The sequence below is a fragment of the Microbacterium sp. MTN4-26 genome (assembly GCF_042846595.1).
Taxonomy (GTDB): domain Bacteria; phylum Actinomycetota; class Actinomycetes; order Actinomycetales; family Microbacteriaceae; genus Microbacterium; species Microbacterium luteum.
In genome coordinates this window covers 1-55,281 of sequence record NZ_BTGO01000018.1, presented here as the reverse complement: position 1 = coordinate 55,281, position 55,281 = coordinate 1, and the positions used below count along the sequence as shown (strand labels likewise).

At 68.5% G+C, this 55,281-nt stretch carries 61 protein-coding genes (1 of these 61 only partly in view); 40 read left to right on the top strand and 21 right to left on the bottom strand.

Translation table 11 applies throughout. The features are described from left to right. Both ACGG9C_RS14310 and ACGG9C_RS14305 read right to left on the bottom strand, forming a co-directional pair. A protein-coding gene (locus tag ACGG9C_RS14310) for a glycosyltransferase family A protein (protein ID WP_390178772.1) crosses the window boundary here: on the bottom strand, window positions 1-169 show its start. It extends 638 nt beyond the left edge of the window; the window shows 169 of its 807 coding nt (coding positions 1-169); its start codon is at window positions 167-169; its stop codon lies beyond the left edge, outside the window. Next, window positions 115-516 (bottom strand): OsmC family protein, encoded by a 402-nt coding sequence (locus ACGG9C_RS14305; RefSeq protein ID WP_390178771.1) that lies wholly within the window; start codon window positions 514-516, stop codon window positions 115-117. Before ACGG9C_RS14305 ends, ACGG9C_RS14310 begins: the two co-directional genes overlap by 55 nt. A gap of 53 nt (window positions 517-569) precedes the next feature. Here ACGG9C_RS14305 and ACGG9C_RS14300 point away from each other — a divergent pair, with 53 nt between their 5' ends. Continuing rightward, window positions 570-1,301: a sulfurtransferase gene (locus ACGG9C_RS14300; RefSeq protein WP_390178770.1), complete on the top strand. Its 732-nt coding sequence runs from the start codon at window positions 570-572 to the stop codon at window positions 1,299-1,301. Here ACGG9C_RS14300 and ACGG9C_RS14295 read toward each other — a convergent pair. Continuing rightward, complete coding sequence (locus tag ACGG9C_RS14295; RefSeq protein WP_390178769.1) at window positions 1,298-2,539, bottom strand: NAD(P)/FAD-dependent oxidoreductase; 1,242 nt, start codon at window positions 2,537-2,539, stop codon at window positions 1,298-1,300. The genes ACGG9C_RS14300 and ACGG9C_RS14295 overlap by 4 nt on opposite strands. A gap of 67 nt (window positions 2,540-2,606) precedes the next feature. Between ACGG9C_RS14295 and ACGG9C_RS14290 the strand changes: the two genes are divergently transcribed. The 4 genes from ACGG9C_RS14290 to ACGG9C_RS14275 are packed head-to-tail and all read left to right on the top strand — an operon-like array spanning window position 2,607 to window position 5,018. Further along, window positions 2,607-3,104: a DUF427 domain-containing protein gene (locus ACGG9C_RS14290; protein WP_390178768.1), complete on the top strand. Its 498-nt coding sequence runs from the start codon at window positions 2,607-2,609 to the stop codon at window positions 3,102-3,104. A gap of 27 nt (window positions 3,105-3,131) precedes the next feature. Then, window positions 3,132-3,323: a hypothetical protein gene (locus tag ACGG9C_RS14285; protein ID WP_390178767.1), complete on the top strand. Its 192-nt coding sequence runs from the start codon at window positions 3,132-3,134 to the stop codon at window positions 3,321-3,323. Next, window positions 3,320-4,762, top strand: coding sequence for a cryptochrome/photolyase family protein (locus ACGG9C_RS14280; protein ID WP_390178766.1), 1,443 nt, complete (start codon window positions 3,320-3,322; stop codon window positions 4,760-4,762). Before ACGG9C_RS14285 ends, ACGG9C_RS14280 begins: the two co-directional genes overlap by 4 nt. 28 nt (window positions 4,763-4,790) lie before the next feature. Next, window positions 4,791-5,018 (top strand): RNA-binding S4 domain-containing protein, encoded by a 228-nt coding sequence (locus ACGG9C_RS14275; RefSeq protein ID WP_390178765.1) that lies wholly within the window; start codon window positions 4,791-4,793, stop codon window positions 5,016-5,018. 21 nt (window positions 5,019-5,039) lie between these two features. Here the strand turns inward: ACGG9C_RS14275 and ACGG9C_RS14270 are convergent, their stop codons facing one another. After that, window positions 5,040-6,230: a MalY/PatB family protein gene (locus ACGG9C_RS14270; RefSeq protein WP_390178764.1), complete on the bottom strand. Its 1,191-nt coding sequence runs from the start codon at window positions 6,228-6,230 to the stop codon at window positions 5,040-5,042. A gap of 121 nt (window positions 6,231-6,351) precedes the next feature. On the opposite strand from ACGG9C_RS14270, the gene ACGG9C_RS14265 reads away from it, so the two are divergent. Continuing rightward, window positions 6,352-6,516 (top strand): hypothetical protein, encoded by a 165-nt coding sequence (locus ACGG9C_RS14265; RefSeq protein ID WP_390178763.1) that lies wholly within the window; start codon window positions 6,352-6,354, stop codon window positions 6,514-6,516. Window positions 6,517-6,579: 63 nt separating this feature from the next. On the opposite strand, the gene msrA is transcribed toward ACGG9C_RS14265, so the two are convergent. Beyond that, complete coding sequence (gene msrA, locus ACGG9C_RS14260) at window positions 6,580-7,125, bottom strand: peptide-methionine (S)-S-oxide reductase MsrA (RefSeq protein ID WP_390178762.1); 546 nt, start codon at window positions 7,123-7,125, stop codon at window positions 6,580-6,582. Then, the gene (gene msrB / locus ACGG9C_RS14255; RefSeq protein ID WP_390178761.1) at window positions 7,122-7,598 is read right to left on the bottom strand and encodes a peptide-methionine (R)-S-oxide reductase MsrB; all 477 of its coding nucleotides are present in this window, start codon (window positions 7,596-7,598) and stop codon (window positions 7,122-7,124) included. Before msrB ends, msrA begins: the two co-directional genes overlap by 4 nt. A gap of 146 nt (window positions 7,599-7,744) precedes the next feature. Between msrB and ACGG9C_RS14250 the strand changes: the two genes are divergently transcribed. The 12 genes from ACGG9C_RS14250 to ACGG9C_RS14195 all read left to right on the top strand — a co-directional run bounded on the left by ACGG9C_RS14250 (window position 7,745) and on the right by ACGG9C_RS14195 (window position 18,250). After that, window positions 7,745-8,773 carry a siderophore ABC transporter substrate-binding protein gene (locus tag ACGG9C_RS14250; protein ID WP_390178760.1) on the top strand — a complete coding sequence of 343 codons (1,029 nt, stop codon included), beginning with the start codon at window positions 7,745-7,747 and terminating at the stop codon, window positions 8,771-8,773. Continuing rightward, complete coding sequence (locus tag ACGG9C_RS14245) at window positions 8,770-9,819, top strand: ABC transporter permease (RefSeq protein ID WP_390178759.1); 1,050 nt, start codon at window positions 8,770-8,772, stop codon at window positions 9,817-9,819. Before ACGG9C_RS14250 ends, ACGG9C_RS14245 begins: the two co-directional genes overlap by 4 nt. Further along, window positions 9,816-10,811 carry an iron chelate uptake ABC transporter family permease subunit gene (locus ACGG9C_RS14240; RefSeq protein WP_390178758.1) on the top strand — a complete coding sequence of 332 codons (996 nt, stop codon included), beginning with the start codon at window positions 9,816-9,818 and terminating at the stop codon, window positions 10,809-10,811. Before ACGG9C_RS14245 ends, ACGG9C_RS14240 begins: the two co-directional genes overlap by 4 nt. A gap of 1 nt (window position 10,812) precedes the next feature. Next, complete coding sequence (locus ACGG9C_RS14235) at window positions 10,813-11,565, top strand: ABC transporter ATP-binding protein (RefSeq protein WP_390178757.1); 753 nt, start codon at window positions 10,813-10,815, stop codon at window positions 11,563-11,565. Between the two features lie 114 nt (window positions 11,566-11,679). Continuing rightward, a complete protein-coding gene (locus tag ACGG9C_RS14230) occupies window positions 11,680-12,234 on the top strand; it encodes a PadR family transcriptional regulator (RefSeq protein ID WP_390178756.1) in 555 nt (184 codons plus the stop codon). A gap of 48 nt (window positions 12,235-12,282) precedes the next feature. Further along, window positions 12,283-13,965: an ABC1 kinase family protein gene (locus ACGG9C_RS14225; protein WP_390178755.1), complete on the top strand. Its 1,683-nt coding sequence runs from the start codon at window positions 12,283-12,285 to the stop codon at window positions 13,963-13,965. Between the two features lie 59 nt (window positions 13,966-14,024). Then, window positions 14,025-14,966: a DMT family transporter gene (locus ACGG9C_RS14220; RefSeq protein ID WP_390178754.1), complete on the top strand. Its 942-nt coding sequence runs from the start codon at window positions 14,025-14,027 to the stop codon at window positions 14,964-14,966. Continuing rightward, complete coding sequence (locus ACGG9C_RS14215; protein ID WP_083336392.1) at window positions 14,963-16,297, top strand: M18 family aminopeptidase; 1,335 nt, start codon at window positions 14,963-14,965, stop codon at window positions 16,295-16,297. The genes ACGG9C_RS14220 and ACGG9C_RS14215 overlap by 4 nt, the downstream gene beginning before the upstream one ends. 2 nt (window positions 16,298-16,299) lie before the next feature. Next, window positions 16,300-16,644, top strand: coding sequence for a DUF2200 domain-containing protein (locus ACGG9C_RS14210; protein ID WP_390178753.1), 345 nt, complete (start codon window positions 16,300-16,302; stop codon window positions 16,642-16,644). Window positions 16,645-16,741: 97 nt separating this feature from the next. After that, a complete protein-coding gene (locus ACGG9C_RS14205) occupies window positions 16,742-16,882 on the top strand; it encodes a hypothetical protein (RefSeq protein WP_176759371.1) in 141 nt (46 codons plus the stop codon). A gap of 67 nt (window positions 16,883-16,949) precedes the next feature. Then, a complete protein-coding gene (locus tag ACGG9C_RS14200; RefSeq protein ID WP_071043615.1) occupies window positions 16,950-17,504 on the top strand; it encodes an NYN domain-containing protein in 555 nt (184 codons plus the stop codon). Between the two features lie 29 nt (window positions 17,505-17,533). Continuing rightward, complete coding sequence (locus tag ACGG9C_RS14195) at window positions 17,534-18,250, top strand: NUDIX hydrolase (RefSeq protein WP_390178752.1); 717 nt, start codon at window positions 17,534-17,536, stop codon at window positions 18,248-18,250. A 63-nt stretch (window positions 18,251-18,313) separates the two neighbouring features. Here the strand turns inward: ACGG9C_RS14195 and ACGG9C_RS14190 are convergent, their stop codons facing one another. From ACGG9C_RS14190 to ACGG9C_RS14160, 7 genes are all read right to left on the bottom strand, one after another. Then, entirely contained in the window at window positions 18,314-19,336 is a 1,023-nt protein-coding gene (locus tag ACGG9C_RS14190) for a lytic transglycosylase domain-containing protein (RefSeq protein WP_390178751.1), read from the bottom strand. Window positions 19,337-19,501: 165 nt separating this feature from the next. Then, complete coding sequence (locus ACGG9C_RS14185) at window positions 19,502-20,218, bottom strand: YidC/Oxa1 family membrane protein insertase (RefSeq protein WP_390178750.1); 717 nt, start codon at window positions 20,216-20,218, stop codon at window positions 19,502-19,504. A gap of 79 nt (window positions 20,219-20,297) precedes the next feature. Further along, a complete protein-coding gene (locus tag ACGG9C_RS14180) occupies window positions 20,298-20,573 on the bottom strand; it encodes a DUF6412 domain-containing protein (RefSeq protein ID WP_390178749.1) in 276 nt (91 codons plus the stop codon). A 99-nt stretch (window positions 20,574-20,672) separates the two neighbouring features. Next, the gene (locus ACGG9C_RS14175; RefSeq protein WP_390178748.1) at window positions 20,673-20,984 is read right to left on the bottom strand and encodes a hypothetical protein; all 312 of its coding nucleotides are present in this window, start codon (window positions 20,982-20,984) and stop codon (window positions 20,673-20,675) included. Next, window positions 20,977-21,390: a VOC family protein gene (locus ACGG9C_RS14170; protein WP_390178747.1), complete on the bottom strand. Its 414-nt coding sequence runs from the start codon at window positions 21,388-21,390 to the stop codon at window positions 20,977-20,979. Before ACGG9C_RS14170 ends, ACGG9C_RS14175 begins: the two co-directional genes overlap by 8 nt. Beyond that, window positions 21,387-21,746 (bottom strand): zinc-binding dehydrogenase, encoded by a 360-nt coding sequence (locus ACGG9C_RS14165; RefSeq protein ID WP_390178746.1) that lies wholly within the window; start codon window positions 21,744-21,746, stop codon window positions 21,387-21,389. Before ACGG9C_RS14165 ends, ACGG9C_RS14170 begins: the two co-directional genes overlap by 4 nt. Window positions 21,747-22,061: 315 nt before the next feature. Further along, window positions 22,062-22,283 carry a DUF2945 domain-containing protein gene (locus ACGG9C_RS14160; RefSeq protein ID WP_390178745.1) on the bottom strand — a complete coding sequence of 74 codons (222 nt, stop codon included), beginning with the start codon at window positions 22,281-22,283 and terminating at the stop codon, window positions 22,062-22,064. Window positions 22,284-22,546: 263 nt separating this feature from the next. Here ACGG9C_RS14160 and rpsA point away from each other — a divergent pair, with 263 nt between their 5' ends. The 3 genes from rpsA (at window position 22,547) to coaE (ending at window position 26,377) form a co-directional block, all read left to right on the top strand. Continuing rightward, window positions 22,547-24,001 (top strand): 30S ribosomal protein S1, encoded by a 1,455-nt coding sequence (gene rpsA / locus ACGG9C_RS14155; protein WP_071043609.1) that lies wholly within the window; start codon window positions 22,547-22,549, stop codon window positions 23,999-24,001. Between the two features lie 115 nt (window positions 24,002-24,116). Then, window positions 24,117-25,715, top strand: coding sequence for an MFS transporter (locus tag ACGG9C_RS14150; RefSeq protein WP_390178744.1), 1,599 nt, complete (start codon window positions 24,117-24,119; stop codon window positions 25,713-25,715). A gap of 20 nt (window positions 25,716-25,735) precedes the next feature. After that, a complete protein-coding gene (gene coaE / locus ACGG9C_RS14145; protein WP_071043607.1) occupies window positions 25,736-26,377 on the top strand; it encodes a dephospho-CoA kinase in 642 nt (213 codons plus the stop codon). On the opposite strand, the gene ACGG9C_RS14140 is transcribed toward coaE, so the two are convergent. Beyond that, a complete protein-coding gene (locus ACGG9C_RS14140) occupies window positions 26,361-26,966 on the bottom strand; it encodes a DUF4126 domain-containing protein (RefSeq protein ID WP_390178743.1) in 606 nt (201 codons plus the stop codon). The genes coaE and ACGG9C_RS14140 overlap by 17 nt on opposite strands. A gap of 122 nt (window positions 26,967-27,088) precedes the next feature. Here ACGG9C_RS14140 and ACGG9C_RS14135 point away from each other — a divergent pair, with 122 nt between their 5' ends. Then, window positions 27,089-27,631: a hypothetical protein gene (locus ACGG9C_RS14135; RefSeq protein ID WP_071043605.1), complete on the top strand. Its 543-nt coding sequence runs from the start codon at window positions 27,089-27,091 to the stop codon at window positions 27,629-27,631. 42 nt (window positions 27,632-27,673) lie between these two features. Beyond that, window positions 27,674-29,755, top strand: a complete 2,082-nt coding sequence (gene uvrB, locus ACGG9C_RS14130; protein WP_071043604.1) for an excinuclease ABC subunit UvrB — start codon at window positions 27,674-27,676, stop codon at window positions 29,753-29,755. 16 nt (window positions 29,756-29,771) lie between these two features. On the opposite strand, the gene ACGG9C_RS14125 is transcribed toward uvrB, so the two are convergent. Beyond that, window positions 29,772-30,038 (bottom strand): hypothetical protein, encoded by a 267-nt coding sequence (locus tag ACGG9C_RS14125; RefSeq protein WP_075807081.1) that lies wholly within the window; start codon window positions 30,036-30,038, stop codon window positions 29,772-29,774. A 32-nt stretch (window positions 30,039-30,070) separates the two neighbouring features. On the opposite strand from ACGG9C_RS14125, the gene ACGG9C_RS14120 reads away from it, so the two are divergent. The 17 genes from ACGG9C_RS14120 to ACGG9C_RS14040 all read left to right on the top strand — a co-directional run bounded on the left by ACGG9C_RS14120 (window position 30,071) and on the right by ACGG9C_RS14040 (window position 48,682). Beyond that, complete coding sequence (locus ACGG9C_RS14120) at window positions 30,071-30,565, top strand: MarR family transcriptional regulator (protein WP_071043603.1); 495 nt, start codon at window positions 30,071-30,073, stop codon at window positions 30,563-30,565. Between the two features lie 64 nt (window positions 30,566-30,629). Beyond that, window positions 30,630-31,487, top strand: a complete 858-nt coding sequence (locus ACGG9C_RS14115; RefSeq protein ID WP_390178742.1) for an ABC transporter ATP-binding protein — start codon at window positions 30,630-30,632, stop codon at window positions 31,485-31,487. Beyond that, complete coding sequence (locus ACGG9C_RS14110) at window positions 31,484-32,518, top strand: aliphatic sulfonate ABC transporter substrate-binding protein (protein WP_286795775.1); 1,035 nt, start codon at window positions 31,484-31,486, stop codon at window positions 32,516-32,518. Before ACGG9C_RS14115 ends, ACGG9C_RS14110 begins: the two co-directional genes overlap by 4 nt. Next, window positions 32,515-33,339: an ABC transporter permease gene (locus tag ACGG9C_RS14105; protein ID WP_071043600.1), complete on the top strand. Its 825-nt coding sequence runs from the start codon at window positions 32,515-32,517 to the stop codon at window positions 33,337-33,339. Before ACGG9C_RS14110 ends, ACGG9C_RS14105 begins: the two co-directional genes overlap by 4 nt. A gap of 10 nt (window positions 33,340-33,349) precedes the next feature. Beyond that, window positions 33,350-35,386 carry an acetate--CoA ligase gene (acs, locus tag ACGG9C_RS14100; RefSeq protein WP_286795773.1) on the top strand — a complete coding sequence of 679 codons (2,037 nt, stop codon included), beginning with the start codon at window positions 33,350-33,352 and terminating at the stop codon, window positions 35,384-35,386. Next, a complete protein-coding gene (locus tag ACGG9C_RS14095; RefSeq protein WP_286795772.1) occupies window positions 35,383-36,717 on the top strand; it encodes an O-acetylhomoserine aminocarboxypropyltransferase/cysteine synthase family protein in 1,335 nt (444 codons plus the stop codon). The genes acs and ACGG9C_RS14095 overlap by 4 nt, the downstream gene beginning before the upstream one ends. Beyond that, window positions 36,714-37,250: a CoA-binding protein gene (locus tag ACGG9C_RS14090; RefSeq protein WP_071043597.1), complete on the top strand. Its 537-nt coding sequence runs from the start codon at window positions 36,714-36,716 to the stop codon at window positions 37,248-37,250. The genes ACGG9C_RS14095 and ACGG9C_RS14090 overlap by 4 nt, the downstream gene beginning before the upstream one ends. Window positions 37,251-37,345: 95 nt before the next feature. Next, a complete protein-coding gene (gene uvrA, locus ACGG9C_RS14085; protein WP_288908866.1) occupies window positions 37,346-40,264 on the top strand; it encodes an excinuclease ABC subunit UvrA in 2,919 nt (972 codons plus the stop codon). A 4-nt stretch (window positions 40,265-40,268) separates the two neighbouring features. Beyond that, on the top strand, window positions 40,269-42,158 hold the full coding sequence (gene uvrC, locus ACGG9C_RS14080; RefSeq protein ID WP_390178741.1) for an excinuclease ABC subunit UvrC: 1,890 nt from the start codon (window positions 40,269-40,271) through the stop codon (window positions 42,156-42,158). Between the two features lie 10 nt (window positions 42,159-42,168). Next, complete coding sequence (gene rapZ, locus ACGG9C_RS14075; RefSeq protein WP_390178740.1) at window positions 42,169-43,068, top strand: RNase adapter RapZ; 900 nt, start codon at window positions 42,169-42,171, stop codon at window positions 43,066-43,068. Between the two features lie 40 nt (window positions 43,069-43,108). Beyond that, the gene (whiA, locus tag ACGG9C_RS14070) at window positions 43,109-44,086 is read left to right on the top strand and encodes a DNA-binding protein WhiA (protein WP_071043594.1); all 978 of its coding nucleotides are present in this window, start codon (window positions 43,109-43,111) and stop codon (window positions 44,084-44,086) included. A gap of 133 nt (window positions 44,087-44,219) precedes the next feature. Beyond that, complete coding sequence (locus ACGG9C_RS14065; RefSeq protein ID WP_071043593.1) at window positions 44,220-44,849, top strand: superoxide dismutase; 630 nt, start codon at window positions 44,220-44,222, stop codon at window positions 44,847-44,849. Window positions 44,850-44,948: 99 nt separating this feature from the next. Beyond that, window positions 44,949-45,959 (top strand): type I glyceraldehyde-3-phosphate dehydrogenase, encoded by a 1,011-nt coding sequence (gene gap, locus ACGG9C_RS14060; protein WP_071043592.1) that lies wholly within the window; start codon window positions 44,949-44,951, stop codon window positions 45,957-45,959. Window positions 45,960-45,967: 8 nt separating this feature from the next. After that, complete coding sequence (locus ACGG9C_RS14055) at window positions 45,968-47,185, top strand: phosphoglycerate kinase (RefSeq protein WP_071043591.1); 1,218 nt, start codon at window positions 45,968-45,970, stop codon at window positions 47,183-47,185. Further along, the gene (gene tpiA / locus ACGG9C_RS14050) at window positions 47,173-47,976 is read left to right on the top strand and encodes a triose-phosphate isomerase (protein ID WP_071043590.1); all 804 of its coding nucleotides are present in this window, start codon (window positions 47,173-47,175) and stop codon (window positions 47,974-47,976) included. Before ACGG9C_RS14055 ends, tpiA begins: the two co-directional genes overlap by 13 nt. Window positions 47,977-48,077: 101 nt before the next feature. Further along, a complete protein-coding gene (secG, locus tag ACGG9C_RS14045; RefSeq protein WP_071043589.1) occupies window positions 48,078-48,326 on the top strand; it encodes a preprotein translocase subunit SecG in 249 nt (82 codons plus the stop codon). Continuing rightward, entirely contained in the window at window positions 48,326-48,682 is a 357-nt protein-coding gene (locus ACGG9C_RS14040) for an RNA polymerase-binding protein RbpA (protein WP_071043588.1), read from the top strand. Before secG ends, ACGG9C_RS14040 begins: the two co-directional genes overlap by 1 nt. Window positions 48,683-48,740: 58 nt before the next feature. On the opposite strand, the gene pgl is transcribed toward ACGG9C_RS14040, so the two are convergent. The 6 genes from pgl to ACGG9C_RS14010 all read right to left on the bottom strand — a co-directional run. Further along, window positions 48,741-49,514, bottom strand: a complete 774-nt coding sequence (pgl, locus tag ACGG9C_RS14035) for a 6-phosphogluconolactonase (RefSeq protein WP_288420381.1) — start codon at window positions 49,512-49,514, stop codon at window positions 48,741-48,743. After that, window positions 49,507-50,460, bottom strand: a complete 954-nt coding sequence (locus tag ACGG9C_RS14030) for a glucose-6-phosphate dehydrogenase assembly protein OpcA (protein ID WP_071043586.1) — start codon at window positions 50,458-50,460, stop codon at window positions 49,507-49,509. The genes pgl and ACGG9C_RS14030 overlap by 8 nt, the downstream gene beginning before the upstream one ends. Then, window positions 50,457-52,007 carry a glucose-6-phosphate dehydrogenase gene (zwf, locus tag ACGG9C_RS14025; protein ID WP_286794919.1) on the bottom strand — a complete coding sequence of 517 codons (1,551 nt, stop codon included), beginning with the start codon at window positions 52,005-52,007 and terminating at the stop codon, window positions 50,457-50,459. Before zwf ends, ACGG9C_RS14030 begins: the two co-directional genes overlap by 4 nt. Window positions 52,008-52,019: 12 nt before the next feature. Further along, window positions 52,020-53,642 (bottom strand): glucose-6-phosphate isomerase, encoded by a 1,623-nt coding sequence (locus tag ACGG9C_RS14020; RefSeq protein ID WP_286794917.1) that lies wholly within the window; start codon window positions 53,640-53,642, stop codon window positions 52,020-52,022. 1 nt (window position 53,643) lies between these two features. After that, complete coding sequence (gene tal / locus ACGG9C_RS14015) at window positions 53,644-54,756, bottom strand: transaldolase (protein WP_071043583.1); 1,113 nt, start codon at window positions 54,754-54,756, stop codon at window positions 53,644-53,646. Then, the coding region (locus ACGG9C_RS14010; protein WP_390178739.1) for a transketolase C-terminal domain-containing protein at window positions 54,753-55,281 on the bottom strand (529 nt) is incomplete at its 5' end. The genes tal and ACGG9C_RS14010, both read right to left, overlap by 4 nt.

The following is a 55,281-nucleotide window of genomic DNA, read 5'->3' as shown; positions in this document are numbered from 1 at the left end:
CGACGTCGGCGGAGTCATCCACCGAGCCGTTGTCGACGACGACGACCTCGTCGACGGCGAGGCTCTGCCGAGCGATGCTTTGCAGGCACCGGTCCAGGTGAGCGGCATCGTCCTTCACCGGGATGACGACCGAGACGGTGATGCGGTGGTGCGGGCGACGCTGGAACACGGTGACTCCTTGGCGAGGTGTGCCGCCACGCTATCCAGCGTGCCGAGACACGTGATCGCGGTTGACACGGTTGCCCGCCACCGATAGCGGGGCGGCTCGTCGAAGCGTGATCCGACGCTCGTGTCCTCGAGAGTCACCTTCTGTGCGCGGGCGGCCGCCTGGAGCGCACTGTGGAAGCATGCGGCGTATCCGGCGGCGAAGAGCGCTTCGGGATTGGCCCCGCCGCCGGGCCCACCCATCTCACGGGGGATGCGCAGGTCCATGTCGACGTGACCGTCGCGTGTTCTGACGGCTCCCGCCCGTCCTTCTCCCGTCGCGAGGGCCTCGGCGGTGTAGATGGCGTCCATGGTGATCCTCCGTGCGAAGCTGCGCGAGCGTGCCGACCGCGTAGCCTGGGAGCGTGTCATCCGTGCTGAACGTCAGCGCCTACCTCTTCACCGCGCTGGACGGTCTCGAGGAGCGGCGCGAGCGCCTTCGCGCGCGTGCGGTCGCCGCCGGGGTTCGGGGCACCATCATCCTCGCCGCGGAGGGCATCAACCTCTTCCTCGCGGGAGACGCCGCGGCGGTTCGCGGCATCCTCGACGTTCTGCGATCGGAGGAGGCGTTCGCAAACCTGACGGCGAAGGAGAGCTGGTCGCGCGAGCAGCCCTTTCGGAAGATGGTCGTCAAGATCAAGCGCGAGATCATCCGCATGGACCGACCGGCAATCCGGCCGGAGGGCGGGCGCGCTCCCGTTGTGTCGCCGCAGACCCTCAAGCGGTGGCTGGATGACGGGGTGGACGATCAAGGCCGAGAAGTCGTGATGCTCGACACGCGCAACGGCTTCGAAGTGGACTACGGCCGTTTTGCGGGGGCGATCGACTGGCGCATCGAGCGCTTCACGCAGTTCCCCGACGCGGCGAGTGCGGCGCGTGGGAGTCTCGTCGGCAAGACCGTCGTCAGTTACTGCACCGGCGGAATCCGATGCGAGAAGGCGGCGATCCACCTTCGCGAGCAGGGTGTCGAGGCGTTTCAGCTCGATGGCGGTGTCCTGGGCTACTTCGAGCACGTCGGGGGAGCCCACTGGGACGGAGACTGCTTCGTCTTCGACGAGCGCGAGGCGGTCGGCCCCGATCTCGCGCCGCGTCGCTAGGGCGACAGTATTGCTCGCGCCGCCCGCCTTCCCGACACGAGGGCGCCCTGAATCGATGCGGTGTCCCGGTGATCGCCCGCGACGAACACGCCCTCTGCGATCCGTGTCGGCGAGTCGACGCGAAGCGGCGCTGCCTGTGCCGGAAGAGCGTGGGCGATGTCGTCCCGGCGCAGGACCGACCAGTCGCCCGCCCGGGGGCCCCAGATCTCCTCGAGGTGCCGGCGGACCTCTCGCTCGTCGGGGGCGCAGGTCTCCGAGAGCAGGCACGTCGCCTGGACGAGGTGCTTGCCGGGAGGGGCGTACGTCGCGACGGTGTGCGACATCACCACGGTGTTGACGATGGGGCCGGATCGTCGCCCGTCGACGTGGACGGCGGCCGATGACGGCGGCGCAGCGGACGCGTCGAACCACCAGGTCTGAAGTCCACGCGTGCGAGGGCGGCTCACATCGATGAGGTCGGAGACCGCCTCTGGACCCACCGCGACGACGACCGTCTCCGCGATGACCGGGCCTGCTCCGTCGATCTCGACGCGCATGCGACCCGACGCGCGATCGATACGCGAAGCGCGATGGGACAGCCGGATGCGTCCGCCGGCGTCGGTGACGCGCCGGGCGAGCTGGTGGGGGAGAGTCTGGATGCCGTCCGCGGGAAGGCCCGGGCGCCCGAGCACGAACATGCGCACGAGGAGCCGCACGAAGGCGTCAGAAGTGGTGCCGGTGTCATCCGCGATCACTCCGGCGAGGAAAGGCTCCAGCACGTGGGAACGCAGCGGCCCGCGCACGCGCGCGGCGTCCCACGCCGAGAAGAGGGACGCGTCGCTCCCGGCGACCGTGCGACGCGGTGCGACGATCGTGGGAGCGGCCCACCGCGTGAGCGCAGCGAGTTCGCGAGGCGTGATCAGTCCGCTCGCGAGCGTCGCGGGAAGTCGGACGGGGTGGCGCACCGGATGTGCGAGCTCCACCGTCCTGTCATCGAGTCGAACGCGCACCGCGACCGGGAATGAGCAGAGCTTCAGGGCCGCCACATCGACGTCGCGGCGAACGGCGGGGTACGCCGGGTTGAGCACCTGGAACCCGCGGTCCAGGAGGAACCCGTCGACCCGATCCGTGCGCTGACGGCCGCCCACTCGTGAACCGGCCTCGACGACGACGACGTCGCGTCCTGCCTCGGCGAGCGCGAGCGCACAGCGCAGACCGGCGATGCCTGCGCCGATGACGATGACCTCCGTCGTGTCCACGGCCCGAGCCTATGAGCACGGAGTCGACGGCAGCGCCGGGTGGCGCACGGAGTCCTACCCTGGAATCATGCGTCACCCTCAGCCCGATCCGGTCGGTCCGGGACAGGAGTCCGTTTGGGATTACCCCCGGCCACCCCGCGTGGAACGCGTCGACCGCCGCGCGGTGATCACGCTCGGCGGCGACGTGATCGTCGACACCGACGACGTGGTGCGCGTGCTCGAGACGAGTCATCCGCCGACGTACTACCTGCCTCTCGCTGCTTTCGCTCCTGGCGCCCTCACGCGGGGCGAAGGAGCCTCGGCCTGCGAGTTCAAAGGGCGCGCACGCTATTTCGACGTCCACGGCGGCGGGCAGACCCGCCCTCGTGCGGCGTGGAACTACCCGTCTCCGCTGACGGGGTTCGAGACGCTCGCCGACCGTGTCGCGGTGTACGCCGAGAGCATGGATCGGTGCGAGATCGGCGGCGTTCTGGTGCGCCCGCAGCACGGGAACTTCTACGGCGGATGGATCACCCCGGACGTGGTGGGTCCGTTCAAGGGCGTGCCGGGTTCTCTCGGGTGGTGACCGGCGAAGGGGAGAAGTGAGTCGAGGGTGAAGATCGACCTCAAGAAAGAACTCCCGGGCTACGCTGCGCGGCGCGGCGTGTTCGACGATGTCGACATTCCGCCCCGCCGCTACGCGATGATCGACGGCGAGGGGGACCCGAACACCTCCGACATGTACCGCGACGCGGTCGCGACGCTCTATCCCTGTCAGCCGGTGAGCGAGGCCAAGGCATCGTGAAGGCCGCATTGATCCTCGGCACCCAGCTGTTCGCCGATCATCCGGCGTATGCCGACGACGACATCGACGTGTTCTTCTTCATCGAGGCGCGGTCGTCGTTCGTCAAACGGCGCTATCACGCGCACAAGCGGGTGCTGATCCTCGCGGGTATGCGTCAGGCGTCGTCTCGGCTCGAGGCGGACGGGCGAAGGGTCGGGCGGGTTCCCCTCGGCGAGGGCAGGGGATTCGCGGACGCGCTGCGCCGCCTCATCCGAGAGTTCGGTGTCGACGGGCTCGCCTGGATGAGTGCGACCGATCGCGGCGTCGACGGTCGCATCCGCCGCATCTGCGACGAAGAGGGCATCGCCACGCGCGTCTACGACGACGCCCTCTTCCTCACCCCGGCGGAGGAGATCGACCGCTGGTTCGCGGAGCACGACGGCGCCCGCATGGAGGACTTCTATCGGTGGCAGCGTCGGCGCACCGGCATCCTCATGGACGGCGGCAAGCCGGCCGGCAGGCGGTGGAACTTCGACGCGGAGAATCGCGAGCCGCTCCCGAAGGGCGGCGTCGAGATCCCGCCGCTACCGGTCGCTGAGGCGGACGACATCACCGCGGGCGCGATCGAGGACGTCGGGCGACACTTTCCGGGTGCGCCGGGCGACCCCACCGCGTTCTGGCTGCCGGTGACACCCGAGTCATCGCGCGCGTGGCTGGATGTGTTCGTCACCGAGCGGCTCGCGTCCTTCGGCCGATACGAAGACGCGATGGCCGCCGATGAGCCGTTCCTCTTCCACGGCGTGCTCAGCCCCCTGATGAACGTCGGCCTCCTGACCGTCGATGAGGTGGTGCGTGCTGCCGTCGGGCGTCGCGACCAGGTGCCGCTGGCCTCGCTCGAAGGCTTCGTGAGGCAGGTGATCGGCTGGCGCGAGTACATGCGCGGGGCATACCGTGCCTGGCCGGAGCTGATGCACGCGAATCACTTCGCACTGCGACGGCCTCTCGAGGACTGGTGGTACACCGGCGAGGGAGTACCGGAGGACCTGCCGACTCCGGTCCGTACCGTGCTTGCGCGCGTCGTCCGTCACGGGTATGCGCACCATATCGAGCGGCTGATGGTGCTCGGCAACTGGTTCCTGCTCCAGGGTTACGCCCCGCGAGAGGTGTACGAATGGTTCTCGAGCCTCTTCGTCGACGCGTATGAGTGGGTGATGGTCCCGAACGTCCAGGGCATGAGTCAGTACGCCGACGGTGGCCGGGTCGCCACGAAGCCGTACATCTCGGGCGGAGCGTATCTGCAGCGGATGGGGTCATGGTGGTCCGGCGACAAAGCCGCGCGTGATTCCGTCTTCACCGATGCCTACTGGGCGTTCCTCGATGAGCACGAGGATCAGCTGACCGGCAATCCCCGGCTGAACATGCCGCTCGCGCAGATGCGCAAGCGTCGCGCGTCTGCGTAGCCGGGGGAGCGATCGCTAAAATACGGGCATGGACACCCCCGCGCGGATCGAAGACGTCCCCATCGGCGGCGACGGCATCCGGCTCGGTCAGTTCGTCAAGTTCGCCGGGCTCCTCGACTCGGGCGGCGACGTGAAGGAAGCCATCATCGACGGCTTCGTGACCGTCAACGGCGACGTCGATCGTCGGCGGGGTCGCCAGCTGCAGGTCGGAGACATCGTGTCGTTCGAAGACCGCACCCTGCGCGTCTGTCCGTGACCGGGACATCGGAGCGCGCGGTCACGCGGCGGGGGAGCGCTCCGCCCGGCCTCGCTCGTGGCGTGCCAAGGCGGCGCCGATCCGGCGTATCGCGTCTTCGAGGATCGGCCGCGGCAGGGCGAAGATCATGCGGGCGTGTCCGATGGCCGCGTCTCCGCACGCGGCGCCGTCCGTGAGCGCGACGTCGGCGTGTGCGCGGAACCACTCTCCGAGATCGCCCTCCAGGTCGTAGGCGCGGAAGTCGATGAGCGCGATGTAGGTGCCCTCCGGCATCGTCACCCGCGCCCGGGGTGCGTGCTCGGCGAGCAACTCGACGAGAGCGTGTCGGTTGCCGTCGAGGTAGCCGACGGTTTCCGCCAGCCAGACCGCGCCGTCGGTGTATGCCGCGACATTCGCCACGACGCCGAGCGTTGAGGTGCCGTGCCCGGACCACATCGCGTGCTCCGCCCAGAGGGCCGCATCGGCGTCGTTGGAGACGATCAGCTGCGCGCACTTGAGCCCGGCCAGATTGAAGGCCTTCGACGCTGACGCTGCCGTGATGGTGTGCGAAGCGGCCGTGTCGGACACGGACGCGTAGGGGATGTGCTGCGCGCCGTCGAACACGAGCGGCGCGTGGATCTCATCGGCGAAGACTCGACCGCCCTTCGCATCGACGACGGCCGCCACCGCGTTGAGCTCATCGCGCGTGAACACCGTCCCCAGCGGGTTGTGCGGGTTGCACAGGACCAGCAGTCCGGCCCCGTCGTCGAAGGCTCGACCGATCGCGTCCAGGTCCATCGTCATGCGCCCGTCGCGTTCGACGCTCGGCACCTGGATGACGTCGCGCCCGTGCATCTGCGGCACGAACAGAAACGGCATGTAGGCCGGCGTGGGGACGATCACCGCGGACCCCTCGGGCGTGAAGTGCTCGATGGTCGACTCGAAAGCGGCGATCACATCCGGAACGGGGTGGATCCGCCCCACCGGGATCTCCCATCCGAAGCGACTCGCGTACCAGTCGGCTGTCGCCCGGGCGAGGTCGGCGGTGAGCCACGGCGGGAGGTACCCGGTGAGTCCGCGAGCTGCGGCCGAGCTGAGCGCCTCCTGGATCGCCGGCGCGACGCCGAAGTCCATCTCCGCGACCCACGCACCCGTCTTTCCGGGGTAGGCGGTCCACTTCATGCTGCCCGCGGCGCGCAGGTCCGCTTCGGTGATGTCGTCGTATCTGCTCACCGTTGCTGATCCCTTCGGTGGTTTTTCGGCCATGGAGCATGCGTCCGTGCCGCGGACACTCCACCGTCGCACAGATTGTCAAGCGGGTGCGTCGCGGCGGCGCGATTCGTAGCGTGAGGACATGAGCGAACGAGAACACCTCACCGCGGAGGATAAGACGCGACTTGCCGCGGGTGAGAGCGACACCCTTCCCCCCGCACCACCCGCGGCCGGCGGCGGCACGCAACCGCCCCTGCCCTCACCCGACACGCCCGCGCCCGACGACGACGAGCGCGAGGAGGACTGAACGACGTGCGGGCCGGACGCGCCTCGGCGGCGACATCCGGCCCGCATGTCGGATCGGTATGGATCAGGCCGTGGCCTCTGAGCGCTTCGGGAGCACCCAGCCGCGTCGCGGGAAGTGGCAGGTGTATCCGTTCGGGATCCGGAGGAGGTAGTCCTGGTGCTCGGGCTCAGCCTCCCAGAACGGACCTGACTCCTCGATCGTCGTGACGGCCTTGCCCGGCCACAGGCCCGATGCGTCGACGTCGGCGATCGTGTCTCGTGCGACGCGCTCCTGCTCCGGATTCACCGGGAAGATCGCCGACCGATAGCTGGTGCCGATGTCGTTGCCCTGACGGTTCAGTGTCGACGGATCGTGGATCTGGAAGAAGAAGGCCAGGATGTCTCGGAACGAGGTCTTCGCAGGGTCGAACACGATCTCCACCGCCTCGGCGTGCCCGGGGTGGTTGCGATATGTGGCGTGCTCGTTGTCCCCGCCCGTGTATCCGACGCGGGTCTGCACGACCCCCGGCTGTCGGCGGATGAGATCCTGCATACCCCAGAAGCAACCGCCTGCGAGCACAGCGGTCTCGAGGCCGGGGACGGCGGTGATGGTTCCGTTGTCGGTGGTCATGCGACGTTCTCCTCGGTGTGGTCGGTGGTGCTGGCGTCGAACAGCGAGCGGTAGGCGCCATAGCCTTGATCGTCGAGCTCCGCGAGCGGCACGAAGCGCAGCGCGGCCGAATTCATGCAGTATCTCAGCCCGCCCTCGTCCTGTGGGCCGTCTCGGAAGACGTGCCCGAGGTGGCTGTCCGCCGATGACGAGCGCACCTCCGTGCGCGGCATCAGAAGCTTCCAATCGGTGCGCGTGCGGACGGCATCGTCGTCGATCGGCCGCGTGAAGCTCGGCCATCCGGTGCCGCTGTCGTACTTGTCCGTCGAGGCGAACAGCGGCTGCCCCGATACGACGTCGACGTAGATGCCCGCGTCGTGGTTGTCCCAGTAGGCGTTTGCGAAGGCGGGCTCCGTTCCGTCGCGCTGGGTGACGCGGTACTGCGTCTCGGTGAGGCTCTCGATCGCCTCGGGTGTCTTGCGGTAGTCGCTCATGTCGGTTCCTCTCGCATCTCGACGCGGCTGGCTGCGGCGTCATCAGTGGTAACCGCCGGCGGCGGCGATTTGGTCCCGGTGACCTGGATGCGCGCTGAGAGTCCACCGTGTGTGCGCTCAGCTTTTGGTTAGGCTAGCCTTACCGTATGTCACTTGCACGTCTTCCCTTCGCCCTCGCCACGCTGACCGGCATCGCTCTGGTCGCGGTCTCCTGCGCATCGTCCGAGCCCGCCTCCGACACGCAGGAGACCTCCACGGAAACCGTCACCGTCGAGAACGCCGAGCCGACACTCGTCCTCGTCGAGGAGAACGGCGAATCGTCCTACCAGGAGGATCCCGAGGCCGCCCGTGGATCGGTCGAGGTCCCGTACCAGCCGGAGGCGGTCGTCACCTTCGACATCGCGACCCTCGACACCTTGGACGCGATCGGCGCTGGTGACGCCGTGGTCGGCATCCCCGACATCGCTCTGCCGGACTACCTCTCGGACTACGCCGACCTCCCGAAGGTCGGTTCACTGTTCGAGCCCGATTTCGAAGCCGTCGCAGAACTCGAGCCCGACCTGATCGTCGTCGCCGCGCGCAGCACCGGTCAGTACGATGAGCTGTCGGAGATCGCCACGACGATCGACCTCACCGGCAGCAGCCGGGGGACGTTCGATCCGGCCGCTGGCCTCGAACGCGCGGAACAGCTGGGCGAGATCTTCGGCGCCGAAGACGCCGTGGCCGAGCAGGTCGCCGAGATCGAGGCGCTCGAGACGCAGATCGAGGATTCCGTCGACGGAACCGCTCTTCTGCTGTCGGTCTCCGGCGGTGAGTACGGCGCGTTCGGCGAAGGCTCGCGGTTCGGCTACTTCTTCGACGAACTCGGCTTCACACCGGCGGTCGCCGCCGCCGAACTCCCCGGCGCGGAGGGCTCGCCGCACGGCGACACCGTCACCAACGAATTCATCCTCTCGGCGAACCCGGAATGGATCATCGTCTTCGACCGTGGCGCCGCGATCGGCGACTCCAGCAGTGCGAGCGAGACGCTCGACAACGAGCTGGTGGCGCAGACGACGGCCGGCGCCGACGACCAGATCATCGAGCTCCCCGCGAGCGAGCTGTACATCGTCATCAACGGACTCACCGCGATTGAGAACGTGCTGACGACGGTCGGCGACGAACTCGCCGCGTGACAGATGCTCTGACCACGCACGGTTCCGATCGGAGGGGCCCGCTCGCGCGGGTCTCTCCGGCCGTGCTCATCGTCGCGGGGATCGCGCTGACCGCCGTCCTCGCGACGATATCGCTGTTGATCGGCGTCGCCGAGCTCGACGCCTTCGTGCTGTTCGCCAGTCGTGTGCCGCGGACGGTGGCCCTGATCCTCGCCGGCGCGGCGTTCGCCGTCACCGGACTCATCATGCAGTTGCTGGTGCGCAACCGCTTCGTCGAGCCCTCCACCACCGGCGCGACCGACGCGGGAAGCCTCGCCCTCCTCGGCGTGCTGATGACGACGCCCGGCATGCCGATCTGGGGGAAGGCGGTCGCGGCGTCGCTCGGCGCGCTGGCCGGTGTCATCGGATTCCTCGCCCTCGCCCGGCGGATCCCGGCCCGATCCAGTGTGCTGGTGCCGATCGTGGGCCTGCTGTACGGCGGACTGATCGGAGCGATCACGACCTTCATCGCCTACCGCTCCGACATGCTCCAGGAGCTGCTGGCGTGGGGCGTGGGTGACTTCTCCGGCATCCTTCGCGGGCGCTACGAGATGCTCTACCTCGCTGCCGCCGCGGCGCTCATCGCCTGGGTCGCGGCCGACCGCTTCACCGTCGCCGGACTCGGCCAGGACACCGCGCGCGGACTCGGGCTCGACACCCGCGCGATTTTCGCTCTCGGCGTCGTCATCATCGCGATCGTCACCGGCACGATGATGGTCGTCACCGGCGCCATCCCGTTTCTCGGACTGATCGTGCCCAACGTCGTCAGTCGCCTCATCGGCGACAACATGCGCCGCGCCGTGCCCCTGGTCGCTTTGCTGGGCGCTGCGCTCGTGCTGCTGTGCGACATCGTCGGCCGCGTCGTACGGTTCCCCTTCGAAATACCGATCTCGATCGTCATGGGCGTGGTCGGCGGCGCGGTCTTCCTGTGGCTTCTGCTCAGCACCGCCCGTCCTGTCGACGGTGTCGCTCCGCGTCGCCGCCAGCGACCGCAGGCGCGGTCGCTGCGGAAGGAGGGGATCCGATGAGCACGGGCTCCGGTTCCGTCCTCTCGCGCCGCGTGACGCAGGCATGGTCTTCGCACGAGCTGCGGCTGGGGGTGGTCCTCGCCGTCGCCGCGGTCGCGATCGCGATCTACCTGTTCACCGACCTGCCGGGTCGGTGGGAGTACGCGCTCGGGCTGCGATGGCGCACCGTCGCCGGGATGGTCATCGCCGCGGCCGCGGTCGGAGCGGCCACCGTTCTGTTCCAGACCATCACCGCCAACCGCATCCTTACCCCCGGGATCATGGGGTTCGATGCCGTCTTCATGGCCATCCAGGTGGTCACGGCGTTCGCGATCGGACCCGCGGTGCTCGTCGCCGCACCGGCGCTCGCGAGCTGGACGGTCGAATTGGTCCTCATGGCGGGCACCGTCACCCTGCTCTACTGGTGGCTGTTCGTGCGTCGCAGGTACGACCTGCACGTCATCGTGCTCGCCGGCCTCGTCCTCGGAGTGATGTTCCGCTCCGTGACCTCGTTCCTGCAGCGTCTCCTCGACCCGGACACCTTCGCCGTTGTGCAGAACCTGCTGTTCGCCAGCTTCACCTCGATCGACCGCGAGCTCCTGCTCCCCACCGCCGTCCTCGTCGGCGTGGCGGCAGCGTCGCTCTGGCCGGTTCGCCGGTCGCTCGACGTGCTCTCCTTGGGAGAGTTCACCGCGGTCTCCCTGGGTGTTGCGCATCGCCGCGTCACGATGCACGTGATCCTGGTCATCGCCGTGCTCGTCGCGGCTTCCACCGCCCTCGTCGGGCCGGTGACCTTCTTCGGTCTTCTGGTCGCCAACCTCGCGTACGGCCTCGTGGGGCATCGCCACACCCTGAGCGTGCCGGGCTCGGCGGCGATCGGGGTGATCTCCCTCGTCGGCGGACAGCTCATCCTCGACCGGGTGCTCGGCTTCTCCACCGAACTGCCGGTCGTCATCGAGTTCGCAGGCGGACTCTTCTTCATCATCCTCGTCATCTCGGGAAGGGCCCGCTGACATGATCCAGACCGACACCGTCGAGAAGCGTCACGGCGCCGTCGTCGCGCTCGACCACGTGACGCTCGAGATCCGACGGGGATTCACCGCGATCATCGGGCCCAACGGCGCCGGAAAGTCGACGCTCCTTGCCGCCGTCGGCCGCCTCGTCGGCACCGACGGCGGCACCATCACCGTCGGTGGTCTGGACGTCGTGACCACGCGCTCTCGCGACCTCGCTCGGCGGCTCGCGATCCTGCGCCAGGACAATCATCTCGCCATCCGTCTGAGTGTCGAGGACCTGGTCGGATACGGCCGCTTTCCGCACGGCGGATCGGGTCGCACACCCGACGACCGTGCGCATATCGAGCGTGCGCTGGACCTCCTCGACCTTCAGCCGGTGCGCCGGCGATTCCTGGACGAACTGTCGGGGGGACAGCGGCAGCGGGCTTTCGTCGCGATGGCGCTGGCGCAGAACACCGACTTCCTGCTCCTGGACGAGCCGTTGAACAACCTCGACCCCCGTCACGCCGTCAGTCTCATGAAGCTGCTCCGCCGACTGGTTGCAGAGCGCGAGATGACGGTCGTCGTCGTCATGCACGACATCAATGTGGCGGCGCAGTTCGCCGACGACGTCGTCGCGATGCGCGACGGCCGCGTGCTGCATCACGGACCCGTCGCCGAGGTCGTCACCGCCGAGAATCTGGAATCCCTGTACGAGACGCCCGCGGAGGTCCTGGAGGTGGGTGGCCGGCGCGTCGTGCTCTGGCGCTAGGCGCCGCCGCTGGCAACTCGCTGAGAAGGAGACCAGTTGCTCCGCGTGCCGTCGTACAGTGGCGATATATCGTTCACTGTCGCCAGCCTGTCGGTCGGCGAGGAGGGAGTTCTCGTGAACACGTCATTCTCATCGGGACAGTTCGGAACCGGGCGCGGCTTTGCCGGTGGCGGCATCTTCGATGCCGTCGACCAGTTGCGCGAGGCATTCGAACAGCGGTTCCCGACGCGCATGGCCCGCGGCGACGTGCGCTCTGCGGTGCTCGCCCTGCTGCTCGAGAAGCCGATGCACGGCTATCAGATCATCGCCGAGATCGGCGAGCGCAGCGGGGGGATGTGGAAGCCGAGCCCCGGTTCGGTGTATCCGACGCTGCAGATGCTCACCGACGAAGGACTGGTCGTCGCGGAGGAGTCCGGCGGGAAGAAGACCTACTCGCTGACCGAGGCGGGACGGGCCGAGGCCGAGTCGAGTGCAGAGCGCTCGGCGCCCTGGGAGATGCCGGGGATGAAGGATGCGGCGCGCGCCGCGACGCTCCCCAAGGCTGGTGTGAAGCTCGCGCAGGCCGCCGCGCAGGTGGCACAGCACGGTACCGCGGAGCAGGTCGCCGAGGCGGAGCAGGTTCTCGACGAGGCACGACGTAAGCTCTATTCGATCCTCGCCCAGGACTGACCGGATGCCGACCCGCGTCGGCTTCAGGCACCGCGTACAGGAGGCTCGATGACCGACGTGCGGCATACCCGCGCGCGCTACCGACGCATTCTGCGCTTCGCCGCGCGATACATGCTGCAGGCCTGGTGGTTCGAGCTCTTCCTGCCCCGGATCGGTCTGGCCTCACTCGCCGCCCGCGGACGCGCGCGCCGACTGCAGCGTCTCGCGCGGAACTTCCACACCCTCGCCGTGGCGCTCGGCGGCCTCATAATCAAGGTGGGGCAGTTCATGTCCTCGCGCCTGGACGTGCTGCCGCCCGAGATCACGGCCGAGCTCGAGGGCCTGCAGGATGAGGTGCCTCCGGTCGACTTCGAGGCGATCCGGACGCTCACCGAGGCCGAACTCGGGGCGCCCCTGCCGGTCGTGTACGAGTGGGTCGATCCCACGCCGGTGGCGGCTGCCTCGCTCGGCCAGGCACATCGCGCCCGGCTGACTCCGACGGAGGCGGCCCTCACCGGGTTCGCCGATGTCGTCGTCAAGGTGCAGCGTCCCGGAATCGACCAGATCGTCGACGTCGACCTGGCTGCGCTGCGTCGTGTTGCGGCCTGGCTCGATCGCGTGCGGGTCGTGCGCGAGCACGTCGACCTGCCGGCGCTCCTGGAGGAATTCGCGGTCACCAGCCTCGAGGAGATCGACTACATTCACGAGGCCGCCAACGCCGAGCGGTTCCGCGACGACTTCGCCGATGATGCGCGGGTCGTCGCACCCGAGGTCGCGTGGGAACGCTCGACGCGACGCGTGCTCACCCTCGCCGATGTGACGGCCATCAAGATCACCGATCGCGACGCCCTGCGCGACGCGGGGATCGATCCGACCGAGGTCGCCCACGAGTTCGCGGCGGTGATGTTCGAGCAGCTGTTCAGCCACGGCTACTTCCACGCCGATCCGCATCCCGGCAACGTCTTCGTCACTCCGACGCCCGACGGCGATCGGCCGTGGACGCTGACGTTCATCGACTTCGGCATGATGGGCGAGGTCCCGGACCGGCTCCGGCAGGGGCTGCAGCGCCTCATCGTCGCGGTGGCGGCACGCAACGGTCGGCAGCTCGTGGACAGCATCCGAGACGTCGGTGTGCTGCTGCCGTCGGCCGACACGGTCGAACTCGAACGTGCGATGACAGCACTGTTCGCCCGATTCGGCGGAATGGGGTTCGCGGAGCTGCAGGAGGTCGACCCGCGGGAGTTCCGCGATTTCGCGGTGGAGTTCCGCGACCTGGTGCGACGGATGCCGTTCCAGCTCCCGGAGAATTTCCTGCTCGTGATCCGCGCGGTCTCCCTCACGTCGGGCGTGTGCAGCGCCCTCGACCCCGCCTTCAACATCTGGGATGCGGTGGAACCGTACGCGCAGCGACTCATCCGCGACGAGCAGGGCAACGTCGTGCAGGCGTTCGCGAAGGAGGCGGTGTCGGTCGCGGGACTGGTCGCGCGCATGCCGCGCCGCATGGACGACGTGCTCAGCCGGCTCGAAGAGGGACGCCTGAGCGTGGACGCACCGAGGCTGGACACGCGACTGCGTGGGCTCGAGGTCCTCGCCCGCCGCGTCGTGTCCGCCGTCCTGTTCGCAGGGCTCCTGATCGCCGGTGCGGTCCTGCGCCCCGATGACCCCGTGGCCGGGACGGCGCTCATGATCGCGTCGGTCCCGGCGCTCCTGCACGCCCTGCTCGCGGGATTCGTCTCACGCCGCATCCCGTGACGCCTCGCCATGGCTGCTGCCGCTAGCGTGGACGCCGTGCGATCGAGAGAAGCCACCCGGTGACCATCACCTCGTTCCCGATCATCGGCATCGCGCTGGCGGTGCTGTCGGCTCTGCTGCTGACACTCGGCAACTTCCTGCAATCCCGCGGCGTCGCGCGCACCTCTGCGCAGGGGAAGGGGCTCGGCCCCGCGCACGTCTCGCGACTCGTGCGCGACCCCGTCTGGCTCGGCGGCAGCGCGCTGTTCGGCCTCGCCATCCTCGTGCAGCTGGCAGCGCTGGCCTTCGCGCCCCTGATGGTCGTGCAGCCCGTCGGAGTCGTCGCGCTCGTCTTCGCGTCACTGCTCACCGCGTGGGTCACCAAGACCCCGCCGCGCGTGCGCGAGATCGTTGCGATCGCGGTCTGCGTGGCCGGACTCGGGATCTTCGTCTCGGTCGCCGCTGCGGTCAGCGTGCAGACCACCATCACGAATCGCCAGCTGATCGCGGTGCTCATCGTCCTGCTGCTCGTGCTCGCCGTGACGGTCGGAGCCGCGATCGTCCTGAGACGACGACGCATGCCGCCGGTCGCCTACGTGCTGCTCGGCGGCCTGTACTCCGGGTTCGTCGCCACACTCGGCAAGACCGTCATCCTGCGTGTGCAGACGGCCGTCGTTCGAGGCGACATCGTGCTCGACGAGACGAATCTCCTCACGATCGCGTGCGCAGCGGGGATCGCCGTCGCCGGCGCCCTGTCCATCTGGTGCGTGCAGACCGCGCATACGGTCAACAGCCCGCAGGTCGTGGTGGCGGGACTGACCGTGGTCGACCCGTTCGTGGCCGTGGTGCTCGGGATCACCGTGCTGCAGGAGGCGGCTTCGGCGCCGTGGTGGAGCTTCCTGGTCTTCGCAACGACGGGCATGGCCGCGATGGCGGGGGTCTGGATGCTCGCGCGCGACCAGGCCGATCCGGCTCGTCCGGCACCGGCGGTGTCGCCGCGTCGCCGCGATCCGGATCGATGACTACGCTCGAGGACACCGCCGCTTCCGCACCGCCAGGAGAACTCCCGTTGCCCACCGCCTCGAACGCCCGCGCCCACGCTGACGACCTCGCCGACTTCGTCGCCGCCTCGCCGTCGAGTTTCCACGCTGCCGCAGAGGTGGCGCGACGGCTGGACGATGCCGGCTTCACGCGTCTCGAGGAGGGTCAGGCGTGGCCCTCGGATGCGCGAGGAGGTCACTACGTCGTGCGCGACGGCGCGGCCATCGCCTGGGTCGTCCCGAGGAGCGCCACCGCCGCCACCGGTGTCCGCATCTTCGGGGCGCACACCGATTCCCCCGGCTTCAAGCTGAAGCCGAAACCGACCACCGGGCGGTTCGGCTGGCTGCAGGCCGGCGTGGAGGTCTACGGGGGGCCGATGCTCAACTCCTGGCTGGACCGGGAACTGCGTCTGGCCGGCCGACTCGTGCTGGACGACGGGCGCAGCGTCCTCGCCGCCACGGGGCCGCTCCTGCGTCTGCCTCAACTCGCGATCCACCTCGACCGCGAGGTGAACGACCGTCTCTCCCTGGACAAGCAGACTCAGACCCAGCCGGTCTGGGGCCTCGGCAGCGCCGACTCCGCGGATCTCCTGGGCGAGCTCGCGGCCACCGCGGGTGTCGACCCCGGCCGGATCCGCGGCTACGACGTCGTCACCGCCGATGCGGCGCGGGGCGCCGTGTTCGGTCGGGAAGACGTCTTCCTCGCCGCGGGCCGGCTGGACGACCTCGCATCCGTGCACGCCGGTGCCGTTGCTCTCGCCGCCGCTGTCGACGCCGAACCGGACCATATCCCGATGCTCGCCGTGTTCGACCACGAGGAGGTGGGCTCCGGCACGCGCTCCGGCGCTGCTGGGCCGTTCCTCTCCGATGTGCTGGAGCGCCTGTGGCTCGGTCTCGGCGCCGACCGGGAGCAGCAGCTGCGTGCGCTGTCGGACTCCTGGTGCGTCTCCAGCGACGTCGGCCACTCGATTCACCCCAACTACGCCGAGAAGCACGATCCGGTCGTCCAGCCCGTGCTCGGGTCCGGGCCCATCCTCAAGATCAATGCGAACCAGCGCTACGCGACGGATGCCGCGGGGGCGGCGGCGTGGAACGGCTGGTGCCTGGCCGCGGGCGCGAATGTCCAGGAGTTCGTCTCGCACAACGGCGTGCCGTGCGGGTCGACCATCGGACCGATCACCGCGACACGTCTCGGAATCCGCACGATCGATGTCGGTATCCCGATCCTGTCGATGCACTCGGCACGCGAACTCGCCGGTGTCAGCGACCTGTGGGATCTGCGCCGCGTCGCGGAGACGTACCTGGGAGGTTGAGCATGCACCGGATCTTCACCATGCCGTTCGCGGACCTGTATCCGCTCTACGTCGCCAAGGCCGAGCGCAAGGGACGCACGCGTGCGGAGGTCGACGAGGTGATCGCCTGGCTCACCGGACACGACGAGCCCGCGCTCGCGCGCCAGATCGACGAGCGACGCACCGTCGAGCAGTTCTTCGCCGATGCGACGCTGAACCCGCGCGTCGACCGCATCACGGGAGTGGTGTGCGGGGTGCGCGTCGAGGAGATCGAGGATCCGCTCATGCAGAAGATCCGATACCTGGACAAGCTCGTGGACGAGTTGGCCCGAGGAAAGGCGATGGACACGGTCCTTCGGCGACGCTGACCCGAGAGCGCACTGTGCCACGCCCGCCCGGTGCTTGTCCAGGGGGCTCCCTCGAGGGCGAACCGGTCCGACAGTGGAGAGGTCGCAAGGAGGACACATGACTGACAAGCGCCCACACGAGACCCATTCCGAAGATGCGGTGCACGACGACGCGCCGCCGACGCCCGCCGTCTCCGACGAGGTGGAGGAGGAGGCCGCGCGCGCCGAACAGACGCACGACGACGGTTCGCAGGATTGAGCCGAGGTCGTCGCTGATAGCGTCGAGCCATCATCAACGGGCGGCGCACGCCGCGGAGAGAGGCGACGTGAGCGAACGCAACACCTGGGTGCTCGTCGACGGCGAGAACATCGATGCGACCCTCGGGTCATCGATCCTGGGCCGTCGACCCCAGCCGGAGGAGCGCCCCCGGTGGGATCGTCTGCTGGGGTTCGTGTCGGAGCGCTGGGGACAACCGGCGAAGGGCCTGTTCTTCCTCAATGCTTCGTCGCACCTGCCCATGTCTTTCGTTCAGGCGCTGCTCGCGCTGGGCTACCAGCCGGTCTCACTCTCCGGGGCGTCCGACGAGAAGGTGGTCGACATCGCCATCCAGCGCACCCTGCGGGCGCTCGCGGCACACGACGGCGATGTCGTGCTGGTCAGCCATGACCGAGACTTCGTCGATGACCTGGCGGGATTGGCCGGCAGTCGTCGCCTCGGCGTGCTCGCGTTCCACGAGTTCCGAAGCAGCGAGTACGCCTCGATCCCCGGCTTGGAGCTGTTCGACCTCGAGTACGACGCGGACGCCTTCGACGCCCCGCTGCCGCGGGTACGGGTGATCCCGATCGACGAGTTCGATCCCGAGATGTTCCTGCAGGCGTAGCGACATGCGGGGCGGCGTAGCCTGAACAGATGCGTGTGCTCCTTCCCGATCGCGGCGCTCGTGCGGAGCTGGCAGATGTCGCCTCCGGGCGCGGAGGCGGTGTGGACCTTTCGGCCCTCCACGCGCTGCCGCGAGCAGCGGAGTCCCGGCCGGCAGCAGTGCTGATGCTCTTCGGCGTCCTCGATGATCTGCCGAGCGATCGGGATGCCCGGGACGCGGCGGTCTCGGCAGATCTCGACGTGCTCCTGCTGGCACGCGCGGCGACCCTCAGCTCGCATGCCGGCCAGATCGCCTTTCCCGGCGGGCGGGTCGACCCGGCGGACGACGGACCGGTCGCGACGGCCTTGCGCGAGGCACGCGAGGAAACAGGGCTGGACCCCGAGGGCGTCGACGTGCTCGGTGTGCTCGACGAGGTGCCCCTCGCGTATTCGCGTCATGTCGTGAGTCCGGTGCTCGGGTGGTGGCGACAGCCGACCCCGGTGGGAGTGGTGGATGAGCGCGAGTCGTCGGATGTGTTCCGCGCTCCCGTCGCCGACCTTCTCGACCCGGATCGTCGTGGCACGGTCGTCGTGCGACGCGACGGTCAGACGTGGCGCGGACCCGCCTTCACCGTCCCTCATGCCGCTGGTCGACACCTCGTGTGGGGGTTCACCGCGATCCTGCTGGATCGCCTGTTCGACCGGCTCGGATGGGCCGAACCGTGGGACCGCGCGCGGGAGCTGCCGCTGGAGATCCCGGACCGATGAGCGAAGAGCCTCGTTCACACGAGGTGAACGAGGCTCTTCGCGGCGCTGAGCGGGGTCGCCGGATCAGTACCAGCCGACAGACTGCGAGTGGTCCCACGCACCGCAGGGCGAACCGTAGCGGCCGGAGATGTAGCCCAGGCCCCACGAGATCTGGGTCGCGGCATTGGTCTGCCAGTCGGCACCCGCCGAGGCCATCTTGCTGCCCGGCAGAGCCTGCGGGATGCCGTAGGCACCGCTCGAGGCGTTGTACGCCTGGTAATTCCAGCCAGACTCCTTGTTCCACAGGGCGACCAGGCAGCTGAACTGGTCGTCGCCCCAGCCGTAGCCGCCGAGCATCCCGCGCGCGATGGACTGCGCTTCGCCGGCGCTGGTGCCGCCCGCGGCGTAGCCCGGGTCCGGAACACTTGAGACGGATCCGGTGGACGCGGCCTGCTCGGCGGCGGCGGCCTCCTCTTGCGCGGCTGCTTCGGCGGCTGCCGCCTCAGCGGCCGCCGCTGCTTCGGCCTCCTTGCGCGCCTTCTCGGCGGCCTCTTCCTCCGCCTTCTTCTGCTCGGCGGCTTCGAGGCTGCCGCGCATGCCGGCGACGTCTTCGGAGACGGCTGCGACCAGGGTCGTGACGTCCTCGGTCATGTCTGCGACGGCGGGGGAGGGCAGCAGGTGAGCGCCGTCGAGATCCTCGATGGCCTCCTCGAGCGCATCTGTGTCGACGTCGGTCGAGGCGTCACCGAGGTCGAGGCCCGAGTCGGCGACGTCGCTTTCGACGTCGTCCGCCGATGCGAGGGCATCTGCGGCGGCGATGAGAGCCTCTTCGGCCTCGTCGCTGATGTCGTCGAGGTCGAAGCTCGTCGCCGAGCCGGTCGGCGCCGGCGTGGCGGTGGTGTGCGACGCGAGCGCGTAGGCGGCCAGAGCGGGGGTGGAGGACGCGGAGGCCTGCGACACCGCGGTGGTGCCGGTCACGGCGCCGACGGCGAGTACGCCGATGGCGAGGCTCGCGGCCGCGATGGCGGGGCGTCGACGATTGCGGCGTGCGATCTCGCGTCGGACGCGTCGACTGGGGGCAGGGGAGGACGTCGTGTTCGTGTGCATCAAAACCAGGTTCCGTATCGGGTATCCGCGCCGTCGTGACGGCGTTCCGCGTCGGCAGAAGCAGACACAAGTCCCAGAGTCTGCCAGACCGGACCTGAATGTGACCCGAACGTTACCTCCGGGAGCTGGTGATCTTTGATGCGGTGTGCAGGGGACACCCGGCTCTCACGCGATCGGATAGCACCGTCGGAGGACGGCGCGCTGCGCGAGCGTCCACGCCAGAGACACGCACAGGTAGACACCGGCGGCGAGTGGCAGAACGGCGACGGCCACGAGCGGGGCGAAGTGCAGTGCGCCGGCCAGCCTCGTCGGTCCGGGCGGCATCCCCGGAGGAACGGAGATGGCTGCGGTGCGACGCGAGAACTCGGCGATCACGGCGACGAGGATCGCCAGCACCGCGAAGACGAGCAGGGTCGCCGGGTCGCCGAGCGCGCCGACCACCGTCGTCCCCAGCGAAGCGCCGAAGAGCCTTCCGCTGAGGAGAAGGTTCGCTTCGCCGGCGATGTCAGCATGCACGAACACGGCGTAGAGGATTCCGAAAACTGGCGCTTGCGTCACTGCCGGCAGGCATCCTGCGATCGGCGAGACGCCGTGGCGCCGGTACAGCTCGACGATCTCTCGCTGCAAGCGCTCCGGCTGCCCCTTCCATCGTTCTCGGAGTTGGGCAATGTCCGGTGCGAGTCGGGCGCGCGACTGCTCCGCGCGAGCTCCGGCGATTCCGGCGGGGATCAGTGCGGCACGCACGAAGAGGGTCGCGGCGACGACGGCGAGGGCCGGGGCCCCGGTTCCCGCGACGGGTGCGAGCAGGTCGGCGAGCGCGGTGAGGGCGTGATAGACCGTCGAGAGGGCGGTCGAGAAGGGGGGAACGGTGAAGAGGTCCATGGGCATCCGAATCTGTGGTGGCGTCGAGAGGGAAGACGACCACGAAGGGATGCCCGCACCCGGCGGGGCGCGGCTCGGTCTACGTGGCCGGCGCCACGTGGCCCGGTGCCCGCGACCGCGGATGCCCCGGAGCGTCGGGGTCGCTCTGCGCGAGGGGTGCCGAGGGGGAGATGGCCGCGGACGCCGTCCGCCGGCGGCACGCCCCGTTCTCGTCGACCGGAGGAACGCGCAGGGCGATGAGAAGAACACCGATGACGAGCGCCGCCGTGACGGCGAGAGCGCCGACGGAGGCGACGGAGGGGAGTGCGCCGACCTGCCCCGTCGGTCCGAGCGGCGTTCTCGGAGGAACGGACAAGGCTGCGGTGCGACGGCGAACGCGGCGAGGGCGACCTCACACACGATGTCGATCATCGTGGCCTCCTCTGCGAACGTCACCCACACGGTAGTGCGTGGGTCATTCGCCGGCCAGGTGCACCGTCCATCCCAGGCGCGTCAGCGCGGCGGCGAGCGTGGATGCGGCGGCGCGGGCCGCCCCCTGGCCGACGGTCGAGTGCACGTCGATCGCGAGAGGAGGTGGGTCGGCGAACTTCGGCATCTCGACCTCCGCCCACTCGTTCGCCGCGAGGCGCACCCGGGGGTGCGCGGTGCCGACGCCCGTGACCTCGCCGTCGCAGGCGAACGCGATCACGTCGAGGGCGTCGGGCTTGGTGATGGGCAGGTTCACCACGAGAGTGACCGTCGCGCGCGAATCGCGGTGCTCAGTCATCCGGGGCACCTGTGTAGCCGATCAGCCAGGTCACTCCGAACGCGTCGCGCACCTGACCGTCCCAGTCGCCCCACGCACGCTTCTGAAGGGGGGCGATGACACGGCCGCCGGCGGACAGCTCGACGAACCAGCGACGGAGGTCGTCGACAGGGGCCGCGTCGAGAAGCGACAGGAACAGGCCCACGCTGTGGAAGCCGTCCTCGTCAGCGCCGGCGTCGCACGCGAAGACCGTGACCGGGCCTGTCAGCATGCCGTGGGCGATGTCGTCATCCGGCCCGTCGGTTCGGCCGAACGCGGCGTACGTGTGCAGGTCGAGGTCACCCCCGAAGATGCGGGCGTAGCGCTCGAGGGCCTGCCGGGCGTTGCCGGGGAAGCAGAAGTACGGGACCGCGGCCGTGGTGGTCATGCCGAAAGGCTAGCTCTGCGGTGAGGCGGGCGGGAGCAGCACGAGCTTTCCGACGTGTCGCCGCGACGAGAGCGCCTCCTGTGCACGACGACCCACCGACCGCCGGGACGAAGCAACGGGATGCCGGCGCGGACATGGGGCCCGGCGACGACGTCGAGCACCGCGGTGACGCCGTCGGGGGCGATCCGTCGCACGTCCGACCACACATCGCCCGCGCGATCGACGACGTGAGGGGCGCCTGCCTCGCGCACGCCGTCGGCCTTGCTCGCGCTGCACACGGCGATCACATCGGCCCCTCGGGCGACGGCCAGCTGCACCAGCGCGACACCGACGCCTCCAGAAGCGCCGGTGACCACGATCACGTCATTCGTCGAGCCGCATCCCCACCCTGTACGCGGGGAAGTCGATCGGCCCGATCCAGCCCGTGGCGGCGTCAGGGTCGTCCGGCGTCCCGTACGCCCCCTCACGTGTCCAGAGGTCGGTGTTGTTCAGGGAAGCCGCGGCGACCCGGATGCGGACCTGACCGGGAGCAGGTGTGGGAACCGGGATGCGGTCGACGGTCAGGACCTCCGGTCCTCCGGTCCTCCGTGGGCGCGGATGCGGGCGGCCCTCAAGTGGGGGATGCTGTTCATATGAGACTCCGCTGAGAGTGTGGACCGGCCCCGAGGTGCTCAATCCGGGATTTTGCGGAGCGCGTCGCGCTTGTGCGCCGCCTGAGACCCGGTCTTCTCCGATGAGACGATGTAGGCGGGTTCGTCCTTCGAAGCCGTGAAGTGCTGTCCCGCGAAGGTGAAGTCGTCGGTGCGAACGTCGTCGACCGTTCCCCGCGTCCTTCCCTGAGAGGTGTCCCAGCTCACCCTGTCGCCGGCGTGGAGAGATGCTCGTTCGCTCATGGCCCCGACTCTCGCATCGCGACGGCTGCTCCGGAGAGGGCTTGACAGGGCGCGGCGTGAGGTGGAATCACGTCGTGATGCTCTGTTAGCATTGAGCGTCACTCGTGTGGCCGCTTCGTCACGCCATGGTGTGCGCGTTCCGGTTCCGTCCGGCAGCGGCACGAGGGGCATCGCATGACCACAATCCATTCCGCATCGCCGACGGCATCTCGCGTGTCCGAAGGCGGAGCCCGAGCACACAACCCTTTAGGACAACCCACTACATGACTACCGCAACGACCGCCCCGGCCACCAAGCAGGTCGCCATCAACGACATCGGATCTGCTGAGGACTTCATGGCCGCGGTCGAGAAGACCCTGAAGTTCTTCAACGACGGAGACCTCATCGAAGGCACCGTCGTGAAGATCGACCGCGACGAGGTGCTCCTCGACGTCGGTTACAAGACCGAGGGCGTCATCCCCTCGCGCGAACTCTCCATCAAGCACGACGTCGACCCCAACGAGGTCGTCAACGTCGGCGACGAGGTCGAAGCCCTCGTTCTCCAGAAGGAGGACAAGGAAGGCCGCCTCATCCTGTCGAAGAAGCGCGCTCAGTACGAGCGCGCGTGGGGCGACGTGGAGAAGATCAAGGAGAACGACGGTGTTGTCACCGGCCAGGTGATCGAGGTCGTCAAGGGTGGTCTGATCGTGGACATCGGGCTCCGCGGCTTCCTTCCCGCCTCGCTCATCGAGCTGCGCCGTGTGCGCGACCTCACGCCGTACCTCGGTCAGGAGCTCGAGGCGAAGATCCTGGAACTCGACAAGAACCGCAACAACGTCGTGCTGTCGCGTCGCGCACTGCTCGAGCAGACGCAGTCGGAGTCGCGCTCGAACTTCCTCAACAACCTGCACAAGGGCCAGGTCCGCAAGGGCACGGTGTCGTCGATCGTCAACTTCGGTGCGTTCGTCGACCTCGGTGGCGTCGACGGTCTCGTCCACGTCTCGGAGCTGTCGTGGAAGCACATCGAGCACGCATCCGAGGTCGTCGAGGTCGGCCAGGAGGTCACCGTCGAGATCCTCGAGGTGGACCTCGACCGCGAGCGCGTCTCGCTGTCGCTGAAGGCCACCCAGGAGGACCCGTGGCAGGTCTTCGCCCGCACGCACGCGATCGGTCAGGTCGCACCGGGCAAGGTCACCAAGCTCGTCCCGTTCGGCGCGTTCGTCCGCGTCGCGGACGGCATCGAGGGCCTCGTGCACATCTCCGAGCTCTCGGGCAAGCACGTCGAGCTCGCCGAGCAGGTCGTCTCGGTCGGTGAAGAGGTCTTCGTCAAGATCATCGACATCGACCTCGAGCGTCGCCGCATCTCGCTGTCGCTCAAGCAGGCCAACGAGTCGGTCGACCCGTTCGGCACCGAGTTCGACCCGGCCCTCTACGGCATGGTCACCGAGTACGACGAGAACGGGGAGTACAAGTACCCCGAGGGCTTCGACCCGGAGACCAACCAGTGGAAGGAAGGCTTCGACGAGCAGCGCGAGAAGTGGGAGCAGGAGTACGCCGCCGCCCACGCGCGCTGGGAGGCCCACAAGGCCGCCGTCGTCAAGGCGATGGAAGCCGAGGCTGCATCGGCGGCTGCCGGCGAGACGCCCTCGTCTTCGTTCACCTCTGACAGCAGCGGCGCGGGAACCCTCGCCGACGACGAGGCGCTGGCGGCGCTTCGCGAGAAGCTGTCGGGTCGCTGAGCCGACACGCACTGACGGTCGACGGGCCGGAATCCTTCGGGGTTCCGGCCCGTCGCCGTTTCCGGCGCACACCCAAGTGGCGTCGGCGACCCTTCCGTCTCGCTAGGGTAGGGCCGTGACCTCGCCAGCCTCGCCGACGGCATCCACCGGTTCACCGCCGCGCGCACCGCTCGTGCTGACGGCGCTCATCCTCGGGGCGCTGGTGTGCAACATCAATCTCGCCGCCGCCAACATCGCGCTGCCCGACATCGGCGACGCCTTCGGCGCGAACCAGACCTCGCTGAACCTCGTCGCGGTCGGATGCTCGCTCGGCCTCGCGATGTCGGTCATGTATCTCGGGGCGGTCGCCGACCGTCACGGACGCAAGCAGCTGCTCGTGCTCGGCCTCGGCCTGACGGTCATCGCCAGCATCCTCGCCGCCTTCTCGGTCTCTGTGGAGATGCTGGTCGCAGCGCGCATCTTCACCGGGATCGCCGCGGGCATGGCGTATCCCACAACGCTGTCGCTGATCACCGCGCTGTGGGCGCCGGGACGCCAGCGCACGCTCGCGATCGCCCTGTGGTCGGCGGTGAGCGCGACCGCCACGGTCATCGGCTCCGTGCTCGCCGGTGTCCTCCTGCTGTGGTTCTGGTGGGGCTCGGCTTTCCTCCTGGCCGTTCCCTTCGCCCTCGCCGCCTTCGTGCTCGTGCTCATCTTCATTCCCTCGCACGTCGCCGAGTCGAGCGAACCCGTCGACCATGTCGGCGGCGCGCTCTCGGTGTTCATGATCGCCGCGCTTGTGCTCGGTCTGGCGACCGTCTTCGCCCCGGACACCGCGACGCTCGGCGGCATCCTGCTCGCGGCTTCGGTCCTGCTGATCGGTGTCTTCGGCTGGCGCCAGGTGACCGCACGTTCTCCGCTCTACGACCTCTCCGTTGCGCGCCGACGGATGTTCTGGGCACCGGCCACGGGGGGCCTCATCGTCTTCGGATCCCTCATGGGGGCGATGTTCGTCGGCCAGCAGTTCCAGCAGAACATCCTCGGCTACTCCACCCTCGACGCTTCGCTGTCGATCATCCCTGCGGGTGTCGGACTGCTCCTGGTCGCACCGCAGTCAGCGAAGCTGGTGCTTACGAGGGGGTCGCGATTCACGATGCTCGTCGGCTATGTCTTCGTTCTCCTCGGCTTCATCACCATGCTCTTCTGGAACGAGAACACGCCCTTCTGGTTCGTCAGCGTCGCGTACCTGTCGATCGGCGTGGGTGCCGGCTTCGCGATGACACCGGCCTCGCGTGCCATCACCGAGTCGACGCCCGTCCGTCGGGTGGGCATGGCCTCGGCGACGGCCGATCTCCAGCGGGACCTCGGTGGATCGATCATGCAGGGGGTGCTCGGCGCGATCCTCGCGGCCGGCTTCGCGCGTGCTTTCGGCAATCTGATCGCCGAGTCGGGTGAGGCGTCGAGCATCAGCTCGCAGGTGACCGCCGCCCTCCAGGCGTCGTATGCGTCCGCGCTCCAGGTCGCTGAGCAGTACCCGCAGTACAAGGACCAGATCCTTCAGGCGGCTCAGCAGAGTCTCGAGACCGGCTCGATCGCCGCCTATGCGGTAGGCGCGATCGCGATCGCGATCGGTGCCGCCGTGGTGTGGCTCTTCCTGCCCGGTCACAAGAAGGAGCTTGAGCTGGTCGCTTCCTACGGCACGGCGACCGAACCGCCGCCGACCTCTCAGGAGTGAGCTCGTGGCATGCTCGGAGCATGCCACTCATCGCCCTCACCGGGGGCATCGCCTCGGGAAAGTCCACCATCGCGGCGCGCTTGGCCGAGCACGGCGCCGTCGTGGTCGATGCCGATCAGATCGTGCGTGACGTTCAGCAGCCGGGCACGCCGGTGCTCAGCGCGATCGCCGACCGATTCGGCGATCAGATGCTTCGCGACGACGGCACGCTCGATCGAGTCGCCCTCGGGGCGGCGGTCTTCGGCGACGGTGAAGCGGTGAGCGCCCTCAACGCGATCGTGCATCCTGCGGTCCGCGCAGAGTCCGAACGTCGATTCGCCCGCGCATTCGAGGTCGATCCCGACGCCGTGATCGTGTACGACGTGCCTCTTCTGGCCGAGACCCGTGCGCGGGACCCGTGGGAGCTCGTGATCGTCGCCCACGCGCCGGCGCAGGTGCGACGACAGCGCCTCGTCGAGATCCGCGGGCTCAGCGGCGCAGACGCCGATGCCAGGCTCGCCTCGCAGGTGTCCGACGAAGACCGACTGCGCCTTGCCGATGTCGTCATCGACACCGCGGGCGACCTCGCGCACACGCACGCGCAGGTCGACGATCTGTGGGAGAACCTGCCCGCCATACTCGCGGCGGTCCGAGGACGGCGTCGCGTCAACCGGCTGCGGTGACGGTGCCCTCGCGTCCGCGTCGTCGGTATCTTCGGATCCCCACGCCGATCGCCACGACACCGCCGATCAGGGCCAGGGCGGCGAGCACCGGCACGAGGATCGCCAGCACCGAGAGCACGAGGGAGGATACGTCTTCCACGGTGCTCATCACCGGCGCGGCGACGCCGCCGGTAGCCGCGTTCGCGACCGGTCTGAATGCCGCTTTCACGCCGTGCACCGCAAGGGCGATGAGCACCCCTACGAGGATCGGCACCCAGGACGAATCCGAGAAGAATGCGGCGGGATCGGTGACGGAGAGGGTTTCAGCGCTCGCGCCGGCGCCGAACACGACGCCGCCGGAGGCGGGGCGGACCACCGTCTGCAAGACGTCGTTGAGGGAATCGACCGCCGGCACCTTGTCGGCGATGATCTCGATGAGCAGCATGGCCCCGATGATCCACAGCGCGATGTCGCTGGAGAGCCATGCCCACGAGGCGGGCAGCTCCACGGCGGGAAGGAACCGGTCGGCGAGCCCGAGCACGAGCAGAGGCATCCATGCGTTCAGGCCCGCCGCGGCGGCGAGGCCCGTGCCGACCAGGAACTCGAGCATCCCTCCACTGTAGGACGCGACGGGCGTACCCTGGAGGCGACGAGGGAGGTGAGGACGTGGGAGTTCTCTCCAGGTGGCGAAGACGCCGATCGCCGTACCGGGCCGTCAGCGACGAAGAGCAGATGTCGCGCTACGTCTATCTGCTCGGTTCGCTTCCGACGAGTGTGATCGAGAAGGCGCACGCCCAGGCCTTCAAGGATCTGCCTCGCGAGAAGCGTCGTGAATTGTTCGAGGAGCTCCGCCCGTTCCTCGCGGACGGTGAGCAGGCGGAGAACGACGACAACGATCTTCTGGCCAGACTCGTTCGGCGGGCCGAGGAGCGCCGAGCAGGTCGCACCATCGACGCCGATGGCGCGGCCGCGAGCGGCGGAGGGAGCGCGGCGCTCGATCCTCGAGACGGCGTCGACCCGCGCGCGCTGATGATGAGCGCAGGCGTGATGACGGTCGTCGCACATCACTTCCTGCTCTCGACGGCGCTGACGACGTACTTCACCGTGGGTGCGGGAGCTCTGCTCGCCGACCAGCCTGCCTGGGTGGGGGATATCACGGGCGTCGAAGCGGGCGCGGCCGGCGGCAGCTTCGACGGCGCGGGCTTCGACGGGGGATTCGGGGGATTCGACGCCGGCGGTCTCGGAGGATTCGACGCCGGCGGCGGCTTCGGCTGACACTCCGGCGCCGATGTCGGAGGGCGCACCTACCCTGGAAGGGTGCAGACCACACGTTCCGTGCGCCCGTTCGAAGTCGTCAGCGAGTACGCCCCCAGTGGCGACCAACCTCAGGCGATCGCCGATCTCGCATCTCGCATCAACGCCGGCGAAACCGACGTGGTGCTTCTCGGTGCCACGGGAACGGGCAAGTCCGCGACGACAGCCTGGCTCATCGAGGCGGTCCAGCGGCCGACGCTCGTGCTCGCGCACAACAAGACGCTCGCGGCGCAGCTGGCGAACGAGTTCCGCGACCTGATGCCGCACAACGCGGTCGAGTACTTCGTGTCGTACTACGACTACTACCAGCCCGAGGCATACGTGCCGCAGACGGACACCTTCATCGAGAAGGACTCCTCCGTCAACGCGGAGGTCGAGCGGCTCCGCCACTCCACCACCAACGCGCTGCTCTCACGCCGCGACGTCGTCGTGGTGTCGACAGTGTCATGCATCTACGGCCTCGGTGCGCCCGAGGAGTACCTGCGAGCCATGGTCGCGCTGCAGGTGGGCGAGCGCTATGACCGCGACGCGCTCATCCGCAAGTTCATCTCCATGCAGTACAACCGCAACGACGTCGACTTCTCGCGCGGCAACTTCCGCGTGCGCGGTGACACGATCGAGATCATCCCGGTGTACGAGGAGTACGCGATCCGGATCGAGATGTTCGGCGATGAGATCGAGGCGCTCTACATGCTCCACCCGCTCACCGGTGACGTCGTGCAGAAGATGGAGTCCGTGCCGATCTTCCCCGCGTCGCACTACGTCGCCGCCACCGAGACCGTGCAGCGGGCGATCGGCACGATCGAAGACGAGCTTGCGGAACGGCTGACGGAGCTGGAGTCGCAGAACAAGCTTCTGGAGGCTCAGCGCCTCCGCATGCGCACGACGTTCGATCTGGAGATGCTGCAGCAGCTGGGCTTCTGCTCCGGAATCGAGAACTACTCACGGCACCTCGACGGGCGTTCGGCGGGGGAGCCGCCGCACACCCTCTTGGACTTCTTCCCCGACGACTTCCTCCTGGTCATCGACGAGTCGCACGTGACAGTGCCGCAGATCGGGGCGATGTACGAGGGTGACGCGTCACGCAAGCGAACTCTCGTCGATCATGGCTTCCGGCTCCCGAGTGCCATGGACAACCGTCCGCTGCGCTGGGACGAGTTCAAGGAGCGTATCGGGCAGAGCGTGTATCTGTCCGCGACGCCGGGACGATACGAGATGGGCATCGCCGACGGCATCGTCGAGCAGATCATCCGCCCCACCGGCCTGGTCGACCCGGAGATCATCGTCAAGCCCTCGAAGGGGCAGATCGACGATCTCCTCGAGGAGATCAGGGTGCGCGTGCAGCGCGATGAGCGCGTTCTGGTCACGACGCTGACGAAGAAGATGGCGGAAGAGCTCACGGACTTCCTCGGCGAGCACGGCGTGAGGGTGAGATACCTGCACTCCGACGTCGACACCCTGCGCCGTGTCGAGCTTCTCACCGAGCTGCGCGCCGGCGTCTACGACGTGCTCGTCGGCATCAACCTCCTCCGCGAGGGTCTCGATCTGCCGGAGGTCTCGCTGGTGTCGATCCTCGATGCCGACAAAGAAGGATTCCTGCGGTCGGGTACCTCGCTCATCCAGACGATCGGGCGCGCCGCTCGAAACGTCTCCGGACAGGTGCACATGTACGCGGACACCGTCACCGACTCCATGCGGAACGCGATCGACGAGACCGAGCGGCGCCGCGAGAAGCAGATCGCATACAACACCGAGCACGGCATCGATCCGCAGCCACTGCGAAAGCGCATCGCCGACATCACCGAGGTGCTGGCGCGCGAGGCCTCCGACACCAACGACATGCTCTCGCGCAAAGACGCCGCCAAGACGAAGAGCGGCAAGGGCAAGTCTCCGACACCGCAGCTGCGCCGAGAGGGCATCGCTGCCGAGGGAGCGCAGCAACTCGAGACGACGATTCAGGACCTTTCGGATCAGATGCTCGCGGCGGCGACCGAGTTGAAGTTCGAACTGGCGGCACGCCTCCGAGACGAGGTGCAGGACCTCAAGAAGGAGCTTCGCGCCATGGAGCGCGCCGGTCACGCCTGACGGGCTGCGCCGGAGTTCAGGCGGATGGGGCGGGGCAGTGCAGCAGCGGCTTGGGACCGGCCCGGTCGACCCGATGGGACGCCATGGCTTTTCCGCACAGTGGGCAGGGGCGCTCCAGCCGTGACGGTTCAGGCGTCGTCTCGTACGGTCCGACCGAAGCCGGCCCAGCAATCGTGATGAGCCTGGCGTTGAGATAGGCGTACCAGCCGCCCGCCGCCCGTACCCGTGCGCGCAGACTCGGCTCACGAGCCTCGCCGTCCGCCGCCGCGTCAGTTCGTGCCATGATAATTAGTGTACTAAGGAAATGAGGGCGGAATGTCCGAGTCGACCGAACCCGCTGAGGATCCGCTTCTTCTCGAGAATCAGGTATGTTTCGCCGTCGTCACGGCCGCGCGGAATGTCCTCTCCGTCTATCGACCGATCCTCGATCCGCTCGGGCTCACGCACCCTCAGTACCTCGTGATGCTCGCTCTGTGGGAGAAGTCTCCGCGCTCGCTCGGCGGGCTCGCCGACATGCTCGCCATGGAACCGGCCACCCTGTCGCCGCTCGTGAAACGCCTCGAATCCCAGGGTCGAGTGACCCGTCGGCGACGCCCCACCGACGAGCGCGTGCTCGAGATCGGTCTCACCGTGGATGGACGTGCACTGCGCGAGCGCGCGCTGGACGTTCCCGGCCGGGTGATGGCCGCGACCGGCCTTCGCGCCGATGACCTCGTCGCGCTCCGTGATGTGCTCGGTGCATTCGCGATCCCGCAGGGTGAGACCGCAGTCGGCAAGGGTCCGGTGGCTCGCGGTGGCAGGCATCGGTGAGTCGAATGTTTCATGATGTTGCGCCCGGTTCGTTACGCCGAGGCGGCTCTGTCACTCTTACTGCGTGACCACGACACTCGACGCCCCTGCCTCGGCCACCACGCCGTCGCGCGGAGGTGCCGTGCGCCTCGACAGCGTCGGGCGCACGTTCGGCACGCCGAACGGCGCCGTCGACGTGCTGCGCGGTGTCGACCTGGAGCTGCCGGCCGGGGAGATCGTCGCGGTGATCGGGGCCTCGGGATGCGGCAAGTCCACGCTGCTTCGTCTCGTCGCCGGTCTCGATCAGCCCAGTGACGGCGCGATCACCGTCGACGGCGATCGGCTGGCCGACACCGACGAACGCGCGGCGATCGCCTTCCAAGAGCCTCGTCTGCTGCCGTGGCGCACGCTGTCGCAGAACGTCGAGCTCGGGCTCCCGCGCGTGCGCGGCTCACGCCGGTCGGCCCGTGCCGCCGGTCGCGAGCGGGTGCGCGAACTCCTCGAACTTGTCGGCCTCGACCACGCGTCGAACCTTCGCCCGCGCGAGGTCTCCGGTGGCATGGCCCAGCGTGCATCCCTTGCGCGCGCTCTCGCGCGCAACCCCGACGTCCTGCTCCTGGATGAGCCGTTCGCCGCGCTGGACGCGCTGACGCGTCTGCGCATGCAAGACCTGCTGCTCGAGATCCACGCCGCGCAGCCGACCACGATTCTGCTGGTCACCCACGATGTCGAGGAAGCGCTCTACCTCGCGGACCGCGTCGTGCTGCTGTCATCGCTGCGCTCGGCGGGGCCCGATGCGCGCTCCATCGCCCAGATCCTCCCGGTCGCCGGGACCCGACCCCGCGATCGCGCAGACAGCGCGTTCACGGACCTGCGCGCCACCCTCCTCGAGGGACTCGGCGTGCACACCCACCACTACAAGACTCCTGAGGAGACCCCATGAGCACCGCCATTCGCCGAACCGTACCCGCGATCGCCCTCGCCGGTGCGATGGCGATGCTCGCCACCGGCTGCATCGCCGGCGAGAACGCCGGCAACACGACCGACAGTGCCGAGGCCACCGGTGAATGGTCCACCGATCAGCTGACGCTGGACTGGGCGACCTACAACCCGCTCAGCCTCGTGCTGCGCGACCAGGGTCTGATCGAGGATGCCCTCGGCGACGACGTCACCGTCGAGTGGGTGCAGTCGACCGGTTCGAACACGGCGAACGAGCTGCTCCGCTCCGGCTCGGCCGACATTGCGTCGACCGCCGGCTCGGCCGCACTCCTCGCCCGTGCCAACGGCTCGCCGATCAAGGTGATCGACATCTACTCGCAGCCGGAATGGTCGGCCATCGTCGTCGACGCCGACAGCGACATCACGTCGGTCGACGACCTCGCCGGCACCTCGATCGCCGCCACGAAGGGCACCGACCCGTACTTCTTCCTCCTCCAGACGCTCGACGAGGCGGGACTCTCGCTCGACGACGTCGAGGTGCAGAACCTGCAGCACGCCGACGGATGGTCTGCCCTCGCCGGCGGTTCGGTCGATGCGTGGGCAGGTCTCGACCCGATCATGGCGGGTGCCGAGGTGGACTCCGGCGCCCAGCTCATCTACCGCAACGTCGACTTCAACACGTACGGATTCCTCAACGCCACGGAGGACTTCATCGACAACCACGCCGATGTCGCGCAGGTCGTCGTCGATGCCTACGAGCAGGCCCGCATCTGGGCCCTCGAGAACCCGGAGGAGACCGCGGCCCTGCTCGCGGAAGCGTCGGGTCTGGACACCGAGGTCGCCGAGACGGTCATCCTCGAGCGTTCGAACCTCGACGTCTCGGGCGTCCCGGGCGCGGACCAGATCGCCGTTCTCGAGCGCATCTCGCCGGTCCTCGTCGACTCGGGCGATGTCCAGGGCGGACAGGAAGCGCTCGACGAGGCGCTCGCGACCATCGTCTACGACGAGTTCGCCCTCGCCGCCACGAGCGAATGACCGTCACAGCAACGACGACCGGCACACGTCGGAAGGGCGGCGCCGCTTCGGCGGCGACGCCCTTCTGGGCGCGTCGCGGCGTGCGCATCGTGGGCGGACTGGTGCTGCCGCTGCTGCTGCTCGCACTGTGGCAGTTCGTCACGACGACGGGGATCATCCCGACGTACCGCCTTCCCACACCCGTCTCGGTCGTGCAGGCGGCCGTTCAGCTTGCTGCGGACGGCACGCTGTGGGTGCACGTCGCGATCTCGATCCAGCGCGTCCTCCTCGGGTTCGCCATCGGCGCCGTGGTCGGTCTCGCCATCGCGGCGATCGTCGGCCTCTCCCGTGCCGGGGAGGTTCTGCTCGGACCCACGATCGTCGCGCTCCGTGCGGTTCCGTCATTGGCATGGGTCCCGCTGCTGATCCTCTGGATGCAGATCGGCGAAGACTCCAAGGTGACCCTGATCGCGATCGGCGCGTTCTTCCCGGTCTTCACCACGGTCGCCGCCGGACTGCATCGCGTCGACCCGCACCTGGTCGAGGCCGGACGGTCCTTCGGGCTTCGGGGGTGGCCGTTGCTGCGCACCATCCAGCTGCCGGCCGTGGTGCCCTCGATGGTCGCCGGCCTTCGTCTCGGTCTCGCGCAGGCCTGGCTGTTCCTCGTCGCGGCCGAGCTCGTGGGCGCCTCGATGGGGCTGGGCTTCCTCCTCACGGAGTCGCAGAGCACCGGGCGCGTCGACCGGATCATCCTCGCCATCGTGCTCCTGGCGCTCCTGGGCACCCTGACGAACGCGCTGCTGTCGCTGTTCGAGCGGGCCGTGCTCAAGCGCTGGCTGTGAGGGAGTGAAGATGTCCGGTTCCGTCCCGCCGGCCGCCGATGAGGCGCGTCTGATCGAACAGCGGACGTTTCCGCCGGATCCGGCCTTCGCCGCACAGGCGAACGTCGGCCCCGAAGCCTCTGCGATCGCCGCCGCCGATCCGATCGGCTTCTGGGACCGCGCCGCCCACAGACTCCAGTGGGAGCGCCCGTGGACGTCGACGCTCGAGTGGCGGCCTCCGGTGCGCGATGAGGACGGCGAGCTGTCCGTGCCGGCCGCCCGCTGGTACGACGGCGGGCGACTGAACGTGGCGGTCAACTGCGTCGACCGTCATGTGGTCGCCGGTCGTGGCGAGAAGGTGGCGCTCCACTTCGAGGGGGAGCGAGGCGACCGCGTGACGGTCACCTATCGAGACCTCCAGCGACGGGTCGCCCAGGCGGCCCACGCCCTCGAGCACCTCGGGATCGAGCCCGGTGATCGGGTGGTCGTCTACCTCCCCGTGCTCATCGAGACGGTCGTCATCGCTCTCGCCTGCGCCCGCATCGGCGCGGTGCATTCGCTGGTGTTCGGCGGTTTCTCGGCCGAAGCCGTGCGATTCCGCCTCGAAGACACCGGTGCGAAGCTCCTGGTGACCTCTGATGGGCAATGGCGACGGGGGCAGGCGGTCGAGGTCAAGTCCGCCGCCGATGCCGCCGCCGACGGACTCCCGCATCTCGAGCACGTGCTCGTGGTGCGTCGCACCGGCCAGGACGTCGACTGGACACCGGGGCGCGACCACTGGTGGCACGAGGTGGTGGAGACCGCTCCGGAGGTGCACGAGCCCGCCGCGTTCGACGCGGAGCATCCGCTGTTCATCATCTACACCTCGGGGACGACGGGGAAGCCGAAGGGTCTCGTCCACACCTCCGGCGGTTATCTGACCCACGCGAGCTGGGCGCACTGGGCCCACTTCGACGCGAAGCCCGACGACGTGCACTGGTGCACGGCCGACCTCGCGTGGGTGACGGCGCACACGTATGAGCTCTACGGACCGCTCTCCAACGGACTGACGCAGGTGATCTACGAGGGCACGCCGGACACTCCGCATCGCGAACGGCATCTGGAGATCATCGAGCGCTACGGCGTCACGGTCTACTACACCGCGCCGACACTCATCCGCACCTTCATGACGTGGTGGGGCGACACGCTGCCGGCCGGGTATGACCTGACATCGTTGCGACTGCTCGGTACCGTCGGCGAGGCGATCAATCCGGAGGCATGGATGTGGTTCCGGCGAAACCACGGCCGGGACAGCCTCGCGATCGTCGACACCTGGTGGCAGTCGGAGACGGGTGCCGCGATGATCGCGCCGCTCCCGGGCGCAACCACCCTCACCCCGGGGTCGGCCACGGTTCCGCTGCCGGGCATCGACGCCGCGGTTGTCGACGACGACGGCGAACCGGTCGCGCCGGGCCGCTCCGGCACCCTCGTCGTCCGTCGTCCCTGGCCGGGGATGGCACGCACGATCTGGCGATCCCCGGAGCGCTATCGCGACTCCTACTGGTCGCGATTCGCCGGACACGGCGAGTGGGGCGGATACTACGTGGCGGGGGACTCCGCGACGGTGGACCAGGACGGCGCGATCCGGGTGCTCGGCCGGCTCGACGATGTCGTCAACGTCTCCGGTCACCGGCTGTCGACGATCGAGATCGAGTCGGCGCTCGTCGCTCATCCCGCAGTCGGAGAGGCGGGGGTCGCCGGCGTGGCGCATCCGATCACCGGTCATGCCGTCGCCGCCTTCGTCGTACTGCGCGAACCGGTCGACATCGAGACGCTCCGCGCTCAGGTCGCGGTCGAGATCGGCCCCGTGGCCAAGCCCGCTCACGTCATCGTCGTGCCCGATCTGCCGAAGACCCGCTCGGGCAAGATCATGCGCCGACTGCTGGTGCAGATGTGGCAGGGTGACGTGTTGGGCGACATCACATCCCTGCAGAACCCCGATGCCGTCGAAGGCGTCCGCGACGCGATCGCACGCCTGAAGGGCGCCGGCCAGTCGGCGACACCCGCCGAGGACAAGGAGAACGAGTGACCGAGCATCGATTCGGCTTCCGCACGCGCGCGCTGCACGCCGGGGGCACCCCGGATGCGGCCACCGGTGCTCGCGCGGTGCCGATCTATCACACGAGCTCGTTCGTCTTCGACGACGCCGCCGACGCGGGGAACCTCTTCGCGCTTCAGAAGTACGGCAACATCTATTCCCGCATCGGCAATCCGACCGTCGCCGCGCTCGAGGAGCGCATGGCGTCCCTCGAAGGCGGGATCGGAGCGGTCGCGACCGCCAGCGGCATGAGCGCGGAGTTCATCACGTTCGCCGCGCTCGTCGGCGCAGGAGACCACGTCGTCGCGTCGGCGCAGCTCTACGGCGGAACGATCACGCAGCTCGACGTCACGCTGCGGCGGTTCGGCGTCGAGACGACATTCGTCGCCTCATCGGATCCCGCCGACTACGCCGCCGCGATCCGGCCGGAGACGAAGGTCGTCTACACCGAGGCGATCGGGAATCCCGGTGGGGAGATCGCCGACATCGCCGGACTCGCGAAGGTCGCGCACGACGCGGGTGTGCCGCTCGTCGTCGACGCGACGCTGGCGACGCCGTACCTCCTGCGCCCCATCGAGCACGGCGCCGACATCGTCATCCACTCGGTCACGAAGTTCCTCGGTGGTCACGGCACCGCTCTCGGCGGTGTCGTGGTCGAGGCCGGCACGTTCGACTGGGGCAACGGCACCTTTCCCGCGATGACCGAGCCGGTGGTCTCCTATGGGGGCATTAAGTGGTGGGACAACTTCGGCGAGTACGGCTTCCTCACCAAGCTTCGCAGCGAACAGCTGCGTGACATCGGCCCGTCGCTCAACCCGCAGGCCGCCTTCACGCTGCTGCAGGGAATCGAGACGCTGCCGCAGCGCATGGATGCGCACCTCGCCAACGCGAGAATCGTCGCGGAGTGGCTCCGGACCGACCCGCGGGTGTCCTTCGTGACCTGGGCAGGGCTCGATGATCATCCGCACGCCGAGCGTGCGCGCCGGTACCTGCCTCTCGGTCCGGGGGCGGTGTTCGCCTTCGGCGTGGCTCCGGCGGGGCGATTCGAGGACGACGCGGCTCGAGAGGCGGCCGCGCGCAAGGCGGGGGAGACCTTCATCGACTCGGTGACCCTCGCCTCGCACCTGGCGAACGTGGGTGACGCGCGCACCCTGGTGATCCATCCCGCCTCGACCACCCACCGCCAGCTCACACCCGAGCAGCTGATCGCAGCGGGGACCCCGGCTGACCTCATCCGGATCTCCGTCGGGCTCGAAGACCCCGAGGACATCGTGTGGGATCTCGACCAGGCCCTCACCGAAGCGACGGGAGCGACCCGATGACCGATGCCGCCTTCTGCGCCCTGCCCACCGCGCCGCCGGCTTCGGCTGATCGCACGTGGCAGGCTCCCGGAGCCCAGGCGCGCCACGACCTGCTGCGGCGCACGCGGTCGGTGGCGATCGTCGGCGCCTCCGACAATCCCGCCCGCGCAAGCTACTTCGTCGCGACGTACCTCACGAGCAGCTCGCCGTACGACGTCTACTTCGTGAACCCTCGGGCCACGTCGATCCTGGGGCAGCCGGCCTACGCATCGCTGTCTGACCTGCCGGTCGTCCCCGATCTCGTCGACGTCTTCCGTCGCCACGACGACCTTCCGGGCGTCGCTCGGGAGGCCGTCGAGGTCGGCGCCGCCGCGCTGTGGCTCCAGCTGGGGTCGTGGAACGAGGAGGCGGCGGCGATCGCGGAGCACGCCGGGCTCGCGGTGGTCATGGACCGGTGCATCAAGATCGAGCACGCGCGATTCCACGGCGGCCTGCATCTCGCCGGTTTCGACACCGGCGTGCTGAGCTCGAAGCGGCAGCTGCTCTCCCGCTGATCGGCTGACGGAAGCTCGTCCGGCGAGCTGCCGCGTGCGCCGCGGGCGAACGCGGTCCCGGAGCCGATGTCGGAGGTCGCGCCTACACTTGACGGGTGCCCATCGTCCCCGTTCCCCTCACCGGAAAATCCCCCGCCGTCTCGAGCGACAAGCTGAGCGTGCGCGGCGCTCGCGTGCACAACCTGAAGGACGTCGACCTCGACATCCCGCGTGATTCTCTCGTCGTCTTCACGGGCCTGTCGGGGTCGGGCAAGTCGAGTCTCGCCTTCGACACGATCTTCGCGGAAGGACAGCGTCGCTACGTCGAGTCGCTGAGTGCCTACGCACGTCAGTTCCTCGGTCAGGTGGACAGACCCGACGTCGACTTCATCGAGGGTCTGAGCCCGGCGGTGTCGATCGACCAGAAGTCGACGAACCGCAACCCGCGCTCGACGGTGGGCACGATCACCGAGATCCACGACTACATGCGCCTGCTGTGGGCCCGTATCGGAGTGCCCCACTGCCCGGAGTGCGGCGAGATCATCCAGCGTCAGACGGTGCAGCAGATCGCCGACCAGCTGATGGAGCTGTCGGACCGCACGCGCTACCAGATCGTCGCGCCCGTCGTCACCCAGAAGAAGGGCGAGTTCGTCGACCTCTTCAAGGAACTCTCGGCGAAGGGGTACGCGCGCGCCGTGGTCGATGGCGACCTGGTCCAGCTCGCGGAGCCGCCGACGCTGAAGAAGAGCTACAAGCACGACATCGCCGTCGTGGTCGACCGGCTGGTCGCCGGCCCCGACATCCTGGGGCGCGTCACCGACTCGGTGGAGACCGCACTCGGTCTCGCCGGCGGGGTCATGCAGGTGAACTTCGTCGACGAGGAAGGTGACGACGCGTGGCAGTCGTTCTCCGAGAAGCTGGCGTGTCCGAACGGGCATCCGCTGCAGCTCACGGAGATCGAACCGCGCACCTTCTCGTTCAACGCCCCGTTCGGCGCCTGTCCGGCGTGTTCCGGGCTCGGCACCCGCATGTCGGTCGACTCGGATCTGATGCTCGGTGACGAGGAGCTGTCGATCCGCGAGGGCGTCATCATCCCGTGGACAACGCAGGGAAAGGGGCTCTTCCAGTACTACGAGCGACTGCTCGAAGGACTGTCGAACGACCTCGGCTTCTCGCTCGACACGCCCTGGAAGCGTCTGCCGCAGGCCGTGCGCGAAGCCGTGCTGCACGGCGAGAACTACAAGGTCACCGTCAAGTGGAAGAACCGCTACGGCCGCGAGATGCGCTACTCGTCGGGCTTCGAAGGCGTCGTGCCGTACATCGAACGTCAGTACGTGCAGGCCGAGTCCGACACGCAGCGGCAGCGCTGGTCGGAGTATCTGCGCGAGGTGCCCTGCCCGGTCTGCGACGGTGCGCGCCTGAAGCCCGAGGTGCTCGCCGTCCGCGTGCACGGCCACTCGATCGCCGATGCCTCGCGGCTGAGCCTCGCGGATGCGCAGCGATTCTTCGCGGAGATGACGCTCACCGACCGTGAGGCGAAGATCGCCGCACAGGTTCTTCGCGAGATCCGCGCTCGCCTGGACTTCCTCATCCAGGTCGGTCTGACCTATCTGAACCTCAGCAGGTCCGCCGGCTCCCTCTCGGGCGGTGAGGCGCAGCGCATCCGCCTCGCGACGCAGATCGGCTCCGGACTCACCGGTGTTCTGTACGTGCTCGATGAGCCCTCGATCGGCCTGCACCAGCGCGACAACCGTCGCCTGATCGAGACGCTCGTGACCCTGCGCGATCTCGGCAACACGCTCATCGTCGTCGAACACGACGAGGAGACGATCCACGCTGCTGACTGGATCGTCGACATCGGGCCGCGGGCCGGTGTCGACGGGGGAGAGGTCGTGCATTCGGGGCCCCTGTCGGAGCTGCTCGCCGACCGGCACTCGATCACGGGCGACTACCTGGCCGGCCGTCGGGAGATCGCGACGCCGGATAAGCGGCGCAAGCGCGATCGCAAGCGACAGATCTCCGTCGTCGGTGCCCGCGAGAACAATCTCCGCAACGTGACGGTCGACTTCCCCCTCGGCGTGCTGACCGCCGTGACCGGAGTGAGTGGTTCGGGAAAGTCGTCGCTCGTGAACGACATCCTGTACCGGGTGCTCGCCCAGCGCCTGAACGGCGCGCGGAACATCCCGGGCAAGCACACGCGAGTGACCGGGCTCGACAATCTCGACAAGGTCGTGCACGTCGATCAGGCGCCGATCGGGCGCACGCCGCGGTCGAACCCCGCGACGTACACCGGAGTGTTCGATCGCATCCGCGGCCTGTTCAGCGAGACGCCGGAGGCCAAAGCCCGCGGGTACCAGCCGGGGCGATTCAGCTTCAACGTCAAGGGCGGGCGCTGCGAGGCGTGCTCCGGAGACGGCACCATCAAGATCGAGATGAACTTCCTCCCCGACGTCTACGTCGACTGCGAGGTGTGCCACGGAAAGCGGTACAACCGCGACACCCTGTCGGTGCACTACAAGGGCAAGAACATCGCCGAGGTGCTCGAGATGCCGATCTCCGAGGCCGCGGAGTTCTTCGAGCCGATCCAGGCCATCCACCGCTACCTGAAGACCCTGGTCGACGTCGGCTTGGGATATGTGCGCCTCGGCCAGTCGGCGACGACGCTGTCGGGTGGCGAGGCCCAGCGCGTGAAGCTCGCCACAGAGTTGCAGCGGCGCTCGAACGGGCGCAGCATCTACGTGCTCGACGAGCCGACGACCGGACTGCACTTCGAAGACGTCAGGCGACTGCTCGAGGTGTTGAACGGCCTGGTCGACAAGGGGAACTCGGTGATCGTCATCGAGCACAATCTCGACGTGATCAAGTCGGCCGACTGGATCATCGACCTCGGACCCGAGGGGGGTTCCGGCGGCGGCACGCTCGTCGCGACCGGCACCCCGGAGGATCTTGCGCGCGTGCCGGAGAGTCACACGGGCGCCTTTCTCGCCGAGGTGCTGTTCCCGGCCGAGCGTGCCGAGGCGCGCAAGGCCGGCTGACCCGATGTCGCCGCTTCCCTACAAGCCCAAGCCGGGGGAGATACCGACCGACCCCGGTGTGTACCGATTCCGGGACGCGGACGGTCGCGTGCTCTACGTCGGCAAGGCGAAGAATCTGCGTGCCCGGCTGTCGAACTACTTCGCGCCGCTGCACACGCTCCACGAGCGCACGCGGCGGATGGTCACGACGGCGTCGTCGGTCGAGTGGACAGTCGTCGCCACGGACGTGGACTCCCTGCAGTTGGAGTACATGTGGATCAAGGAGTTCGATCCGCCGTTCAACGTCAAGTATCGCGACGACAAGTCCTATCCGTTCATGGCGATCACCCTCGCCGACGAAGCTCCTCGCGTGATCGTCACCCGCAATAGACGGATCAAGGGTGCGAAGTACTTCGGCCCGTACCCGAAGGTCTGGGCGGTGCACGACACCATCGATCAGCTGATCAAGGTGTTCCCCATCCGCACCTGCAGCGACTCCAGCTACAAGAAGGCGATGGCGACCGGCCGGCCGTGCTTCCCGGGTCAGATCGGGCGCTGCGGGGGGCCGTGCTCCATGCGGGTCGGCGTCGACGAGCATCGGGCGATCGTGCAGGACTTCGTCGCCTTCATGTCGGGCGGCGACCAGCGGTTCGCCCGAGAACTGACCGCTCGGATGCGCGAGGCGTCCGCCGCCATGGATTACGAAGCCGCAGCGGTCTATCGAGATCAACTCGGGGCCATCGAGGCCGTGCTGGGCAAGAGCGCGCTCGTGCTGACCGAAGACACCGACGCCGACCTGTTCGGGATCGCCGAGGACGAGCTGGCCGCCACGGTGCAGCACTTCGTCGTGCGCGGCGGGCGTGTGCGCGGCGTCCACGCCACGACGATCGAGAAGGAACTCGACATCTCGGGGGCGGACCTCGTCGAGCAGGTGCTGCAGCGCACCTACGGCGAGGCGGCCGACACCGACATACCGAAGCAGGTGCTCGTCCCCTCGCTGCCCGAGGACGCCGCGGAGCTCGAACAATGGCTTCGCGACCGGCGGGGTCGCCCGGTGTCGCTCCAGGTCGCCCGGCGCGGCCGCAAAGCCGAGCTGCTGGCGACGGCGACGCTGAACGCGCAGCAGGCGCTCAACCTGCACAAGACCCGTCGCACGAGCGATTACGTCGCGCGGTCGCAGGCGCTGACCGACCTGCAGGAGGCGCTCGACCTGCACGAGGCTCCTCTCCGTATCGAGTGCTACGACGTCTCGCACCTCGCCGGTACGAACGTGGTGGCGTCGATGGTGGTGTTCGAAGACGGTCTGCCCCGGAAGGATCAGTACCGTTCGTTCGGCATCCCCGAGACCACCGACGACACCGACTCGATCCGGCAGGTGCTGCGTCGGCGTCTGGCCTACCTCGATCAGCCCGAAGCAGATCCCGTGGCCGACCCGTTGGCGTCGGGCGAGGTCGTCACCGAGCGCAAGAAGCCGCGGTTCGCCTACCGTCCGCAGCTGCTCGTGGTCGATGGCGGGAAGCCGCAGGTCGAGGCGGCGGCTCGCGCGCTCGATGAGGCCGGACACACCGAGATCGCGCTGTGCGGCATCGCCAAGCGGCTGGAGGAGGTCTGGCTGCCCGGGGAGGACTACCCGGTGATCCTGCCGCGCACCTCCGAAGCGCTGTATCTTCTGCAGCGTCTGCGTGACGAGGCACACCGGTTCGCCATCACGCATCAGCGCAAGCGGCGGCGGCGCGACATCCAGACCGTCTTGGCCGAGGTGCCCGGGCTGGGGGATGCGCGCATCAAGGCTCTTCTGCGTCACTTCGGGTCCGTCGCGGCCCTCCGCGAAGCGACGACCGAGCAGATCCAGGAGCTTCCGGGCGTCGGTCCGAAGCTCGCGGCGTCGATTCATACCCACCTCACCGCTCGCTAGGCTGGACGTGATGACGGAGGGCGCGATGACGGAGGACGATCAGACCCCGCAGGTCGGCGAGATGCTGATCGTCACCGGGATGTCCGGTGCCGGAAGGTCCACCGCGGCGAACGCCCTGGAAGACCTGGGCTGGTACGTCGTGGACAACCTGCCTCCGCAGATGCTCAAGCCGCTGCTGGATCTGACGGAGATCGCCGGGGGAGCGCTGCCCCGGGTGGCCGTCGTCGTCGACGTGCGGGGCCGCGGCCTCTTCTCCGAGCTTCCGGAGGCGATGCGGGCACTGCGCTCGCGGCGCCCGATCCGGGTGCTGTTCCTCGACGCGTCGGACACCGTGCTCGTGCGTCGCTTCGAGGCCGTGCGTCGCCCGCATCCTCTTCAGGGCGATGGCACGATCGTCGACGGCATTCGGGCCGAACGTACGAGGCTCGCTCCCGTCCGCGAGGACGCCGACGTCATCGTCGACACGTCGGCGCTGAACATTCACCAGCTCGCGACACGTGTCGCCGAGCTCTTCGCCGACGAGGGCGCCGCGCGGCACACCCTGACCATCATGAGCTTCGGCTTCAAGTACGGTCTCCCGCCGGACGCCGACCACGTGGCCGACATGCGGTTCCTGCCGAACCCGTACTGGCACGAAGAGCTGCGCGCGCTGACCGGGGAGGACGACGCCGTGCGCGACGTGGTGCTCGCCGCGCCCGGCGCGGCGACGTTCATCGAGGCGTACGCCGCCTCTCTCGCGCCGGTCCTGGAGGGGTATCAGCGGGAGAACAAGCGACATTCCGTGATCGCCGTGGGGTGCACCGGCGGAAAGCACCGGTCGGTGGCCACGGCCCGGGAACTGGCCTCACGGCTGTCGGGCACGCCCGGAGTGGCCGTTCGCCTGACCCATCGCGACCTCGGTCGCGAGTAGGCTGGAGGATCGTTCCACCCCAGAAAGACCGAGGAGACACGTGTCGCTGACTGCCGACGTGAAGGCCGAACTCGTCGCCGTACGAGACCCGCGACCGACGGCCCGCGTGGCCGAGCTGACGTCACTGCTCCGTTTCTCGGGAGGGCTCCACTCGATCGCCAACCGCGTCGCGGTCGAGGCCGAGCTCGATTCCGATGTCCTCGCCCGACGGGTCGCGCGGGAGTTGGTGGAGCTCTACGGCGTGCGACCCGAGCTCGCGCACGTGCAGAGTTCGGCGGGTCGTGCCGGCGGCCACGTCGCCGTGCGCGTCATCGACGGCGGTGAGACGCTCGCGCGGCAGACCGGCCTTCTGGATCAGCGGCGTCGCCCGGTGCGTGGCCTGCCCAACAAGCTCACCACCGGCTCACGGGAAGATCTCGCGGCCGTCTGGCGCGGCGCGTTTCTCGCATCGGGGTCGCTCAGCGAGCCCGGTCGATCCGCCTCGCTCGAAGTCGCGTGCCCGTCCTCCGAGGCCGCGATGGCCCTCGTCGGGGCCGCCCATCGGCTGAGCATCCCCGCGAAGGCGCGGGAAGTCCGCGGCATCCCGCGGGTCGTCGTCCGGGAGGGGGAGGCGATCCGGCTCACCCTCGCGCAGATGGGAGCATCGAAGGCCGCCGCCGACTGGGATCAGATGAGGCAGCGCCGCGAAGTCCGCGCTGGAGTGAACCGCCTCGTCAACTTCGACGATGCCAACCTGCGTCGATCCGCTCAGGCGGCGGTCGCCGCGTGCGCACGCGTCGAGCGTGCGCTGGAGATCCTCGGTGACGGGGTACCCGACCATCTCAAACAGGCCGGAGAGCTCCGGCTCGCCCATCGTGACGCCAGCCTCGACGAGCTGGGTCACCACGCCGACCCGCCGATGACCAAGGACGCCGTCGCCGGACGCATCCGTCGGCTCCTGGCGATGGCCGACAAGAAGGCCGAGGTCGACGGAGTTCCTGGCACCGAGTCGGCGGTCCCCATCGGCGTCGAAGACTGAGGCCTCCGGCGTGTAGAACACGCTCGGCGGGGGAAGCAACCCCCTCACCACCCTGCTCACCGTCGATAGGATGAGAAGGTCACCCTCGCCGCGCCGGGGCTCTCGGCGCGACGCCGACTAGGAAGCAGAGAATATGGCGACGTACACCTTGCCCGACCTCCCCTACGACTACGCGGCACTCGAGCCGCACATCAGCGGCAAGATCATGCAGCTGCACCACGACAAGCATCACCAGACCTACGTGACGGGTGCCAACACGGCGCTCGAGCAGCTCGCGGAGGCCCGCGAGACGGGCAGTCTCGCGAACGTCAACAAGCTCGAGAAGGACCTCGCGTTCAACCTCGGCGGCCACGTGAACCACTCCATCTTCTGGACGAACCTCTCGCCCGAGGGCGGCGGACGTCCGGAGGGGAACGAGCTCGCCGCCGCGATCGACGAGTTCTTCGGCGGATTCGAGAAGTTCCAGGCGCACTTCACCGCGGCGGCCACCGGCATCCAGGGTTCCGGATGGGCGGTCCTCAGCTGGGACCCGATCGGCGAGCAGCTCATCATCCAGCAGCTGTTCGACCAGCAGGCGAACACGGCTATGGGCACCGTGCCGATCTTCCAGCTGGACATGTGGGAGCACGCGTTCTACCTCGACTACCTCAACGTGAAGGCCGACTACGTCAAGGCGGTCTGGAACATCGCGAACTGGCAGAACGTCGCGCAGCGCTTCGACGCCGCCCGTGAGAAGACCTCGGGCCTGCTGGTACTGTCATAGCGAGCGCGGGCGTCCCGGCGGGAACGCTCGCCGGGACGCCGCTGTCCGACTGAATCGCAACAATCGCGCACCCGCGCACGACACCTCAGGAGCAACTCCGTGACTGTCAAGATCGGTATCAACGGCTTCGGCCGCATTGGACGCAACTTTCTCCGCGCCGCCCTCGAGCAGGGTGCGGACCTCGAGATCGTCGCGGTGAACGACCTCACCGACAACAAGACCCTCGCCCACCTCCTCAAGTACGACTCCGTCGGCGGCCGCCTCGCCGAGGACGTGTCCTTCGACGGCGACTCCATCACCGTCGGCGGCAAGAGCATCAAGGTTTTCGAAGAGCGCGACCCCGCCAACCTGCCCTGGGGCGACCTGGGCGTTGACATCGTCATCGAGTCGACCGGACGCTTCACGAAGGCGGCCGACGCCTCGAAGCACATCCAGGGGGGCGCCAAGAAGGTGCTCATCTCCGCACCCGGCACCGACGTCGACGGCACCTTCGTCATGGGCGTCAACGACGCCGAGTACGACCCGGCGACCATGCACGTCATCTCCAACGCGTCGTGCACCACGAACTGCCTGGCGCCGCTGGCCAAGGTCTTCAACGACAACTTCGGCATCGAGCGCGGCTTCATGATGACCGCGCACGCCTACACGGCAGACCAGAACCTGCAGGACGGCCCGCACGGCGACCTGCACCGCGCTCGTGCGGCTGCCCTGAACATCGTTCCCGCGTCGACCGGCGCGGCAAAGGCCATCGGCCTGGTGCTGCCCGAGCTCAACGGCAAGCTGAGCGGCTCCTCCTACCGGGTGCCGATCCCCACCGGCTCGATCGTCGACCTCACGCTGATCACGCCGACCGAGGGTCTCACCAAGGAGACCATCAACGCCGCGTACGAGAAGGCGGCGGCCGAGGGCGAGCTCGCCGGCTACCTGGCCTACAACGCCGACCCGATCGTCTCGACCGACATCGTCCACGACCCGCACTCGTCGATCTTCGATGCCGGCCTGACCAACGTCAGCGGAAACCTCGTCAAGGTGTCGTCGTGGTACGACAACGAGTGGGGCTACTCGAACCGTCTGGTCGACCTCACCGAGCTCGTCGCCTCGAAGCTCTGATCCACGCCATGGCACTGCGCACCCTCGACAACCTGGGTTCGCTCGCAGGCAAGCGCGTCATCGTCCGTTGTGACCTGAACGTCCCGCTGCGGGACGGGGTCATCACGGACGATGGTCGTGTGCGAGCATCCCTGCCGACGCTCAACGCTCTCATCAACCAGGGAGCACGCCTCGTGGTGTGCTCGCACCTGGGCCGCCCCGGTGGCGAGCCGAACGCCGCCTACAGCCTCGCGCCCGTCGCGCAGCGCCTGTCCGAGCTGCTCGGCAAGCCCGTCGCCTTCGCACGCGACACCGTCGGCGAGTCGGCTCATGATGCGGTCTCCTCCCTCGAGGACGGCGACATCGCCGTGATCGAGAACCTGCGCTTCAACGCGGGTGAGACCGCCAAGGACGAATCCGAGCGCCGCGCATTCGCCGGCCAGCTCGCAGAGCTCGGGGATGCGCTCGTGTCCGACGGCTTCGGCGTCGTGCACCGCAAGCAGGCGAGTGTCTACGACCTCGCGGAACTGCTGCCCTCCGCTGCCGGTCTCCTCATCGCCAAAGAGCTCGAGGTGCTCGATCGACTCACCGAGACGCCCGAACGGCCCTACACCGTGGTGCTCGGCGGGTCCAAGGTCAGCGACAAGCTCGGTGTGATCGAACACCTGCTGCCCCGCGTCGATCGGCTTCTGATCGGCGGTGGCATGATGTTCACGTTCCTGGCGGCCAAGGGACACAAGGTCGGCTCGAGCCTCCTCGAGGAGGACCAGCTCGAGACCGTCAAGGGATACATCGCCTCCGCCGAAGATCGCGGCGTCGAGATCGTCCTGCCCGTCGACGCGGTCGTCGCGTCGGCCTTCGCAGCGGATGCCGATCACGAGGTCGCTCCGGCAGACGCGCTCGAAGCGACCGCCTTCGGTGCGTCCGGATTGGGACTGGACATCGGACCCCGTACGGCCGACGAGTTCGCGGCGCGCATCCGTGACAGCCGCACCGTCTTCTGGAACGGGCCCATGGGCGTGTTCGAGATGCCGGCATTCGAGTCGGGCACGCGGGCCGTCGCTCGCGCGTTGTCGGAGGTCGACGGTCTCGGCGTCGTCGGCGGCGGCGATTCCGCGGCCGCCGTGCGACAGCTCGGCTTCGCTGACACCGACTTCGGTCACATCTCGACCGGTGGTGGCGCGAGCCTCGAGTTCCTCGAAGGAAAGAAGCTCCCCGGACTGGAGGTCCTCGGATGGCAGCAGTGAACACCTCCGATGCGCGCACCCCGCTCATCGCCGGTAACTGGAAGATGAACCTCGACCACCTGCAGGCGGTGGCGTTCGTGCAGAAGCTGCACTGGACGCTCAAAGACGCCAAGCACGAGGACGGCAGCGTCGAGGTCGCCCTCTTCCCGCCGTTCACCGACCTCCGGACGGTGCAGACGCTGCTCGACGCGGACAAGATCCCCTTCGCGCTCGGCGCGCAGGATCTCTCGGTCAAGGACTCCGGTGCCTACACCGGCGAGATCTCGGGCGCGTTCTTGAGCAAGCTCGACTGCGGATACGTGATCATCGGACACTCCGAGCGTCGTGAATACCACGCGGAGTCGGATGAGGTCGTAGCGGCCAAGGTGCAGGCGGCGCTGAAGCACGAGCTCGTGCCGGTGATCTGTGTCGGTGAAACGGCGGAGGACCTCGAGAAGCACGGCGCCAGCGCCGTTCCGGTCGCTCAGCTGAAGGCGGCGCTGCACGATGTGCCGGCGACCGCCGACATCGTCGTCGCCTACGAACCGGTGTGGGCGATCGGATCGGGTCAGGCCGCCACGGCCGAGCAGGCGCAGGATGTCTGCGCGAAGCTGCGGGAGGTCATCGCGTCCGAGCTGGGCGCAGACGCTGCCGCTCGCACGCGCGTGCTCTACGGCGGCTCCGTCAAGGCGGCGAACATCGCCGGCTTCATGCGACAGGCCGATATCGACGGTGCGCTCGTCGGCGGTGCGAGTCTTCTGGTCGACGAGTTCTCCTCGATCATCCGCTACCAGAAGCACGTCGGCGTGTGAGCGACACACCCCGGCCGCCTCTCATCGGCGGTCGGGGTATCGCTTGCGTATACTGAACGCTTGTGCGATCCGACGCGGTCGACGAAAGGTGTATGGAACCAGTGCAGATCCTCGAGTTCGTGCTGCAGGTGCTGCTGGGTGTGACCAGTCTCCTGCTCACCCTCCTCATTCTTCTCCACAAAGGGCGTGGCGGCGGCCTGTCCGACATGTTCGGCGGCGGCATGACCTCCGCCCTGGGCTCGTCGGGTCTCGCGGAGCGCAACCTCAACCGGTTCACCGTGATCCTTGCGCTGGCGTGGTTCGTGTCGATCGTGGCCCTCGGCCTCATCACGAAATTCCAGGCTTTCTGATGGCTACGGGAGGAAACGCCATCCGCGGCACGCGCGTCGGTGCCGGCCCCATGGGCGAACAGGATCACGGCTACCACGCCGACCGCGTCGCGATCTCGTACTGGGATGCGCTGGGGAACGAGACGGTGCGCTACTTCGTCGCGGACATCGATCCGGCCGAGATCCCCGACGTGATCGACTCGCCGCACTCGGGCCTTCCGGCGGGGCGCGACAAGGAGAACCCGCCCGCCGTCGCGAAGACCGAGCCCTACAAGACCCATCTTGCGTACGTCAAGGAACGTCGCTCCGACGATGAGGCGGCGCAGCTTCTCGACGAGGCGCTGACCCAGCTGCGGGAGCGTCGCGGCCAGGCCTGACGAAGGGTCGACAGAAGAGGCGCCGGGCCCGTCGCGGGTTCGGCGCCTCTCTGTCGGATCAGTACTCCCGGTCGATCAGCTCCGGGGGGACCTGAGCGGCTGCCGCCTGATCCACGAAGAACACGGTTCGTCCGCGACCCTTCGCGCCGGCAGCGGGGACGCTCGTGTAGCTCGCACCGGCAAGGGCCAGACCGAGAGCAGGAGCTTTGTCGGGCCCTGCCATCACCATCCACACGCGCTGCGACGAATTGATGACCGGGCGCGTCATGGTCAGGCGGACCGCAGGCGGCTTGGGGGAGTCCGTCACCCCGACGACCGCGCGGTCCACGATGAGGATCTCGGGCCTGTCCGGGAACAGCGATGCGATGTGACCGTCGGGGCCGACACCCAGGAAAGCGATGTCGAAGCGTGGCCAGAGCTGGCCGTCGGCGGCGAACGTCGCGAGATCGTCCGCGTATGCCGCGGCCGCGCCTTCGAGATCGTGCAGACCGTCACTGGAAGCCATCGCGTGCACGTTCTCGAGCGGAACGTCGATGTGGTCGAGAAGGGCCTCACGCGCCTGCGTCTCGTTGCGCTCCGGGTCGCCGCGCGGCAGGAAGCGCTCGTCGCTCCACCAGACATGGACCCGCGACCAGTCGATCCCCTCCGCCTGCTGCCGGACGGCGGCGAGGACCCGCCCGCCCATCGAGCCCCCGGTGAGCGAGATGTGGGCCGTGGCGCCCTCGTCGATGCGCTTGCGCAGCCGGTGAAGGAATCGGTCGGCTACGGCATGCGCGAGAGCGTCGGGATCTGCGGCGATCACGACGCTCTTCTCGACGAGATGCTCAGTCATGCAGACCCTTCGATGGTCGGTCCAGGCGTGTCCACCCTTCGGTGATGACCCGACCGTACAGCACATCGGCGTCCAGACGCCGCAGCTCCTCGGCTAGGCACTCGCGAAGCGTGCGACGCGGGAACGCGAGCTCGTGGGTGGGCTGCCCCGGCTGAGTCAGGACAGCCACGCCGGACTCGGGACGCTCGAGCGTCACCTCGCCGCTCTCTCGCACGAGAGTCACGTTCTTGATGCCGTGAGGCCAGTCGTCGGGGTCGAGGTAGCCCCAATCCACCGGTACGTCGAGGGCGAGCCGGAGCCAGGCGGCGAGCAGCGCCGTGGAGGGTGAGTCGGCGGCGCCACGGACCCGGACGGACGTCACCGGCTCGTAGGGCGGCTGGTCCAGGATCGCGGCCAGCTGCTCGCGCCAGCGCGTGAGGCGTGTCCACGCGAGGTCGGTGTCACCGGGGGCATAGTGCTCGCCCAGCGACGCGACCCACGCCGCAGGGTCGGACTTGGTCGCCGCGTCGGTGATCCGCCGCTGCGCGATGCGGCCGATCGAGGTCTCCGAGACGTGTTCGGGCGTCTGATTCGGCCACCAGACGACGACGGGCGCATCCGACAGCAACAAGCCGGTCACGAGGCTCTCGAGGTTGGAATCGCCCGCTTCGCCGTGTGCGTGCAGCGTCACGACCTCACTCGCGCCGGCGTCGCCGCCGACCCGGATCTGTGCGTCGAGGCGCGGTTCCTCGTCGTCATCGGCGTTGATCATCAGCACGATAACGCGCATCGGGTGTTCGCGGGACGCGTCGTTGGCGGCGTCGATGGCCTCTTCCATCGCGGCCTCGCGCGTGACGATCACGAGCGTCAGAACGCGACCGAGGGCGACGGCGCCGCCTTCCTCGCGGACGCTGACCAGCGCGCGGCTGATCTTGCTGACGGTGGTGTCGGGCAGATCGATGATCACGGGCGCCTCCAAGTGCGGCCATGGCGGGCGAGGAGCTCATCGGCCGATGCCGGGCCCCACGATCCGGGAGCGTATTGTTCGACGGGACCACCTTGCGACTCCCAGAACGCCTCGATGGGGTCGAGGATCTTCCAGGACAGCTCCACCTCCTCGTGGCGGGGGAACAGGGGTGGATCGCCGAGAAGAACGTCGAGGATCAGCCTCTCGTAGGCTTCGGGACTGGCTTCCGTGAACGCGTGGCCGTAGCCGAAGTCCATCGTCACGTCGCGCACCTGCGCGCCGGCGCCGGGCACCTTCGATCCGAAGCGGATCGTGACGCCCTCGTCGGGCTGGACTCGGATGACCAGAGCGTTCTGGCCCTGTCCCGAGGTCTGCGAACGCGTGAAGAGCAGTTCTGGCGCGCGCTTGAACACGACGGCGATCTCGGTGACGCGGCGGCCGAGACGCTTGCCCGTGCGGAGGTAGAACGGGACCCCGGCCCAGCGTCGCGTGTTGATGCCGAGGGTGATGGCGGCATAGGTCTCGGTGGTCGACTGCGGATTCATGCCGTCTTCCTCGAGGAAGCCGAGCACCTTCTCGCCGCCCTGCCAGCCTCCGGCGTACTGGCCGCGTGCGGTGGACGTCGCGAGGTTGTCCGGGAGGGTGACCGCTGCGAGCACCTTCTCCTTCTCGGCGCGCAGGTCAGCGGCGTTGAAGGTGATGGGCTCCTCCATCGCGGTGAGCGCGAGGAGCTGCAGCAAGTGGTTCTGGATGACGTCGCGCGCCGCGCCGATCCCGTCGTAGTAGCCGGCCCGGCCGCCGACGCCGATGTCCTCGGCCATCGTGATCTGCACGTGGTCGACGTAATTGCGATTCCAGATCGGCTCGTAGAGCTCGTTGGCGAAGCGCAGCGCCAGGATGTTCTGGACGGTCTCCTTGCCGAGGTAGTGATCGATGCGGAAGATCGAGTCCGCGGGGAACGCGGAGCGCAGGGCATCGTTGAGCTCCTGGGCGGAATCCTGGTCGTGGCCGAACGGCTTCTCGATCACGACGCGTCGCCAGCGATCGGGTCGGTCGGCGGTGTCGTCGACGAGCCCCGACTTCTTGAGCTGTTCGGCGACGACCGGGAACGCCTTGGGCGGGATGGACAGGTAATACGCGTGGTTGCCCATCGTGCCGCGCTCGATGTCCAGCTTCTCGACCGTCTCGCGCAGACGCACGAAGGCGTCGTCGTCATCGAACTCGCCGGGCACGAAACGGATGCCCTGCAGCAGCTGCTGCCAGGTCTCCTCACGGAACTCGGTGCGCGCATGAGCGCGAACGGCCTCGTGCACGACCTCCGCGAAGTCCTGGTCCTCCCAGTCGCGTCGGGCGAACCCGACGAGGGCGAAACCCGGAGGGAGCAGCCCCCGATTGGCGAGGTCGTAGACCGCGGGCATGAGCTTCTTGCGGGAGAGGTCTCCCGTCACGCCGAAGATCACGAGCGCGCTCGGACCGGCGATGCGGTTCAAGCGGTGATCTTCAGGGTCGCGCAGGGGATTCTGCGCGCGTGAGATCTGGGCCGTCATTCGATTGTTCTCCTATTGCGCCGCTTCGAAGAGGGACATCACGTCGACCTGGGGATCGGTGAGCGTCAGGGTGACGACCGGACGGCCGTGCCCTTCGGCGAGGACGGTGGCGTCGCCGGCGGCCTGTGCGTGGATGAGCTCCCCGAAGGTGAAGGGGCGCCCGGGGATCTCGAGGTCGACGTCGGTGCTCTCGAGGATCTGCAGGAAGACCCCGCGGGCGGGACCGCCCTTGTGGAACTGGCCGGTCGAGTGCAGGAACCGCGGACCCCATCCGAACGTCGTCGGCCGGCCGGAGTCGGCCGCGACGAGTTCGCGCAGCCCCTCGAGCGGTGCGTACTCCAGACGATCGACGTAGGCGTGTATCGCGACATAGCCGTCGTCCGGCACACGAGACCAGAGGGCATCGAGCACGCCGGCTATCGTTCCGGCAGCGGCCAGTGCGGGATCGGACACGCGAACCTCGACGCCGTCGACGACGAACGCCGGGTCGATCGACGGGGGTCGCTCGTCGAGCAGCCCGCGGGCCGCGGCCTTGGCCGATTCGACGTCGGGCTGATCGAACGGGTTGATTCCGAGCAGGCGTCCGGCGATCGCGGTGGCATATTCCCATACGACGAACTGGGCGCCCAGGGAACCGCTCACGAGCACCTCACCGTGATGGTGCTCGAAGAGGTGGAACTCCGCCGCGTCATCGACGAGTCTCACGACCTGCAGATCCTCCGGCCGGGTTTCGAGCTCGGGGGAGACGGACAGGAGCGGGACAGGGAGGATGCCCGTCCCCTGCTTTCCGGTGGACTCGGCGATCAGCTGCTCGATCCACTCGGGCAGCCCGACGATGTGGGTCCCGTCCGTGACGAGCCCGAGCTTGTCCCGGCGCGGCTCGCCGCCGGCGATCGCGGCCGCGAGAACGAGCGCGGGGTTGCCGGGGTCGTCTATCGCGACTTCGAGCAGCGTGGCCTCGGCTTCATCGAGCAACTCGACGATGTCGACCCCGGCCAGTCCGGCGGGAACCAGCCCGAAGGCGGTCAACGCGGAATATCGACCGCCGACCGTGGGGTCGGCCGTGAACGTGCGATAGCCCGCGACGCCGGCTGCCGCCTCGAGGGGCGAGCCGGGGTCGGTGACGACCACGATGCGCTCCGCCGGATCGATGCCGACGTCTCGAAAGGCCGCGTCGAAAGCCCGGAGGGCCGAGTCGGTCTCGATGGTCGACCCCGACTTGCTCGAGACGACCAGCACCGTTCGGTCGAGGCCGCCCGCCTCGGCATCACCGTCGATGGCGGCGAGCACCTGCCCCGGCGCCGTGGAGTCGAGGATCGTCAGCGGAACGCCGGCCGTCTGCGCGATGACCTCCGGTGCGAGGGAGGAGCCGCCCATGCCGGCGAGCACGATGCGGGTCGTCCCGTGCGCCACGAGTTCCTCGCGCAGGGCGAGGATCTCGGGGACGAGCGGACGCGATGTGCTGACGGCCTGGACCCACCCCAGCCGGCGGGACGCCTCAGCTTGCGCCGTGGCACCCCACAGGCTGTCGTCACCGGCCGTCAGGGCCGAGGCGACGAGGCTCGAGACGAGACCGGGAAGGGTCCTTTCGACCGCCTCCTCGACATGTCCGGAAAGGTGGAGGTGAAAGCTCACCTCAGGCCTCTGCGGCCTCGGAGAGAGCAGCCTTCACGGTCTCCTGCAGCTCACGCCACGACGCGACGAACTTCTCGACGCCCTCGTCCTCCAGGACCTGCGTGACGTCGGTGAAGTCCACGCCTGCGGCCTCGAGCTGCGAGAAGTAGTCGTGCGACTCTGCATACGAGCCGGTCACGGTGTCGCCGGTGATCTCCGCGTGGTCGAAGGTGGCCTCGAGGGTCTTCTCGGGCATCGTGTTGACGGTTCCCTTGGCCACGAGCTCCGTGACATAGAGGGTGTCCGGCAGGGCCGGGTCCTTCACACCCGTCGATGCCCACAGGGGGCGCTGCACGGTGGCGCCCGCCTCCAGCAGGGCCTTGGCGCGGTCCGAGGCGAACTTCTTCTGGAACAGCTCGTAAGCCAGACGCGCGTTGGCGAGTCCGGCCTTCGACGACAGGGACGAGGCCGTTTCGGTGCCGATGGCCGCGAGGCGCTTGTCGACCTCGGTGTCCACGCGGGAGACGAAGAACGACGCCACCGACTGGAGGGTGGAAATGTCGTGCCCGGCCGCCTGCGCCTTCTCCACTCCGGCGAGGTAGGCGTCGATGACCTCGTCGTAACGCTCGAGGCTGAAGATGAGGGTCACGTTGACGCTGATGCCTGCTCCGATCACCTCGGTGATCGCCGGGAGGCCGGCCTTCGTCGCGGGGATCTTGATGAGCACGTTGGGGCGGTCCACCTTCGCCGCGAGCTTCTTGGCTTCCGCGACGGTGGCATCGGTATCGTGCGCGAGCTCGGGGGAGACCTCGATCGATACGCGTCCGTCGACGCCGCCGGTCGCGTCGAAGACCGGACGGAACACATCCGAGGCGGCCTGCACGTCGTCGGTGGTGATCTCGAAGATCGCCCGTTCGACGTCGGCCCCGTCCTTGGCGAGCACGGATACCTGGCCGTCGTAGGACTCGCCCTTGGCGAGCGCCCCCGCGAAGATCGTCGGGTTGGTCGTGACGCCGGTCACGTTGCGCGTGATGATCAGGTCGGCGAGGTTGCCGCTGGTGATGCGCTGACGAGACAGGTCGTCGAGCCAGATGCTGACGCCCTCTTCGACAAGGCGTGCGGTGGGGGTGCTCATGCGTTCTCCTCGAGGGTTTCGCGGGCGGCGGTGATGACGGCTTCGGTGGTGATGCCGAACTTGTCGAACAGGGTCTGGTAGTCGGCGGAGGCGCCGTAGTGCTCGATCGAGACGGACCGGCCGCGGTCGCCGACGATGCCGCGCCAGCCCAGGGCGAGTCCGGCTTCGACGGAGACGCGGGCGGTGATCGCGGTGGGAAGGACGCTCTCGCGGTAGTCGGCGTCCTGCTCGGCGAACCATTCCAGCGACGGGGCGGAGACGACGCGCACGCCCACGCCGTCGGCCGCGAGGGCTTCGCGGGCGGCGACGGCCAGCTGCACCTCGGACCCGGTTGCGATGATGATCACGTCGGGCGTGCCGTTCGGTGCCTCGGCGAGGACGTATGCGCCCTTCGCGGCGAGGTCGGCGGAGGCCAGGACGTCGCCGCTGGCCTCACCGTCACCGCGCTCGAAGGTGGGGATGTTCTGCCTGGTCAGGGCGATGCCGGAGGGGCCGGCGTGGCGGCGGAGCATCTCGTGCCAGATC

What these genes read in the sequence shown, in the direction of transcription:
- ACGG9C_RS14065 (WP_071043593.1), top strand. Translation starts at nt 44,220, where the DNA reads ATGGCGACGTACACCTTGCCCGACCTCCCCTACGACTACGCGGCACTC.
- ACGG9C_RS14140 (WP_390178743.1), bottom strand. Translation starts at nt 26,966, where the DNA reads ATGCTCGAGTTCCTGGTCGGCACGGGCCTCGCCGCCGCGGCGGGCCTG.
- ACGG9C_RS14055 (WP_071043591.1), top strand. Translation starts at nt 45,968, where the DNA reads ATGGCACTGCGCACCCTCGACAACCTGGGTTCGCTCGCAGGCAAGCGC.
- msrA (WP_390178762.1), bottom strand. Translation starts at nt 7,125, where the DNA reads ATGACCACCGACAACGGAACCATCACCGCCGTCCCCGGCCTCGAGACC.
- ACGG9C_RS14265 (WP_390178763.1), top strand. Translation starts at nt 6,352, where the DNA reads ATGAGCGAACGAGAACACCTCACCGCGGAGGATAAGACGCGACTTGCC.
- ACGG9C_RS14160 (WP_390178745.1), bottom strand. Translation starts at nt 22,283, where the DNA reads ATGAGCGAACGAGCATCTCTCCACGCCGGCGACAGGGTGAGCTGGGAC.
- acs (WP_286795773.1), top strand. Translation starts at nt 33,350, where the DNA reads ATGTCCGGTTCCGTCCCGCCGGCCGCCGATGAGGCGCGTCTGATCGAA.
- msrB (WP_390178761.1), bottom strand. Translation starts at nt 7,598, where the DNA reads ATGAGCGACTACCGCAAGACACCCGAGGCGATCGAGAGCCTCACCGAG.
- ACGG9C_RS14210 (WP_390178753.1), top strand. Translation starts at nt 16,300, where the DNA reads ATGCACCGGATCTTCACCATGCCGTTCGCGGACCTGTATCCGCTCTAC.
- ACGG9C_RS14275 (WP_390178765.1), top strand. Translation starts at nt 4,791, where the DNA reads ATGGACACCCCCGCGCGGATCGAAGACGTCCCCATCGGCGGCGACGGC.
- ACGG9C_RS14305 (WP_390178771.1), bottom strand. Translation starts at nt 516, where the DNA reads ATGGACGCCATCTACACCGCCGAGGCCCTCGCGACGGGAGAAGGACGG.
- ACGG9C_RS14195 (WP_390178752.1), top strand. Translation starts at nt 17,534, where the DNA reads ATGCGTGTGCTCCTTCCCGATCGCGGCGCTCGTGCGGAGCTGGCAGAT.
- ACGG9C_RS14110 (WP_286795775.1), top strand. Translation starts at nt 31,484, where the DNA reads ATGAGCACCGCCATTCGCCGAACCGTACCCGCGATCGCCCTCGCCGGT.
- ACGG9C_RS14040 (WP_071043588.1), top strand. Translation starts at nt 48,326, where the DNA reads ATGGCTACGGGAGGAAACGCCATCCGCGGCACGCGCGTCGGTGCCGGC.
- ACGG9C_RS14250 (WP_390178760.1), top strand. Translation starts at nt 7,745, where the DNA reads ATGTCACTTGCACGTCTTCCCTTCGCCCTCGCCACGCTGACCGGCATC.
- ACGG9C_RS14240 (WP_390178758.1), top strand. Translation starts at nt 9,816, where the DNA reads ATGAGCACGGGCTCCGGTTCCGTCCTCTCGCGCCGCGTGACGCAGGCA.
- ACGG9C_RS14205 (WP_176759371.1), top strand. Translation starts at nt 16,742, where the DNA reads ATGACTGACAAGCGCCCACACGAGACCCATTCCGAAGATGCGGTGCAC.
- rpsA (WP_071043609.1), top strand. Translation starts at nt 22,547, where the DNA reads ATGACTACCGCAACGACCGCCCCGGCCACCAAGCAGGTCGCCATCAAC.
- ACGG9C_RS14225 (WP_390178755.1), top strand. Translation starts at nt 12,283, where the DNA reads ATGACCGACGTGCGGCATACCCGCGCGCGCTACCGACGCATTCTGCGC.
- uvrC (WP_390178741.1), top strand. Translation starts at nt 40,269, where the DNA reads ATGTCGCCGCTTCCCTACAAGCCCAAGCCGGGGGAGATACCGACCGAC.
- rapZ (WP_390178740.1), top strand. Translation starts at nt 42,169, where the DNA reads ATGACGGAGGGCGCGATGACGGAGGACGATCAGACCCCGCAGGTCGGC.
- ACGG9C_RS14215 (WP_083336392.1), top strand. Translation starts at nt 14,963, where the DNA reads ATGACTACGCTCGAGGACACCGCCGCTTCCGCACCGCCAGGAGAACTC.
- tpiA (WP_071043590.1), top strand. Translation starts at nt 47,173, where the DNA reads ATGGCAGCAGTGAACACCTCCGATGCGCGCACCCCGCTCATCGCCGGT.
- ACGG9C_RS14235 (WP_390178757.1), top strand. Translation starts at nt 10,813, where the DNA reads ATGATCCAGACCGACACCGTCGAGAAGCGTCACGGCGCCGTCGTCGCG.
- coaE (WP_071043607.1), top strand. Translation starts at nt 25,736, where the DNA reads ATGCCACTCATCGCCCTCACCGGGGGCATCGCCTCGGGAAAGTCCACC.
- ACGG9C_RS14135 (WP_071043605.1), top strand. Translation starts at nt 27,089, where the DNA reads ATGTCGCGCTACGTCTATCTGCTCGGTTCGCTTCCGACGAGTGTGATC.
- ACGG9C_RS14290 (WP_390178768.1), top strand. Translation starts at nt 2,607, where the DNA reads ATGCGTCACCCTCAGCCCGATCCGGTCGGTCCGGGACAGGAGTCCGTT.
- ACGG9C_RS14185 (WP_390178750.1), bottom strand. Translation starts at nt 20,218, where the DNA reads ATGGACCTCTTCACCGTTCCCCCCTTCTCGACCGCCCTCTCGACGGTC.
- ACGG9C_RS14170 (WP_390178747.1), bottom strand. Translation starts at nt 21,390, where the DNA reads ATGACCACCACGGCCGCGGTCCCGTACTTCTGCTTCCCCGGCAACGCC.
- pgl (WP_288420381.1), bottom strand. Translation starts at nt 49,514, where the DNA reads ATGACTGAGCATCTCGTCGAGAAGAGCGTCGTGATCGCCGCAGATCCC.
- ACGG9C_RS14175 (WP_390178748.1), bottom strand. Translation starts at nt 20,984, where the DNA reads ATGACTGAGCACCGCGATTCGCGCGCGACGGTCACTCTCGTGGTGAAC.
- ACGG9C_RS14120 (WP_071043603.1), top strand. Translation starts at nt 30,071, where the DNA reads ATGTCCGAGTCGACCGAACCCGCTGAGGATCCGCTTCTTCTCGAGAAT.
- ACGG9C_RS14125 (WP_075807081.1), bottom strand. Translation starts at nt 30,038, where the DNA reads ATGGCACGAACTGACGCGGCGGCGGACGGCGAGGCTCGTGAGCCGAGT.
- tal (WP_071043583.1), bottom strand. Translation starts at nt 54,756, where the DNA reads ATGAGCACCCCCACCGCACGCCTTGTCGAAGAGGGCGTCAGCATCTGG.
- ACGG9C_RS14190 (WP_390178751.1), bottom strand. Translation starts at nt 19,336, where the DNA reads ATGCACACGAACACGACGTCCTCCCCTGCCCCCAGTCGACGCGTCCGA.
- zwf (WP_286794919.1), bottom strand. Translation starts at nt 52,007, where the DNA reads ATGACGGCCCAGATCTCACGCGCGCAGAATCCCCTGCGCGACCCTGAA.
- ACGG9C_RS14105 (WP_071043600.1), top strand. Translation starts at nt 32,515, where the DNA reads ATGACCGTCACAGCAACGACGACCGGCACACGTCGGAAGGGCGGCGCC.
- ACGG9C_RS14090 (WP_071043597.1), top strand. Translation starts at nt 36,714, where the DNA reads ATGACCGATGCCGCCTTCTGCGCCCTGCCCACCGCGCCGCCGGCTTCG.